The organism is Isoalcanivorax indicus (assembly GCF_003259185.1).
In the GTDB taxonomy this organism is placed as follows: Bacteria; Pseudomonadota; Gammaproteobacteria; order Pseudomonadales; family Alcanivoracaceae; genus Isoalcanivorax; species Isoalcanivorax indicus.
The window spans coordinates 789,668-846,332 of sequence record NZ_QGMP01000001.1; the positions used below are offsets into that span (position 1 = coordinate 789,668).

Genomic DNA, 56,665 nt, shown 5'->3' on the forward strand with positions numbered 1-56,665 from the left:
TCCGAACAGATCGCTTTCGCGAATCTGTGCGCGCACCTCCCGGGCCAGCATCTGCATGGCCTTGTCCGAGGCATGACGACCGAAGTGATCAATGATGTCGCGATTGTTCTGCAGGTCGATCAGTATCACGGACACGGCGTAGTCGTGCCGACTGCTCAGAGCCAGTTCCCGCTCCAGCATGTTGAGCATATAAGGGCGGTTGTACAGGCCGGTGAGATGATCGTGGCGAGCCAGTTGCCGCAGGTGCTGGTTGTGGCGTTGCAGTGAGGCGTTGATGCAGCTGACCGGATAAATGACCGCTGGCATGATCAGCAGCGGAATCAGCACCGATAATCCCATGGCGAACACCCAGTTGCGTTCACCGGTGGCGAGGATGCTGATGGCGGTTACGGTGACAGAGACGAGCAGCACCAGCAGTGTCAGCTGTGCCGCGCGGCTGATGCCCCGCAAGCGATCGTGGCTGGTGACGTCCGGCTCGTTGTCCTGAAGTGGATCCTTGTCGAGCGGCTGATTCCAGAATCCCATGCATCCCCCGGTCTGCTGTCTGGGCAGTCTAGCGCAGGCGAGGGGGGGCGGGGTAGTCGCTCAGTGGCCGAGCAGATCCTGCTTCAGCCGGTCGTTATAAGGCCGGTCGCCGAACCAGACGGTCAGATAGCTCTGCGCGAAGTCGTCGCCTTGCTCGGTGGCCAGCAGTTCACCGTTCAGACTCAGCAGCAAGGTGCCATCCGGGCCATAGTCGAGCTGATAGGTGTCGCCATCGCCGATATCGCGATAGCGGGCATTGAAGGCTTGCAGGCGCTCCTGCAGGGCCGCGAAGGTTTCGGCACTGACGTTGCGCTCGATCATCGCCTCGGCGGCCTTGCCAAAGGCATCACCGGGAACATCGCGGCGATAGGAGAATTGCAGGCGCAGCGGTGCCTCCATCGGGCTGCTGTGGCGGCGGCAATCATCCCGGTACAGCACGGCTTCACCGACGCGGATCACGCGCAGCGCCCTGACCGTGCCACGCCCGCACTCGGTCAGGCGGATGTCCTGCTCCTCCAGCCAGGTGGCGGGGTCCGGGCTGGCCATTGCGGTACCGGCCAGCACACCCAGCACTGCAGCGCAGATCATCTTCATAAACGTCCCCTGATCCAGCGCACCATGCCGCCAACAATGGGCAGGTGCTGGTAAAAGCCCTGGGTGCTGTCCCAGAAGTCCTGATGCAGCACGATGTCGCCGGCCTCGTTGAAGCGCAGATGGGTCATGCCCACCGTGTAGCTGTCGATGGCACGACGGGTCACGGTAAACCGGGTGCGCATGCCCCAGCGCACATAAAGATCGCCACCGTCGAGCGTCCAGCTGAGCAGGTCGACCTCAATGCTGTCGACGGCATTGCCGGTCGCTTCCAGATAAGCCACCAGGGTGTCGCGGTCGGTGGCGCTATGCAGTGTGTCGTTAAAGAAGAGTGTCTCGGCGTAGGCGCGCCGGGCCCGCTCGCCCACATCATCATCGGTCAGGTGGGTAAAGACGCTGACGAACCGGGCCACGGCGGCCTCGGGATCAGCCGGGGGCACTGCAGGGAATTGCTGCAGGGCGGCGATATAGTCCTGGGCAAAATCGGGCGCCTTTTCGCGGCCGGCGCATCCGGCCAGCGTGGCGAAGACGCCGAGCGTCAGCATCAGCCAGAAAAATTTCACGGGAAAGGTCTTGCGGTCAGCAGTCATCAGGTCAGTTTGCGCCGCCCCCGGTGAACCGGCTGTGAAGCGCGGCCCTGCGGCTTCACAGGCCATTCATGGCGAACGTGAAAGCATGCTCGAATGAAAACGTCCTTGCGCAGTGCCGTGATCGGCAACTTTGTCATTTTCCAGTGCCTCTGGTTCGCGGCCATTCTCGGCGCGGCGCGAGGCATCCAGTGGCCGGTGTTTGTGGCGCTGGCGCTTATGCTGGGTTGGGCGCGGCTGCACGGTAGTCCGTGGCGCAGCGACATGCGCATGGCAGCGGCGGGGCTGGCCATCGGCCTGGCGGTCGAGCCGCTGTGGCTGGCTGCAGGCGTTATCGAATACCGGCTGCAATGGTCCGCCAGCCTGCCTCCCCTCTGGATTCTGGCATTGTGGTGCGGGTTTGCCGTGACCTTCAATCACAGCCTGGCCTGGTTATGTGGGCGGCGCTGGCTGGCGGTGGTGTTTGGCGCGCTGGGCAGCGCCGGGTCGGTGATTGCAGGGGTGCGACTCGGCGCGGCCGAAGCGCCTGCCGGGCTGACGTCGCTGGTGCTGGCTTACGCAGCCCTCTGGGCAGTGATTGTACCGGCGCTGGCCTGGTGGGCGACACGCCCACCACCGGGGCCGGGCGCCGCAGAGCATGGCGATGCCGACAGAGGTGATCATGGAATCGCCTGATACGTTCGTGCTCTGGGTGGCCGCCCTGGTGCTTGCGCTCGTCTGCCTGTTGGGCTGGTGGGTGCAGTGCCGCACCCGCAATGCCGCCCACGCGGATGTCATCTGGTCTTTCGGCGTCGGCGCCACCTCGCTGTTTTATCTGGCCATGGGCGAGGGGCCCTGGTTGTTGCGCCTGGTCACTGCGGCGTTGATCGGCTTCTGGTCGCTGCGACTGGGCAGCCATATATGGCGTCGCGTGCGCGCGGAAGAGCACGAGGAAGGGCGCTATGCGGCCATGCGCGAAGCGCTTGGCGAGCGCATCAATCTGTTTCACCTGTTCTTTTTTCTCGGCCAGGGGGTGTTGGCGTGGTTGTTTGCCCTGCCGGCGTGGGTCATTGCGGCGCATCCCGGGCCGCTGGTGATCTGGTCGCTGGTGCTGGGCGGCGCCGTCGGCGTTATCGCCTTGCTGGGCGAACGCGAAGCGGACCGGCAGCTGGATCGTTTCCGCCGTAACCCGGCCCATCGCGGCAAGACCTGCCGGGAGGGGCTGTGGCGCTATTCCCGCCACCCCAACTACTTCTTTGAATGGCTGCACTGGTTCAGCTATCCGCTGCTGGCGGTGGGCGCCGCCTGGGCCGGCTGGCTGTGGCTGGCGCCGGTCATGATGTTCCTGTTCCTGTGGTTCGTGACGGGGATTCCCTATACCGAACGGCAGGCCCTCAAAAGTCGCGGTGAGGATTACCGCGAGTACCAGCGCACCACCAGCGCCTTTATTCCCTGGAGACCCCGTCATGGTCATTGAGCTTGCAGAACGCCGTTGGCTGCCCGACAGCCTGATCCGCTTCGGGATTCGCAAATTACTGGGTCAACGGCTGCGCCTGGAGCAGGCCGGTGATCCGATGCAGGTCGAGGCGCGCAAGACGGCGCTGATGGAGGCGCTGGCGCAAGGGCCGGTGGCCGAGCAGCAGCAAGCGGCCAACGATCAGCACTACGAAGTGCCCGCGTCCTTTTATCTGCGTGCACTCGGGCCGCACCTGAAATATTCCAGCTGTGTCTGGGACGAGACCACGCTGACGCTGGAGCAGGCTGAAGAGGCCATGTTGGCGCTGACCTGTGAACGTGCCGCGCTGGACAATGGCCAGCGGATTCTGGAGCTGGGCTGCGGCTGGGGTTCCCTGTCGTTGTGGATGGCACAACAGTATCCGGGCAGCGAGATCATCAGCGTGTCCAATTCCGGCTCACAGAAGGCGTTCATCGATCAGCGTGCGCGCGAGCGAGGCCTGACCAACCTGACTGTCGTCACCGCCGACGCAGCGACCTTCCAGCCTGAAGGGCAGTTTGATCGGGTGGTGTCGGTGGAAATGTTCGAGCACATGCGCAATCACCGTGAACTGATGCATCGCATTCACGACTGGCTGGTGCCGGGCGGCAAGCTGTTCGTGCATATTTTCTGTCACGATCAGGTGTTCTACCCGTTCGAGACCGAGGGCGAGGCCAACTGGATGGGGCGGATGTTCTTCACCGGCGGCGTGATGCCGTCCTGGGATCTGCTCGAGCGTTGCCAGGAGCGTCTGACGCTGGACGACAAGTGGCGCGTCAACGGGGTGCATTATTCTCGTACGCTGGAAGCGTGGCTCGACAACGCCGACCGGCACCAGGACGAATTGATACCGGTGCTGGCCAGCACCTATGGAGCCGATGAAGCCAAGGTGTGGCTGCAGCGCTGGCGCATGTTTTTCATGGCCTGCTCCGAGCTTTTCGCTTATCGTGGCGGCGAGGAATGGTTCGTGGGGCATTATCGCTTCACCCGTCCTGAAACAGGTGTCTGAAACGGACTGTCTGCCATGTCAAAACGCCGGACCGGTGTCCAGCACCGCCTGACCCGTGTCTACCTGATGCAGGTCGTGCTGATCAGCCTGGCCACTGTGCTCGGCGTGATGGCCACCGCCAAGATCATCGAGCATGTGCTGGTCAAGCAGGCGCTGAAGCTGGAAGCCGAGCATTACTGGGCGTTGTACGAAGACGATCCCGATTTTCCTCGTCCCAATACACGACATCTGCTCGGGCTGCTGGTGCGCGAAGACGGTGGCCCGGACAGCATCCCCGCCAGTTTCCGGCAGTTGACGCCGGGCTATCACCGCATTGATCTGAATGATGACCGCCCGCTGGTGTATGTGGAATACCATCCCTCTGCGGAGGTGGCCGCCAGGCTGTATCTGATCTTCGACGAGCGCCGCGTTTCCGCACTGGCCCTCGTCTTCGGTGTGTTGCCCCTGACCGGCGTGTTGCTGGTGATTTATCTGATGTCCTTCCTGTCCTGGCGCAAGTCACGCCAGTTGATGTCGCCACTGGTGCAACTGGCCGAGATGCTGCGCGGGGCACCGATTACTGATCCCCGCGCTGCGCGCCCGGCGTTTGACGAGATCGAGACAGAAGCCGATTCCGAAGTGGCGGTGCTGGTGGCCTCACTGGAAGCCTACGCGGATCGCTTGCTCGATTTCGTCGAGCGCGAGCGTCAGTTTACCCGTGATGCCAGCCATGAGCTGCGTACACCACTGGCGGTGATTCAGGCCAATCTCGCCTTGCTGGCGGCACGTTTTCCGGAGACGCCATCGGTGCAGCGCATCGAGGATACCGTGGAAGACATGGAGGCACTGATTGCCACCCTGTTGCTGCTGGCGCGCAGTGAACATCGCGATTTGCCCGAGGAGCGGCTGATCGTCAACGATCTGGTACTGAATCTGGTGGAACGCCTTCAGCCGCTGGCGGACAACAAGCAGGTGGAGCTGGTGTGTGAACAGCGCGCCATGCTCAAGCTGACGGCGCCGGAGCAGGTGCTGGCCATTGTTGTGACCAACCTGGTGCGTAACGCCATCAACTACACCAATTCCGGCAGCGTGCAGGTGATCGTTGGCCGCCAGGAAGTGCTGGTGCGTGATACCGGGCCAGGGATCAATCCGGACGATCTGGAGCGGCTGCTACAGCCTTTCGAGCGCGGCACCGGGAACAAGGAAGGCGGGCACGGTCTGGGCCTGGCCATCGTGCAGCGGTTGTGCGAGCGTTTTCGCTGGAAGCTGGAGGTGGCCAGTGAACTGGGTCACGGCACCCAGGTCCGCATCACCTTTCCGGCGTGGCAGACCTGGACCCGTTTCTGACCTCAGGCCGGTTCGCGAATGCAGAAGCCCACCCCGGGCATGGTTTCCAGCAGGTGCACATCAAAGGGCTTGTCCACCGCCTTGCGCAGGTTATACAGATGGCTGCGCAGGGCATCGGAATCCGGCACCAGATCGCCCCACAATTCCTGCTCCAGCTGCTCGCGGCTGACCACCTTGGGCGTTTCGCGCATCAGAATACGCAGGATGCGGAAGGCGGTGGGTGACAACTTCAGCACCTGACCGCCACGCCGCACTTCCTGGCGGGCCGGGTCCAGTTCCAGATCGGCCACGGCGAGAATATGCGGTGCCACTTCGCGGCGTTCGCGGCGCACCAGGGCCTGGATGCGCGCGGACAGTTCCGGCAGGGCAAACGGCTTGACCAGATAATCGTCACCGCCCCGGCGGAAGCCTTCCAGTTTGTCGTCCAGCTGGTCACGGGCGGTGAGGAAGATCACCGGCGTATCCAGCGTCAGGTCGTGGCGCAGGTATTCGCACAGGGAATAGCCATCCTCGCCGGGCAGCATGATATCCAGCAGGATCAGGTCGTAATGGTGCTCACGCAGCAAGGAGCGTGCGAGGGCGCCGTCCCCCGCATAATCGGCCGAGGCCCCCAGTTCTTCGAGGTACTCGACCACGGTCTGGGCCAGTTGGCGGTGGTCTTCCACCAGCAGGATGGCGAGTTTTTCCAGCGGTCGGGTCATGGCAACGTGATCCTTGTGGTTTGAGATATCCGTATTGGATACCACTATCGTCCTGAGGAGCGCGTCAACGCAAGATCAATGCTGCGACACTTTGCCACATTGAGGCCTGTCCGGGCCCTCCTGATAATGCTGCCCTGACTGGATTCCGGGGTTGTGATCGTGAGCACTGTGTTCTGCCGCCTGATGGCCCTGTTACCGCTTGCGGCGCTGCCCCTGCCGTTGTGGGCGCATCACCCCGTGCTCCCGAATGACGAGCAGCCCGCAGGCGGCGCCCGACTGGAAACGATTACCGTTCATGCGCCTGACGCGGGCGGTCTGTCCTCCACGGCGGACGACAAGCTGGAGGCATTCTTCCGCGCCAGCCGCGCCCAGAGTCTGCTGGACGGCGAGCGCTGGCGCGAAGGGCGGGCAGGCAATCAGGAGGATGCCTTCAGGCGGGTGCCCGGTGTCTGGGCAAGCAGCGAAAACAACGGCGACGATGTGGCCCTCTCGATCCGCGGATCAGGCATTTCCAGCAGCAGTTTCGGTCGCGGCATTCGTTCCTATCAGGACGGCATTATCCTGGGCAGTCTGGATGGCGGCACCACCAACCAGCTGGTGGATATGCTCGCCTATGACCACCTGGAGGTGTATCGCGGCCCGGCGGCCCTGGCACTGGGGGCGGCCACCACCGGTGGTGTCATCAACTATGTCAGCCGCACCGGCCGCAACACGCCGGGCTGGCTGCTGCGCAGTGAAGCCGGTCGCTTCGGTTACCGCCGCAACCAACTGGCCCACGGCGGGCAGGATGGCGATCTGGATCACTTCGTCAGCATCAATCACACCTGGCAGGAAGGGTTTCGCGACCAGCAACGGCAGAACAACCTGCGCCTGAACGCCAACCTGGGGGTGCAGCTGCATGACGACCTGGAGCATCGCACTTATCTGATGGTGACCGAGGCCAACACGGAGCTCGCGGGCGCGATTCCCCTGCACACCCTGAACCGCGACACGCGTCGCCAGGCCGCCGCCAACAACGTGCAGTATGACGCGGACCGCAACTGGCAGGATATTCGTCTGGCCAACCGCGCCCTGTGGCAGATCGACGATCGACAGCGCCTGACCACCAGCGCCTTCGTGACCCGCAGCCGCCTGGATCATTTGCCGACGCCCTTTGTCGGCATCATCGACAACGCACTGGAAAGCTATGGCGTGGGCCTGGATTACGCCCTGGACCAGGAAGGTGGCCATACGCTGGTGGCCGGCGTGCGAGCAGGGCAGGGCAGTGACCGGCTGGCGCGCTTCCAACAGACTCCGGACGGCCAGCGCAAGGGCAACCAGACCTACGATGCCCGGCTGCGCACCGTGCAACTGGAAGCCTATGCCGAGCAGACCTGGCAGGTCAGTGAGCGTTGGCGGTTGAACCTCGGGGCTCAGGCACTGCATTCGCGGCGTGCACTGGATGACTTTATTCGTGAATCGCCTCCGCCCTGTGCCGAGTGCACGGGGCCCCAGCCCCAGGCCAACCCGGATGACATCAGCTACCGGGTGACCTATCGCGGTTTTTCACCGAAAGCGGGCGCTACCTTTGAATGGACGCCGGGCCAGCTGGTGTTTGCGCAACTGGCGCGCAGCATCGAAGGGCCCGCGTCATCGGAGCTGGGCAATAATCCGATTCCCGGCAGTCTCGATGCGCAAACGGCTGTCACCGCCGAGCTGGGCAGCCGGGGCGTGCTGTCGTATGGCTACTGGGAACTGGTGCTGTACCACACCCGCATCGAAAACGAGATCCTGAATCTGGATCTGGATGGCGCCACGGGCATCTTCAATGCCCGTGGCGACACGGTGCATCGCGGTATCGAACTGGGCACCGGGTTGCACCTGCATGACGACCTGATGCTGGAAACCGTGTACAACCTGTCCGATTTCCGCTTTGATGACGACCCGGATTTCGGCAATAACCGCCTGCCCACCCAGCCGCGCCATACCCTGTTCATGAGCCTGCGTTACAGCACGCCCGGCGGGCTGGTGGTGGCGCCAAACGGGCGCTATGTGAGCGGCTATGACCTGACCTACCGCAACACCCCCGGCCAGAACTGGCAGGCGCCGTCGCATACGCTCTGGGGGCTGGTGGTCAGCCAGGAATTCGCCAACGGCCTGCGGTTGTTTGCCGAGGGCCAGAACCTGACCGATGAAGTCTATGTGGCCTCGGCCACCGCCGTTGTCGCGCCGGGGCCGACCGCCACCTCCGGTAACGTCAATCCGGGCGGCCCGCGGGCCTGGTACGCCGGCTTCGAATATCGTTTCTGAGGACACGACATGCTCTCCCTGCTGCTGCGCTGGCACCGTCGACTGGCGCTTGTTGTCGCCCTGCCGGTGTTGCTGTGGGTCATCAGTGGCCTGACCCATCCGCTGATGGCGCACGTCTGGACACCGGAACTGCGCTGGCAGCACCTGGCGCTGCCCGCGCTGCCGCAGGCGGATGAGGTGATCCCGCCGCAACGTCTGTTGCAGCGGCACGGCTATGAGGCCGTCGATCAGATCAATCTGGTTTACGTGAGCGGCCGTCCGCAGTGGCAGGTGGCGGTCTACGGGCCGCGTCTGCAGGCCGAGCGTTACCGCGAGGCGCGGCCACCGGCCAATGTGGCGCTGAGCTATTACGATGCGGTCAGCGGCATCCCCGTGGTCGGCGGTGAGCGACTGCATGCCATGGCCCTCGCGCGGATTCTGCTGGGGGACCCGCAGGTTGCGGTGACCGACGTGACCCGTCTGGACGACTTTGACCTGCAGTACCGTTTCGTCAACCGCCTGCTGCCGGTGCACCGGGTCAGCTTTGATCGCGATGACGGCATCCAGTTGTATATCGACGTGATCGGCCAGCGTCTGGCCGCCGCCGATAATCACTGGCGCCGGGCTGGCTTGTGGACCTTTGCCCAGTTCCATAACTGGCATTTTCTTGGCGAGCGGCATCACCCCCTGCGCACCGGCGCCATTACCGTGATGATCAGCCTGACCTTTGTCGTCGGGCTCGGCGGGCTGGTGTTGTACGCCGTGCAGTGGCGCAAACGCCGGGGCCGCCAGGGCCGTGATGGCGCACACCGCTGGCATCGTCGCCTGGGGCTGGTCATGGCGCTGGCGATGCTCGGGTTTGCCAGCAGCGGCCTGCATGTCGTGCTGGGCCAGTTCCAGGCCGAGGACCATCTGGCCTGGCGGGCCGATACCCGCATACCTGTCAGCGCCCTGACCTGGAACCCGCTGGCTTCCGTGACCGCACAGACCATCGGCCTGTCCCATGCCTGGCTGGACGGCGAGCCGGTCTGGCAGTTGCGTGAAAATGTGGAGGGCGGTGAAGCCATCCGCTATGTGCATGCGCAGACCGGCAACGCCCTGAGTGACGATGCAGACCGTGATTATGCGCTGGCGCTGTATCAGGACTGGGCCCGGCACAGTGGTCGCCCGGTACAGCCGGTTACCTTTACCCGCGCCTTGCCCGACTTCGCCATGGACTATGTCTCGGTCTACAAGCGCCTGCCGGTGCAGCGGCTGGGTCTGGCCCAGGCACCGCTGAGCACCTTCTTCGTGGAAACCCATACCGGCCACGTCGCCCATGCGGCGACCCCGGAAGGGCGACTGCGCAGCCGCCACTTCATGAACCTGCACAAGTATCACTTCCTCGGCAACCTCGGCCTGGGGCCGGCCGCCCGTGACCTGGTCATCAGCATGGTGGTCGTGCTGATCCTGATCGTGGTGCTGCTCGGCACGGTGGCCTGGCTGCGCCTCAGCGGCCGTCGCTGATCCTTAAACAATAATGATTCTCATTGACACAAAGAGGATTGCGCCCCATCATTGCAAATAGTTCTCGATAACTAAATGTAATGATATGCATTCAAACTTCCTTGCTCCGACGCCTGTGCTGCTGGTGCTCTGCCTGCTGGTGACGCCAGCGCATGCCGACAACGTCGCCTGGCTGGATCAGATCGTGGTTACCGGCACCCGCACCGAGCGCAGCGTGATCGACGCGCCCGTGCGCACGGAAGTGGTCACCCGCCAGGAGCTGGAGCGCACCCATGCCCGGTCATTGAAGGAGGCACTGGAAAACGTGTCCGGGCTGCAGTTGCGCGAGATTCACGGCAAGGCCGGGTATGAAGTCTCCCTGCAAGGCCTGAGCGGCGAGCAGGTGCTGGTGCTGGTGGACGGCCTGCGTATCTCAGCCAGCACCGGCTCCACGGTGGATGTCAGCCAATTGGCGCTGACCGAAGTCGAGCGTATCGAGATCGTCAAGGGCGCCACCTCGGCGCAATACGGCAGCGCCGCCATGGGCGGTGTCATCAATGTTATTACCCGCGATGTAACGCCGGGTTTCAGTGGCGAGATGCAGGGCGATATCGGCAGCTATGGCAGCCAGAACCCGTCCACCCATCGCATCGACATCGCTCGCCGCCATGCCCGTGCCCGGGTGGACACCGGCACCGAGACCCTGCGCTTGCGGCTGGCGGCAGACCGTCTGGAGAGCGACGGTATCACTCCGGTGCCTGGCGGTTGGGCGCGCCCCTCGGATGAAGTGGACCGGCAACAATACGACGCCCGGCTGGAATGGCACCCCTCGCCCGACGGGCGCTTCTATCTGCAAGGCGGACGGTTTACTGAAGACGGCATCAGCCGCGCCTCCGAGCGCTTGCCCGGTGGCGTCTTGCTCAACACCAGCAAGACCGAAGCGGTCATTCGCGACCGCTATGTGGCGGGCGGGCGCTGGGCCTGGCCGGGCGGCTTCGCGGTGCAGCTCAATGGCGTGCACGAGCAGTTCAGCGACGACACCCTGAAATATTCCCCCACCGGTCCCTTTGACGACCGCTATGCAGAGATGGACCTGTCCCAGCTTTCGCTGCAAGTGGATAGCCCCTATTACGACGGCATGGATGGCGCCCTGGGTTACAGCTTCCAGATGGGCGGCGACCTGCATCACGAAAGCCTGCGCCAGACCAAGGACGGTGTCTCCGAGCTGGACGGCACGGATCGCGTCAGCCGCCGCAGCGACGAAATCTTTCGCCAGGACACGTTTTTTTATGGCGACGCGCTGGAGCTGGTGCTGGGTGTGCGCCACCAGTACGACAGCGACTTTGGCAGCCATGTCGCCGGTAACGCCGGTGCCCGCTGGCACCTGTGGCGCGGCAGTGACTGGCGCACCACCGCGCGGCTGGGCTGGGGGCAGGGCTACCGCGTGCCCAACCTGAAAGAGCGCTTCTATCTGTTCGATCACAGCCAGCTCGGCTATGTGGTGATCGGCAATCCCGATCTGCAACCGGAGCGCTCGCAGAGCTGGCAATTGGGCACCACTTTTTCCTGGCGCGAGCAATGGGTGCTGGAACTGGGCGTGTTTCATAACGCCCTGCGCAACCTGATTCAGATCGATGCGGATACCGACCCGGTGCCGGGCGGCACTGTGCAGGAGTACCAGTACGACAACGTCGCCCGCGCTATGACACGCGGCGCCGAAGTCGGACTGGACTGGGCCATCGCGCCGCGCCTGAGCCTGCATCTCAACCACACCCATATGCAGACCGAAGACCGCGACAGCGGTCAGCGCCTGACGCGGCGCCCCCGGGATATCAGCCGCGCGGGCATCAATATGGGCGTCACGGAAACCACCGAACTGACCCTGCGCGGCCGCTACCAGAGTGACGAACTGGCCACCAGCGCCGGGGCGCGCTCGCCGGCCTGGCGCGCACTGGATATCAGTCTGACGCATCAGGCGACGCCAGCACTGAGTGTGCTGGCGGGCGTCGACAACCTGTTTGACACACAACGCGACTTTGCCGACCCGGCAGATTTTTCACCGATCGTCGGGCGTTTTATTTATCTCGGCGCGCGTTATCAATTTGGCCAGCGCTGAAGAAGGTGCGGCCTGCAACACAACCGGAGGGAGATCACCATGCAAGACAGAAGAACATTTTCGCACTGGCGTGTGTCGCTGATGGGCGCCGCCGTGATGGCACTGGCCGCCTGCGGCGGCTCATCAGGCAGCAGCACACCGCCGGGTAACGGCGGCGGCGATGAGCAGCCGGATGTCCAGGCGCGCAGCTACGACGCCAGCAGTTATACCGACTGGGTGCATGTGAATCTGGAAAGCGGCGACACCGTGGCCGAAGACGGCGACTGGCACATTGCGCTGCGCCGCACCGAACTGCGCCTGAATGGCGGCGATTCCGGCCCGGGCAATACGGCCGGTGCGCTGGTGGCAGCGCAGGATGATTTTTATGACGGCGACGGCGAGCCGAACAGCAGCGTATTTCTGAATGCCACGCCGGATTCCGAGCTGAGTCCCTTGCTGGAAGATTATCCGGCCCCGGCCACTAATGCCTGGATCGTGGACCGCCTCTCCAGCGCGTTTGGTGGCATGAATGACTGGTATCTGTACCAGCACAGCGCACCGCAGTGTGATGCGGGTGCTGGCCTGATTGTGGCCAACCCGGACAAGGGCTGGTTGCTGAAATCCGGTGAAGGCAACAGCTATGCCCGCGTGCGCGCCACCGATATCGTTTTCTGCACCCGCGATGGCAATGGCGTGGAAACCTTTACTTTCGAATTTGATGTGCAGGTGCCGGATTCGGACCAGTTCACCACCGAGGCCACCTTTACCGGCACCTTGCCGCCGGCGGGCGGCGAAGTCTGCTTCGATTTCAACGCTGACGAGATTGTGGATTGCACCGGCAACGCCTGGGACCTCAAGGCCGGTTTTGCCGGCATGAACTTCTTCCTGCGCAGCAATAGCGGCGACAGCGGCGACGGCGCCGGTGGCGTATTCGGCCCGCATGACTGGGCGGACCTGGCCACCTGGCAAAGCGCCACCATCGACCCCGACAGTGGCGAACCGATTCCGGCACACCTTTATGCCGCCGACAGCAGCAGCGGCATCTTCGCGCAGCAAAGCTGGTACGCCTACAACCTGCAGGGCAACCACCGCCTGTGGCCGAACTACCGCGTCTACCGCATTGATACCGATCGCAATGACGACGACGCGCCGCAATTCCAGTTGCAGGTCACCGGCTACTACAGCGAAGGCGGTGCCAGTGGCCACCCGCGCCTGCGCTGGCGGCAGCTTGATCTGAACGCTACACAGGAGTAATTCCATGACGCAGGCATCGACTCACGCCAGCCAGACCACGGCGCCTTTTTCGCCGGAACAGCGCCAGGCCCTGCAGGCCGCCTGGCGCGCCCTGCGCGAAACGCAGCCGCGACTGCGTATTCGCAACGCGGCCGAGCAACTGGGGGTCAGCGAACTCACGCTGCTGCTGACCGAACCCGAAGACAAGGTGGTGCGGCTGCAGCCAGCCTTTACCGACCTCTATCCGTCGCTGTCGTTGTTGGGGCGCATCATGACGCTGGCGCGCAATGATGAAGTGGTGCATGAAACCACCGGCCAGATGAGCAAGTTCAGTGTCATGGAAGGCGGCCGCATGGGCCTGTGCCTGGGCGAGATCGACCTGCGGGTCTTTTTCTCCCACTGGGGGCATGCCTGCGCGGTGACGGAGGCCGGGCCGAAAGGTCCGCGCCACAGTGTGCAGATGTTTGATCACAGCGGTCAGGCGGTGCACAAGATTTATGCCACCGATGGCACCGACATGCAGGCCTGGGAGGGGCTGGTCGCACGCTTCCGCGCCGCCGACCAGCGCCCGCCGCTGGCACTGCAACCGGCACCGGCATTCCAGCGCCAACCGTCGCTGCCCGATCCGCAGCCGCTGCGCGATGACTGGGCGGCGATCACCGACGTGCACCAGTTTCACGACATGTTGAGACGCCACGGGCTGGATCGTCTGACGGCGCTGGAGCAGGTGGGCGAGCCCTGGGCGCGTCCGGTGGCCCAGGACAGCGTCGAGAATGTGCTCAACAGCGTGGCGGAGATCGGCACGCCGATCATGGCGTTTGTCGGCAATCGCGGCATTGTGCAGATCTACACCGGCCGCGTACACCGGCTGCTGCGCACCGGCGAGTGGTTCAATGTGCTCGACCCGCATTTCAATCTGCATATGCGCACTGGCGACATGAAACATCTGTGGGTGGTACGGCGGCCTTCGGAGGACGGCGATATCACGTCGCTGGATGCGTTCAATGCGCAGGGCGAACTGGTGCTGAGCCTGTTTGGCGAACGCAAGCCGGGCAAAGCCGAACTGCCTGCCTGGCGCGACCTGCTGGCGCAGATTCCGAGGGTGTCGTGAACAGGCGCGGACGGGTTGCCGTGCTGGCGGCGCTGCTGCTGGTGCAGCCTGCGTCGGCGCAACCGGCCCTGGAGCAACGGCTGGTGGTGGCGGGTGGCGCCGTGACCGAAATGGTCTATGCCCTGGGCGCCGAAGACCAGCTGGTGGCGGTGGATGACACCAGTGTCTGGCCGCCCGCCGCCCGTGCGCTGCCGAAGATCGGTTATGTGCGCGCCCTGCCGGTAGAGGGCATCGCCTCGCTGCGTCCTGACAAGGTGCTGGTGTCGGCAGACGAAGCGGGGCCTGCGCGCACCTTGCGCCAGTTGGAGCGTGTCACGAAGGTCGTACCCATCACGGCGGCTCACTCTGCGGAAGGGGTGCTGGCCCGGGCGCATCAGGTGGCCGCGGAAACCGGCCGCGAGGAAGCGGGCGCCGCGCTGGTGGCACAGCTGGAAGCCGCGTTCGCGCGCATCAATGAGCGCCTGCCGCTGGCCGACCCGCCGCGGGTGCTGTGTCTGCTGTCTGCGGGCAGCCATGGGGTGCGTCTGGCGGGGCGCGACACCAAGGCCCAGGCGCTGTTGGACAGCCTTGGTTTGCCCAACGCGGTGGGCGATCAGCGCGGCTACCGGCCCCTGAGCAGCGAAGCCTTGCTGGCGTTGGCGCCGGACATGGTCATCATCGCTGAAACCGTGCCGGGGGAATTCCGTGCCGAAGACTGGCCCGCACTGGGCATGACGCCCGCCGCGCGGGCAGGGCGCATTCTGGTGGCCGACAGCATGCTGTTGCTGGGGTTTGGTCCGCGCTTGCCGGAGGCCATGGCGCAGGTGCTGGATGTGGCCACCGGGGCGGGTGAGGGCGAGGCGAACGCAGAGAGAGGCGTAGTGTGGTCCCGGTAACGGCTCGCCTGTCGCCGCGACCGGCATTGCTGGGGCTGGCGGTACTGCTGGTGCTGGGCGCCCTGCTGGCCTTGCGCACCGGCCCCATGCCGCTGACCAGCGCGGAAGTCTGGCAGGGTCTGTTTGTGCAGGATGCCGAGCCCACCGTGCAGCTGGTGGTGCGCGAGCTGCGCCTGCCGCGCCTGCTGCTGGCCATGCTGGTGGGGGCGGCCCTGGCGGTGTCCGGCGCCCTGTTGCAGGGGTTGTTCCGCAACCCGCTGGCGGACCCCGGACTGATCGGCATTTCCAGCGGGGCGGCGCTGGGCGCGGTCAGCGTGATCGTGCTGGGCGAGCGCGTCTTTGCGCACTGGGGCATGGCGGTGCCGGGGATGGCCTTGCCGCTGACGGCGTTTGCCTGTGCCTTGCTGACCACGGCGGTGATCTGGCGCATTGGCAGCCGCCAGGGCGAGACCCATGTGGCCATGCTGCTGCTGGCCGGGATTGCCATCAACGCCATCGCCATGGCCGGTGTCGGCGTGATGACGTTTATGGCCGACGACGGCCAGTTGCGCACCCTGACGTTCTGGACCCTGGGCAGCCTGGCTCAGGCCGACTGGCGCGACTTGCGTCTGGTGGCGCCCTGGATCCTGCTGGTATTGCTGGCCATGCCGGTGCTGGCGCGCGCCCTCAACGCGGTGCTGCTGGGCGAATCCGTCGCGCTGCACCTGGGCCACGATGTGGACCGGCTCAAGCGGCGCATTGTCGTGATGTGCGCCTTGGCCGTGGGAGCCGCAGTCTCGGTGTCCGGGCTGATCGGTTTTGTCGGGCTGGTGGCCCCGCATCTGGTGCGGCTCACCCTGGGGGTGGATCACCGCTGGCTATTGCCCGCCTCGGCGTTGCTCGGCGCCGTACTGCTGGTGCTGGCGGATACCGCTGCGCGGCTCATCGTGGCCCCGGCAGAATTCCCCATTGGTCTGATGATGGCCCTGATTGGCGGGCCTTTCTTTCTGGCGCTGCTGATGCGCCGCTTTTCCTGAGAGACAGAGATGAGTGACACGCGAACGGCGGCGCGTCTGGCGGCGCCGATACTGCAGGCCCGTGATGTGGTCCTGGTGCGTGGCGGCCAACGGCTGCTGAACGCGGTCAGCCTGCGTGTGCAGGCCGGCGAGGTGGTCATGTTGCTCGGCCCTAACGGCGCGGGCAAATCGACGCTGCTGCGGGCGCTGGCCGGGGAATGGGCGGTGCAATCCGGCGATATCCGGCTGGGGGGCGAAGCGCTGACCGGCCTGTCGCTGGTGGCGCTGGCACGTCGCCGCGCGGTGATGCCCCAGCAGGTCACGCTGAGCTTTCCGATGCGGGCGGAAGAGGTGGTGGCGCAGGGCCTGCCGGGTCGCGAGGCCGGCGATGCCGGGCACCCGTCCGTGGCTGCGCAGATGGCCTGGTGCGATGTGGGTCATCTGGCCGGGCGTCTGTACAACAGCTTGTCCGGCGGCGAGCAGCAGCGTGTGCAACTGGCGCGTGTGCTGGTGCAGCTGCGTGCCATGCCCGGTGAGCGGTTATTACTGCTGGACGAAGCCACCTCGGCGCTGGACCCGGCGCAACAGTACCGGTTGGTGGCGCAACTGGCGCTCCTGGCGCAACAGGAAAATACCGCGCTGATCATGGCTTGTCATGATCTGTCACTGGCGGCGGCTTATGGCAGCCGGATACTGCTGCTGGCCCATGGCGCGTGTGTTGCCGACGGGCCGCCGGAGAGTGTCTTGACCGAAGAGAATCTGGCGGCGGTATATGGTCTGGATGCGTGCCTGGATACGCGTGGCCCGTTACGGCAGGTGCGCGTGCGCGGTGCCTATCCTTCCTCGCGCGCTTCGGCACAGCCGACGCACAAGGTGACGGTGGGATAAAGCGCCAGCCGTTTTTCCTGAATCACACAACCGCAGTCTTCGCAGTAGCCGTAATCGTTGTTGTCGAGGCGTGTCAGGGCTGCACGAATGGCGCGGATTTCATGCCGTCGCCGGGCCGTGGAGGATACCGACATGGCTTGCTGCTGCAAGGCGTCCATGCGCGACAATCGCCCAACGCTTTGCTGATCCAGTTCAACGGGTTTTCGCGCACTGCTGCTATCGGCGTCAATTTGCTCGAGCATGGCCTGACGTTCCAGCAACAGCTTGCGAAGCGGTTCGAATTTCATGGGCTGGCCTTGGCGTTTTTGCCATTGATCCTGCGCACTATGGCGCGCGCTTTCCTGGCTGTCCATGGTGGCACGACGCCATCATTGTTGCCGGGAAAAATAGACCTTGGCGGCAGCATTGACCTTCGGCGCCAGCAGCAATGATGCGATCATGGTCGGGATGGCCATGACCGCATACATGCCATCAATCAGCCCCAGCACGGTATCCAGTGACACCACGCTGCCAATCAGGATCAGTGCACCGTAAAACCAGATGTAATGATGCTGCACTTGCGCGCCGCATAAAAAACCCAGGCATTTCGCGCCGTAATACCAGAACGTCAGAATCGTGCTGAGGCTGAGCAGTGTGACCATGATGGCCAGCAGGGGGCCGGCCAGCACCGGCATGACCGTGTTGTAGGCGCTGAGGGTCAGGGATACGCCCCGGTCACTGCTCAGCCCGCCGCCATCGCCGTCCCAGGCGCCCGTTACCAGCACCACCAGCGCGGTACAGGTGCAGATCAGCAGGGTGTCGATGACTGGGCCAAGCATGGCCACCAGCCCCTCGCGTACCGGCTCGCGGGTGCGCGCTGCACCGTGTGCCATCACTTCCGTGCCGATACCGGCTTCATTGGAAAAGGCGCCCCGGCGCACACCTTCGACGATCACGGTCCCGAGAATCCCTCCGGCCACCGCCTGGCCGGTAAAGGCATCGCGAACGATCCAGGCCAGCGCCGCCGGGATATCAGCGAGATGCTGGCTCAGCACGGCGAAGGTCATGCCCAGATAGAGCAGTACCATGGCCGGAACCAGCCGGGAGGTAACCAGGCCAATGCGTTGTATCTGACCGAGGACCACCAGCACCACCAGCGTCAGCACTATCAGGCCGATACTGATGTCGAAGCCGAAGCTGCTGTCCTCGCTGACCCAGCCCTGCGGCACCGCCACCACATCGCGCAGCAACTGAACCAATTGGTTGACCTGAAAGACGGGCAGGGTGCCCACCAGCCCGGCCACCGCAAACAGGGTTGCCAGCGGCCACCAGCGCTTGCCCAGGCCCTCGCGCACCACATACATGGGGCCGCCCTGAAGATGGCCCGCACTGTCGCGGCCGCGATACATGATCGCCAAGGTGCAGGTATAGAACTTGGTGGCCACACCGACGACAGCGGTCACCCACATCCAGAACACGGCGCCGGGTCCGCCCGCCGTAATGGCCACCGCGACACCGGCAATATTGCCCAGCCCCAGCGTGCCGGACAGCGCCGTGCTCAGCGCACGGAAATGGGAAATATCGCCGTCGTCGTCGGGGTCATCGTACTTGCCGCGCAAGATACCCAGCGCATGGCCGAAGTGGCGATAGGGGAGCAGACGGGAATAGATCACGAAGAAGAGGCCGCCACCCACCAGCAACAGCACCAGCGGTGGGCCCCACATGAAATTGGCGAACGCCTTGAGCGCGGCTTCGATCTCGTCCATGGCATCCGACCTTAGCACAGACCCGGAAGCCGATGCCCGTCCGGTCTGTGGGCGTCAGCGGTGCTTGTTGCCGGCGATCCAGCGATCCAGCGCATTGGCAAACGTCTGCTTGTCCTTCAGGCCCATGGGCGGCGGCCCGCCGCTGGCCAGCCCGGCGCCGCGCATTTCTTCCATGAAATTGCGCATCGTCAGGCGCTGCTGGATATTGTCGGGGGTGTAGAGTTCGCCGCGCGGGTTCAGTGCCGTGGCGCCCACCTCGATAGTGCGCGCCGCCAGCGGGATATCGGCGGTAATGACCAGATCGCCTGATGCGACCTGCTCGGCGATATAGTCATCGGCTTCATCGAAGCCGCCGGGCACCTGGATGGCCCGGATCAGCGCACCCGGCGGCGTGCGTTGCGGCTGGTTGGCCACCAGAATCATGGGCATGCCCACCCGCTGCGCGGCGCGAAACAGCACCTCGCGAATCATGTTGGGGCAAGCATCGGCATCAACCCAGATAGTGGGCATGGGCATCTCCAGCGTCGGACAGGCCGCCTATCATACCCCCATCCCGCAGATAGCGCTGGCGCTTCGACTGCGCCTGCTGTAGACTCCGCCCGCTTGAGTGACAGCATGCCCGTTGGTAAACGCGCTACTGTCCGTACCGGCTCTGCCGGTACCAAATCCCGTACCGGCCCCTCTCACTGTCCTCGTGGACACGTCATGGGCTTCTCACGGGAAGCCTGGTGCGATGTCCTGCGGCGATCATATAGCCGCCGCCTGATATCTCTTACATTCGTATGTTGAAGCGCATGGTGCGAGCCACTGCGCACAAGGTGATACATGTCTGTTCAAAACGACAGCCCGGCGTTCGACGCCCTGGGCCTCGATGCCGTAGTGCTCAAAGCCATCGGCGAAATGGGCTATACCCAGCCTTCCTCCATTCAGAGCGCCATCATTCCGCTGATTCTTGGCGGCCGTGATGTCATCGGTCAGGCCCAGACCGGCACGGGCAAGACGGCGGCGTTCGCGCTGCCGCTGATTTCCCGTTTCGGCGGCGTTCCGGCCGAAGGCGTGCAGGTGCTGGTGCTGGCCCCCACCCGCGAGCTGGCCTTGCAGGTGACTGAATCGTTCGAAAAATACGGCAAACATGCCCGTGACCTGCGCGTGATCGCGCTGTGTGGCGGCATGGATTACCGGCCGCAGACCAAAGCCCTGCGCGAAGGCGTGCAAGTGGTGGTGGGGACCCCGGGCCGGGTAGTGGACCATCTCAAGCGCGGCACCCTGCGCCTGGACACCCTGAAGTGTCTGGTGCTGGATGAAGCCGACGAAATGCTGCGCATGGGCTTTATTGATGACGTGGAATGGGTCATGGAGCAGACCCCGAAAATCTGCCAGGTCGCCCTGCTGTCGGCGACCATGCCGCCGCCGATCCGCAAGCTGGCCCAGCGCTATCTGAAAGATCCGGAAGAAATTACCGTGGCCACCAAGACGGCCACGGTAGCCGCCATCCGTCAGCGCTACCTGTTTATCAATCACCGCGACAAGCCGGACGCGCTGTTGCGCGTGCTGGAAACCGAAACCTTTGATGGCGTGATCCTGTTTGCGCGCACCAAGGAAAGCACCGTCGAACTGGCGGAGTTCCTGCAAGGCGCAGGCTTCCGCGCCTCGGCACTGAACGGCGATATGGCCCAGCCGCAGCGTGAGCAGGTGGTCGAGCAGTTGAAGAACGGCCGCGTGGATATCCTGGTCGCCACGGATGTGGTGGCCCGTGGTCTGGACGTGCCGCGCATTTCCATGGTGCTGAACTACGACATTCCGTTTGACGGCGAAACCTATGTGCACCGTATTGGCCGCACCGGTCGCGCCGGCCGCGAAGGTGATGCGATTCTGTTCGTGACGCCGCGCGAAAAGCGCATGCTGATGAACATCGAGCGCCTGACCCGTCAGAAAGTCACCGAGATGCCGCTGCCCCGTGGCGCGGACATCAATGCAGCACGCCAGGCCAAGTTCATCCGTCGCCTGGGTGAGGTGATCGGCCGTGGTGGTCTGGAGGATTATCGCGCACTGATCGAGGCCAGCCAGGCAGAAACCGGTGCTGATCCGGTGGATATCGCCGCCGCACTGGCGCGTCTGCTGCAGGGCGACAAGCCGCTGCTGTCGGAAGATCGCCCGGCGCAGGTGATTCGCCTGAACCGGAATGATCGTGAACCGCGTGCTGATCGTGCTCCGCGCGAAGGGCGTGCCCGCCGCGAAGGCGGCCGTGAAGACCGCGCGCCGCGTGCGCCGTCCGTGCCGGATGCGGGCATGACCCGTTACCGCATTGACGTGGGCCGCACCCATGGCGTCAAGCCGTCCAATATCGTCGGCGCGATTGCCAATGAGGCCAAGCTCAACAGCACGAATATCGGGCGGATTGATATCTTCCCGGAGTACAGCACGGTGGACCTGCCGGATTCACTGCCGCGTGCCGCGCTGACGCACTTGCAGAAAGTGTGGGTGGCCGGTCAGCAGATGAATATCCGTATGGATAACGGTGCCGCCGCGCCGGTGCGCGCCCAGCGCAACGCCGGTGGCAGTGGTCGTCCGCGCCGCGCCAATGGCTGATGTCTGATTGAGAGAAGCCGGGCTTCGCCTTCGGCGAAGCCCGGGACTTTCCTACAGGTTTTCGAACCGGTTGATATCAAACACGCCGGCTTCAATTGGCCGCTGCTCATGCAGCCATGCCGTCACGTCCTCCAGAACATTCCAGAAATCCGGATGCGTGCGCCGCACTCCCCAGCGCATCACCAACGCTTCAAAGTCGTCCTGCTTTTCCACCACGCCGAGATGTCGACTGAATTGCTCCACTTCATTGGCGGGCACATCGAACATGAAGTTCGGGTAGCTGCCGATGATGCCGGGGTAGACCACCAGATAATCATTCTCCGGCTCGTAGCGCAGTTCCTCACCGAGCATGAAGGCCACATTGCTGTGTGCGCGGTTGCGCACCAGCGTGTAGACGGTGCGCTCGCCGTTCTCATGCTGCACGCGCAGATAGCTGGCATCGGGCAGTTTGCGAATGCCCGGCAATTGCTCGGCCCGCACGGAGGCCAGGCGTGACAGGTGGGCGTCCGTTTCCTGGATCCATTCGGGTTGATCCGGGCGCTGGCAGTCGCCGTCTGCGCAGCGGTTGATCGCATCCTGGGCCATGACATTGATGTCGGCAAAACGCTCCAGCATGCGCACTCCCAGCTCCTGCTTGGGTGCATCCGTGGCAAAGGGCTCGGCGGTGGGTGTGCGGTTATCCAGTGGCGCATAGGTGATATGGCTTTTCAGCTGGCCGCTGCCTCGATACCAGTCATCCAGTTCGACCTTGCGCGCGCCGGGAGGGAGCAAACGCAGGAAGTTATGCTCCGATCCGTTGCGGATCAGATCAAAGTACAGACGGGTCTGGAGCTGATGCGACACATTGCCGAACACATTGAAATTCACCACCAGTTCATAATAGGTGCGCTCGAACAGCGGGTAATCCATCCACCAGATGGTTTGCGGCACTCGGCCGATCAGGCCGCGTTCCACCGTGGCGCTGTCGTGGTGGCGGAAAATCGACAGCAGCGCATTGGTGTTGTGGCCGTCGCCATCCCATATCTGATTCAGTGAGGCGCCATCCTGATAGGCGGCGGCATAGGCCTCGCTGCGCAGGGTCATGTAACGATTGCGCCGATCACGGTACTCGCGCCAGTGGCTGCCCGCTTTGAGCAGATCATCATCCTGACCGGGCAAGCCGAGCAGTGGTGCGACACGATGATGATAGGCGCCCTCGGTAATGAACAGATCATGGTCCGGATCCTGGAACACCGCCCAGAAATGATCGCGTATCACGTCCGTGGCAATTTGCCCGCGACACACCGGGCCGCGAATAAAGGTGCGGGTAAAGTATTCGGCATGGTCAAGCATGAACTGGTAGCGCGCGCGGGGCGGGATGGCGGCGAAGGTGACGAAGGGATTGGCGCGCTCGGTATAGCTATAGCCGGGCAGGGTGTCGACACGCCAGTCATCGGCCAGGAACAGTGTTTCGATACGCTCGCGCAGGCCATCGTCCACCGGGAAAGTGATGTGCCGCTTGTGCACGATACTGCCCTGCACCGGACGGATGCGGTAATACACTGGCCCTGCAGGCGGATCATTCGGGCGCGGCGTGGCAATCGGTGTTATCGGTTCGCCGGGCGGCGTATGCGAACGCACCATCTGGAAGAAACGATCCGGGCGCTCGTCGGCAGCATGCAGATCGGCGAAGTGCAGATGAGCGAGGAACAGATGCTCGAACAGCCAGCGGGATACCAGCTGCTGGCGCTTGTTGTCCTGATTCAGCCAGGCTTCCCAATCATCAATGACGGCTTGCTCGGCATCATTGGCCCGGGTCGGCTCGGAGGCGATTTCTGCACCCTGTGCCAGCCAGGCGCTGATGATTGAAAATTCCTTGTCGCTCAGCCCGGTCACGCCGAGGGGCATGCCGCCGAGCGGATGCTTGCGTGCGTAGTCGTCGAATTCATCACGGGCGACACACTGGTTGCTGCGGGTGATGCCCAGTTCGAGGTCATCGGGCAGGCGGCTGTTCGGCTGGAACGGGCGTTGCTTGCCGAGGGCCAGCATGTTGTAGAGCAGGGACTCATGTTCGGCATCGCTCTCCAGCACGGAATGAAAGCCCAGTGCGCGCCAGGCAGCTTCGCCTTGCGCATCCATGCCCAGTCGTGTCGGCGTTTGCGCGGTGGTGCGGCTGCCGTCATAGGCTTCCTTTTCATGCCCGCCACGCACCAGACCTTCTGCGGTTTCCAGCTTCAACTGACAGGGTGCGTCGTAGCAGCTGTGGCAGGTCAGGCACTTGGTCTCCAGAATCGGGCGAACGTCATCGTGATAGCTGACGGTGCGCTTGACGGGGTCCGGCAATGGCAGGGGTTCGGGAAGATTGCGAGCCGGGTCGGCGCAGGCGAGCAGTGTCAGCAGCAGCGCCAGTACAGCAGCCAGTGCAAAGGAGAGGGCAGGCAGGCGAAAAAGGGACATAGGACCACGCTCCGTGTGAGGTTCAGCCAGTCCATCCTAAAGACCGGCTATCGGTGGTGCTACACGTTCAATGAAATTTTGCGTGATCAGATCCACTCCATGATCATCGCCAGGGTCACGCACGAGACGGCCAGGGCGAGGGTCGACAGCGCGATCGCCAGGTAGGTCAGGCCCATCATGTCTGCGGGGGCGTTGCGTCGTGAGGTGCTGTTGAGTTGGCCGGTGGTGGGGTCGGCGCTGGTGCGTAGCAGATCGACCATTTTTTCGATCTGCTCGTCGTTGAAGCTGTAGGGGTCAAAGCGGGTCTGGCCGAAGGCGCGGAGTTGCTGGAGCACCTCTCGGGCGGCGGGCACGTATTTCATGGACCAGTCGTTGAAGCTGCGTACGTCGATATCGCGTACTCTCAGGACGCGGATATCGGTATGCCGGGGATCGTCGCTGATGCGTGAGAACAGGGCCTGCACGGCGGCGCGCTCGCCTTCGATGCACTGGAAGAAGCAGCCGTCACCATAGTAGAGGACGCCCACGAGGCGGCGGCGGGGGTTGTTGCGGCGCGACGACATAAGGATGCGACCGACATGCGGTTCTACGCCGTTTTCCCGTGGCCCGGGCTCGAAGGTGGCGCGGCTGATATAGGTGATCTGGATGAGATCGGTCATGGCTGAAGCCCTTTATTTTCCCCACAAGCAAGGGAAACATGGCGCGGGGCAGGAGCGCGTGAAGATGCTGGTCAGGCTTGGTGTATTCCGGGTTTGGGCGCTTCGTAGCACGGCATCGGTGAGGGGGAGTCCCTTCCAGAAGCCGCCGTGAACCCGTCCCTGGGGGCTTGCGTTCGGCGTCCTGCCTCACACACTTCTGGAAGGGACTCCCCCTCACCGATGCCTTGGATCGGAGGATTCGTCCACCTGTGAGCTCAGTCCTCGGAGTTCGTGCTGGTCCAGCCACTCCAGCAGGAATGGCTGTCGGTGCTCACCCGCCAGCAGCCTTGAACCTGAACCGGTGTGCCCGCTGAGACATTACCGCTAAGGAATTCGGTTTCGCGATGGAAATACAGCTGAAAGTCTGCATCATCCCTGGATCTGAAGTTAACGTGACCAGATACGGCCAGGAAGATGTCTTCTTCAGTGATCTCATCTCCCTCCATCATCATGAAGTCATGCTTGATCGTGCATTCTCCGCCACTAGTGGGATTGCGCGTTGCATAACGTCTTACCAAGCGGAATTCATGATCTTCGGCATCCAGGGTTTTATTGTTCAATTCGCTGGCTTCGATATTGAACAACAAGGTCCAGCGGGAGAATTGCCCGCTTCCTGAACTGTAGTTGGCCACCTGATACCAGAAAGGCTCGTTGGTGGAGCAACGGGTCCCGAGAAACGCGTTGACTTCACGATCAAGAGGAATGGCATTCTGATTGCCGGATAGCATATGCCCCGTCAGAAACCGCCGCTCCTCTGAATCGCCACCACAGGCCGCCACCAGCAGGGCCGCCATAACCACCAGCACATACCGCATCGTTCTTGTCCTCATCACAGAGCCTGCCCCGCATTCTGCGCAGGTTGGTACTTACGCACAACATCCCTGTCGAGGCGGAAAGCGGAAATGCGTCGCATATCCGATATCCGGGCGATCGAGCGGGTTGAACAGCGTTCAGGACGCGGCGACTGGAAAAGGTGTGAGATGTTTCGGCAGATACAGGGGGTGGGCCGGTTCGCCAGAGCCGTTCAAGCGCAGGGCGTGCCAGGGTGGCAGCAGGGCGCGTACCTGGCGGGCGCGGTCCAGATGGTGGCCGTGGTTACCCCAGCCGCCCACGATCACGGCGGCGTCGGCGGCGAGGCGGCGGAGCCACTGATCGTTGCGCGGGCCGATGGGGTCGGTGGCGGCTTTCAGGTCTTCGGGGTAGGTGGCGCGCCAGGCGAACAGGTTGGCGACGCACAGGCCGCTGTAGCCCCAGTCGCGGGCAAAGCCGATGCAGCGGCGAATGGTGGGGTCATCCTGGCGGTGATCGGCGGTGGACGGGTTCAGGCCAATGATCAGTGCATAGTCATCACCGTCGCCCCACCAGCGCCACAGGGCGTAGCGGTACTGGCGGCAGCGGGAAAAGTTGGCGGCGCGGCGCAGGTCTGTCATGGGGCAAGGAGTGTAGGGCCTTGGGCGAGGCGCGCCAACCGCGTGGTGGCTGGCGAACCGACTCACGGGGTGATATTTCCGGTCAGTGTGTATCCCCGGGCGGGCGTGTAGTGTCCTGCTTCTCCTATAAGCCGATTCCACGACGTGCACCGGGTGTAACCATGGATTTCAACGACGTTCTGCATCAGCGCCGCAGTATCCGCGCCTTCAGCGACCGGCCTGTGGCCCCTGAAACCCTCGACGCGCTGCTGGCGGATGCGCTGGCTTCGCCCAGCTGGTCCAACACTCAACCGTATCGGGTGGCGGTGGCCACCGGCGAGCAGGTGGAGCGTTTGCGCCGGGTGTTGAGCGAGCGCTTTGCCCGGGTCGCCACGCTGCAACGGGCGCCGGCGTGGAAAAAGCTGGCGGCGGCGGTGCGCGGCGGTGTGCTGCCCGACGGTGATTTCAAGCCGATCCTGAAATACCCGGCGGACCTGCAACCGCGCCGGGTGGCCACCGGGCATGGTCTGTACCAGACGCTGGGTATCGCCCGGAGCGATCATGCCGCGCGGGACGCGCAAATGGCGCGCAATTTCAGTTTCTTCGATGCGCCGGTGGCGATGTTTATCTTTGCGCACAAGGGGTTGGGCGCCTATTCGGCGCTGGATGCCGGCATTTTCCTGCAAAGTCTGATGTTGTCGGCGACCAACCGGGGGCTGGGCACGTGTGCGCAGGGCGCGCTGGCGCTGTGGCGTTCGCCGCTGGAGGCCGAGTTCGAGATTCCGAAGGACTATCAACTGCTGTGCGGCCTGTCGCTGGGCTATCCCGCTGATGAGGTGGTGAATACCTATCGCCCGGACCGGCGCACGCTGGACGAACTGGTGCTGAGTAATAGAACGTAAAGTGACGTTGAGGTGACCAGGGCAGGGGCGCACACTGGAGGTACAGTCATTACACAGGAGCGTGTCATGAGTGATCATCACACTTATCGCAAGACCGAGGTTGTCGGCTCATCGAAAAAAAGCATCGAGGGCGCGATTGAAAATGCCCTGGCCGAGTGTGCCAAGACCGTGCGCCACATGGAGTGGTTTGAAGTGACCGAGACGCGTGGGCATATCGTCGATGGCAAACTCGGTCACTATCAGGTGTCGCTCAAGGTCGGCTTCCGGGTAGAAGGGAGTTGATCAGGCCGCCTGTTCCTCGGGCGCCATGAGGTAAGGCAGCAAACACCGCGCCACATCAAGGCGTGGCTGGTAATGCATGAACAGCCCGCTCAGTGATCCGAACACCCGCGCCAGCAAAATGAAATCGGCGGGCAGGGTGTCCACCGGATCATCGGACGCCTGCTGGAGCAGCTCACGCGCCGTGGCGGCCAGCATTTCTGCCGAGGGCCATTCCGCGCCGTCGGCACCGCGCAGTGCAGCATCACGAAACTGCTTCAGCAAGGCTTCCGAAAACGCCAGCAATGTTGCCGGGTTGCCACTGCGGGTGACAAAACCCAGTGCCGCCAGTTGCGTGGCGATGGTGTCGCTGTCGCCGATAATGGCGGCTTGCAGAACCCGGAAATAGCCAGCGCGTCGGTTGCCACTGACCGGGTCATGGCCGAAGAGTGCGGTACAACCGAAATCCAGCAGCACCAGATCGCCGTCTTCGCTGACCAGCAGGTTGCCGGGATGCGGGTCGGCCTGGAACATGCCCAGCCGTAATACCTGATGAAAATAGACATCCAGCAGGCGATACAACAGGCGGTCCACCGTGGCGCTGTCCCCGGCGGCGCGGGCTTCATCCAGCACTGTGGTGAACTTGCGCCCGTGGATGAATTCGCTGGTCATGACGCGTGCGCTGCACAGCGCTTGTACAGGCTCCGGTGCCCGCACACCCGGCACACAGGCCAGTTCGTGATGCATGATACGGGTCATGCGCGTTTCACTGATGTAGTCCAGCTCATCGCGCACGCTGCGTTCGATTTCACCCACGATGGTGGGCATGTCGGTGGGGGGCAGCAGACTGCTGACGCTGTCCAGAAAAATGCGCAGTAATGCCAGATCCATCTCGATGATGTCCGCCAGCCCGGGCCGCTGCACCTTGACCGCCACATCGCGACCGTCGTGCAGCCGCGCCCGGTGTACCTGGCCGATGCTCGCGCAGGCCAGCGGCTCGGCGTCGAACTCAGCAAACAGCTCGGCCAGCGGCTTGCCGAAGTCGGCTTCCAGTACCGCGCGCACTTGCTCAAAGGATTCGGGGGCCGCCTGGTCCTGCAACACGGCCAGTTCATCCACCCAGGCCTGCGGCAACAGGTCGGGGCGTGTAGACAGCAGCTGGCCGATCTTCAGAAAGGCGCCGCCCTGTTTCAGCGAGGTATCGCGAAAACGTCGTGCGTTCTTGCGGTGCAGCGTTTGCAGTGCTGCATCACGCTGCGCCATGGGGATAAAGGCACTGCGCGTGCCCCAGAAGCGATAGCTGGCCGCCACCTTGGTCAGCATCCAGCCGGTGATGCCCAGGCGCTTCAGACGCGCGGGCCAGCGGCCCACTTCCGCAGCGAGTTGCTGGCATTCGGTGGCCATGTCGCTGGCGCCGCTTTCCACCAGCCGCCAGGCGGTGCGCGTTTGCTCGGCGAGCGCGCGGCCCTGCCAGGCGGCCTTTTCCAGGGTGGTGATGCTGGCGTCCAGAATCGCCATCCAGGCACGCAGGCCGCCGTCGGTGCTGCGTTCGTCGGCGAAGTCGTGCAGTGCCTGCCAGCGATCTTCGGTGCGGGGCGTCAGGTCCTTGTTGCCATGAGCCATGGGGCCGTCTCCGTCGAATAATCCGTCAAGGTAATATTTTGTAGTACAGTGTTGCGTCATAAAAAGCCGCCTCGCGGGCGGCTGCGGTGGTGCTACATAAAGCGGGCTACAACTTGTCGATACAGTCCGTGCACAGCCACACCGCCGGTGCACCGGGGACGCTGCTGAGCCCGCGGAAGGCCCGCTGGCCCCGGCCTAATGCCACACCGCACCGGATACACTGATCCGGCCGGTTGATGATCACGTCCTGCCAGGCGTCCACCGCCTCCATCAGGGCTGCGGCTTCTTCGCCCCCTTCAGTGGCGGGCACACGCGGTGTATGGCCGCGCTCACCCCGTGCGGAGGCTGCCAGACGGCGGGCATCGCGAGTGACGTTCCCGACCAGGCTGGCGGAATCCGCCACGATGTTGTCCACCAGATTGAAGGTGTCTTCCAGCACATGGCGGATCAGATGCGACACGCTGACGCGCTCGCGCTCGGCGGCATCCTTCAGGGTGCTTTCCAGATCCCGGGGGACCCGGGTCTGGATCACCCGATCCTTGCGTTCGGTGTCATCGCTGGGCTTGCGGCCCCGGCGGCGCGGGCTGTCTGGCATGTCGCTGTCCGACTGTCGTTTAATGTAGTACAAAATAAAGGATCAGCAGCAGCGGGTCAAGTGGAGGGGTCAGCTGGTGACCTGCACCGACGCCTCGAAGGCGATATGGTCTGCCAGGATGGCCAGTTCGCCGGGCGCTTCCGGCGCATGCCAGGCGCCGTTGGCCAGCGTGCCGCCGTCCGGGGAGTGCAGATCGAAGTAGTACAGGGGGCCGGCGAGGCGATGCTGGCCGCTGAGCGAGGTTTTCACCAGAAAACGCTCGTCCACGGTCGCCCTGGGGAAATAGTGGTGCCCACCGAGAACGATGGTCTGATTGCTCTGGGCAATGACCTGCCCGCGCCAGATGGCTTTCATGGCATACCCCCGGAAAATGATGCCCTGTAAAAAATGAACCTGATTCATGATTATTGATGCCTCAAGAATACTGTATTCGGGCATCACGGGAATCATGCCACGACGCAATGGCGCGATGTGACCGGGTGTGGCGTGTACGGACAAAAAAGTGCCAGTGATAGCGCCGCAGTGGGCCCAGAGCAGGGCCCCGCCCGTGCCGGGCGGGGCGAAGGGCTCAGGAGCCTACCGCCTCGGGCAACGGGCTCGCCGCTGCCACCAGCGCGGCATAGTCTGGGCTGGCTTCCCTGAGCGCTTCAGGTGCGCCGCGTGCCGCCAGGTACTCGGGGCGCGGCGCTGGCGCTGCATAGGGGCGGCGCAGGCTGTTGCGCACGCTGTTGAACACAAAAAAGATGTTCGAGCGTGGCAGCGGGCTGATGTTTTCGCTGCTGCCGTGCAATACGTTGCAGTCGAACAGCACGATACTGCCTGCCTTCCCGGTGGCCTGGCGGATGCCGCCTTGCGTGCACAGCTGCTGGACAAATTCGGCGGGCGGTGTGCCCAGTTGCTGCGCCTTCAGCGACTGCTCGTAGTGGCGCGCTGGCGTTTCGCCGGGGCAACTGATGAAAGTGCGATGAGATCCCGGGACCAGCATGAGCGGCCCGTTGAAGGGGGTGTTGTCGGTCAGGCTGACACTGGCGGACAGCGCGCGCATGCGCGGCATCCCGTCTTCGGCATGCCAAGTTTCGAAATCGGAATGCCAGTAGAAGCCCTTGCCGCTCAGCCCCGGTTTGAAGTTCACCCGGGCCTGATGAATGTATACCTCATCATCCAGCAGGAAGCGGGCCAGACGCAGCAGGCGCGGGTCGCGCGTCAGTGCGTCGTACACCGGGCTGTGACGATGCGGCGCAAACAGGGAGCGCAGGGCGCCGGTGTTCGCTTCGGTGATGGCTTCCGGGCGAGCCAGGAGCCGGGTGTCGCCGCTCAAGCGGCCCAGTTCCTCGCGGAACAGCGCCACCTCCTCGGCGCTGAACAGACCCTCCAGCACCAGGAAGCCGTCGCGGCACCACTGGTCATATTGCTGGCGCGTCAGCGGCGCGTCGGCGGACCAGGGTTGCCAGGCGCAGGGTTCAAGACGTGGCAGGGCCGCAGCGGGCCCATGATGACGGGACGGATAAACATCCTTCATGACTGACTACTCCATGAATATCAGGTTATCTGTCTTGGGGACTTACCGTGGGTCATCTAGGGGCGATGGTGCAAATTTCAAGGGTATAATGCGGCCTCCTTTTCCGCGTTGTATCCGGAGCTGCCATGCATTGTCTGACCCTCACCCCGCGCTTTTACGAAACCGATGCTTTCGGCCATATCAACAACACCGTGGTGGCCGGCTGGTTCGAAACCGGCCGTGCAACGGTGTTCGAGCTGTTCGCCGAGGCGGACAAGCCTGCGGTGATGCCGTTGATCCTGGCGCGCATCGAGGTGGATTTCGTCGGCCAGATCTATTACGGCGCCGAGGTGGAAATCCGCACGCGGGTCGGTGAGCTGGGCAACAGCTCCTTCGAGGTACTTCAGGAAGCCTGGCAGAAGGGCGCGCTGGTGGCTCGTGGCCGCGCCGTACAGGTGCATTTTGATCATGCGACCCAGCGCAGCGCACCGCTGAGCGACGACAAGCGCCGCCTGCTTGAAGGGCTGCGCTGAACCCGCGTGGTTTGAACATTCCTGTCGCGTCAGGGTCTTATTCTCCGCGCTGTTTCTTTTTCAGGAGTATCTGATGTTTTTACGATGGGTATCCGGGGTGGTCAGTCTGATTGTGCTGTCCGGTCTTGCCATGGTCGCGTTGGCAGCGGAAAAACTGCCTGCCGAACTGGACGTGGACGGCACGAAGCTGGTGCTCAACGGAGAAGGCGTACGCAACCGCTTTTTCATGGATATTTACACCGCCGGGCTGTATCTGAGCGAAACCAACGGCAACGCCGAAGAGATCGTGCAAAAAGATGCAGTGCAGGCGGTGCGCCTGAAAATTACCTCGTCGCGCGTTTCCCGAGCCCGTTTTATCGATTCCATCGAGGACGGTATACGCAAGTCCGCCGGTGATGACTTTCCACGTTATGCGCCTTTTATCGATGAGCTGCGCGAAGAAATGGACGCCCAGGATATCCAGATCAACGTGGGTGACCTGTTCGGCTTCGATTACGTTCCCGGCGAGGGCACACGCATCCTGCGCAATGGTGAAGTGATGCGTGTCATCGAGGGTCTGGATTTCAAACAGGTGCTGTTCGGCATCTACCTGGGCAACGACCCGATCCAGGATTCCCTGAAACGTGAAATGCTGGGCGAAGGTGTGTAAAAAGAAAGGCTGTGTAGAACGAGAAAGTATGGCATGAGGAAGATGTCCCCCTTGCTGTGCGGGCCGCTGCTCTGGTTTGGCGCTGCCCCCGTCCATGCCGCAGGCGGCCACTATGCGGTGGACGACGCCACCCTGGCTGATCCGGGCCGATGCCAGTTCGAGGCCTGGTACACCCACGCCGACAGCAACCATCGCAGCGTGACCGCGCTGCCTGCCTGCAACCCCACGGGCAACCTTGAACTGACTCTGGGCATGACCCGCGAGTGGCTGGAAGACGGCAATGACACCGAAGTGGAGTTCGCCGGGAAGACGCTGCTGCGCGATCTGGAAGAGGGCGGCATGGGTGTTGCACTGTCGGTGGCCACCTTCTGGCGCAACGAGACCGATCGCTTCGAGGCTGTTGAAGTCGTGCTGCCAGTGAGCGTTCCGGTGAATGACCGCCTGCTCACCCACGTCAACGTGGGCTGGGGCCGGGAGCGCGGTGAACAGGACGACGCACTTTGGGGCCTGGGGGCCGAATTGGATCTGAACCATGGCTTCAGTCTGATTGGCGAGAGCTACGGCAGCCACCGCGGCGGCACCCGGCTGGGCGCGGGTTTGCGCTACGCGATCGGGCCGGTCGATCTTGATCTGGCCTGGGACCGCTCACGCGCCGAGCGTCACGATGACGCCGTCATCGCTGGTGCCGCCATCGCATTCTGATATCCGGTTAAGGATTTCGACGGCCTGTTATCGAACCACGAATGCATTCGAGGCCAGTGGGTGTAGCGAGGCCACACTGCACGCCTGCCGCGACAGCGTGCTCAGGAAGATGCGCCAGACCGGCATCGGTACACCCGGGTAGGGCTTGATGGTGACATCCATGCCACCTTGTCGGGTACCGAGGTAGTGCATTGAAAAAAGCAGATCCAGAGCGCCGCTATCGGGATTCAGTGGCGCGCGGAACTGGGGCAGGTTCCATCGGGCCGACTGCGCCAGCACCGTGCCTATGGCCTGGCCATCTTGCGAGCGGGCACCCTCGCCGAGGCCGCAGCCCTCTTCGCCACACAGGATGCTGCCGATCAACAGCAACAGCGCATTGGTGCACAGCGCCTGGGGCGCCATGATGTCATGGCAGTGCGCCACGACAGATTGCGGCACGCTCAGTATGGCAAACGGGTGGTGATAATGCAGATCGCGGTGGTCGGGCCCCGGCACGCTGTAGGGCACCGAGGGCGTGACAGTGACGGAGAGTGCCGAGAACAGCGTGTCGGCATCAACCTGGGTGGCCCGATGACGGGCGGCGGCAGGGATAAGTAGCCTGCGCATGGGTAACCTCCTTGTGTTTTTCGGGATGCATCCTGCATCACCAGAGACCCCACACTAATATATTTGTTCTCCGTCGTCACGATGCGGGGGTAGCATTATGTGACGTGGTGACAATCCCAGCATGGTCGTTTCGCCCTGGTAGCGTTCCCCACCGGTGACGGTGAACTCGAACTGGTACACGCGCCGCATCCGCAGACGACCGTCGGAGTCCCGCGCCAACCGTGTCTGGCGCAAGGCCACGGTCTGATCCAGCAACACCACGCCCTCGCGCTGGCAGCGCAACCGGGTCGCCAGCAATGCCCGCTCGCGCACACCCTGACCGCGCCAGATCAACGCCCCGGCGGCCAGCGCCATCAATAATCCGACCAGCTGGAAAAAACTCATGCGCTACTCCCGTGACGAAATCGCTGGCGGTATTCGCCGGGTGAAACGGCCACCTCCTTGCGAAACAGGCGCCGGAAGGAGCTGACATCGGCGTAACCCACTTGGGTGATGATGTGCTCCAGGGGCAGGTCGGTCTGTTCCAGCAGGCGTTTGGCCGTGTCGATCCGCATCTTCTGCAAGTAGTGTCCCGGCGGCATGCCGGCCACTTCTCTGAAGCGGCGGATGAATGAGCGCTCACTCATGTTGGCCCAGGCGGCCATGTCACTCACAGACAGAGGCTTGTCGAGCTGTTCGCGCATGCGGTCGATCACCCGTTCAAGGGCACTGTCACGGCTGGCGGTGAGATGCTCGGCGTTCAGATAAGGCGCCTGCGACGCACTGGCCGGGTCCACCAGCATGATGCGCGCGCAGGCGCTGGCCACCTGTGCATTCATGTAGCGGCTGATCAGCCTCAGGCAGACATGCATCCACGAGGCCGCCGAACCGCCACACAACAGGTTGCCATCCTCGGTCACTACATCCCGCGGATGCAGATCGACCGCCGGGTAGCGGCGCCGGAACGATTTGGTGAGCCACCAACTGGTGGTGGCGCGGCGACCGTCAAGCAAACCGGCTTCGGCCAGCACAAAGGTACCACTGCAGATGCCGCACAGCACCTTGCCCGCGTGATGCTGGGCCTTGAGCCAGCTCAGATAACCTTCGGGCATGGCTGACACATAGTGGCTGACCTCGCGGCCCGTGCGGTGGTTGAAGCCGGGAATGATGATGATGTCAGCCTCGCGGGCGCGCATGTAATTGCCCTCCACCGGCAGCATGAACCCGGCGGAACTGCGGACCGGCTTGCCATCCACCGACACCACCGTCCAGCTGAACCGCTGCTGCGCGGGCAAATCGGCCAGGTCTGCCTGGATATTGGCGATATTCAGTACCTCGAGCGGCCCGGTGACGCCTGTCGCCAATATGTCATCAACAGCGAAAACTGTCACTTTTGGCATAAATAACACCCTATTCATGGCGTAATCAGCAATAAGAATGTCAATAACGCCACTCTTGCCGGGGCCTGTCAAGGCGTAATCTGGGAAACGTCAATCAAGGCAGGGAGGTGCGACATGCGCACAGTAACCGGCAACTTCTACGACGAACTGTCCCGCGAACTGTTTGATCGCGATACCCGCCTGGCGCGGCCCGCCAGTCATATACCGGTGGCCAGCGAGCTGGCTCGCTTGAGTGCGCCACTGGCCATGGCCAGTGTAGGGGCCGGATTGCTGATGCTGGCAGGTCTGGCCGGCGCAGCGCTGGGCCTGATACCGGCCCACGCAGGCAGTCTGTTTCTGGTGGCGATGGCCTGGGTGATGGTGGCGCTGGCACTGGATGGTGAGCGCCCGGTGTTCATGCTGGCGGCGGTGGCCAATCTGTTGGTCACGCTGCTGGCGCTGTACCACAGCGCGGCACTGCTCCCCATCTACGGCGCTCATGGCCTGCTGGTGGGCATCGCCCTGCTGGATCGCGTGGCCCTGAATCGCGGCGCCGTACAAATCTGGTTCGGCGCCGAACTGGCCGCGCTCGCCGCACTGGTGGTGACGCACCTGTAAATGTGCCCCCGGCTGCTGCTCGGGGCGAACCCGAGCAGCAGGTCCCGCACCATGATGGCCTGGTGCGCGTGCGCGCTATCAGCATGCCCGGCCGGTCTGATGGTGCCAGTCAAGGCGGTTAATCCACCTCGGCCCGGGCGAGATTGGTGAACGGCTCCATCTTGCGGGTGCCACCGCCGTCTGCCGGAGGCACCACCACTTCCTCGCCATCCACTTTGGGTGGGATGTACTCGGTGCCCAGCAGGCGCGACTCCGCAAAACGCACGAACTCCAGCGTACGTGCCGGCAACGAACGCTTGTTGCCGAACACCATGTAGTAATCCAGGTTTGGCAGCGTGTACTCCGGTAACAGATGGACCAGCTTGCCCGACGCGATATCGTGCGGCACCGCATCGTTGTTCAGCACCGCAATGCCCTGGTGGGTGGTCACCCAGTTATAGAGCACCGCCGTGCTGTTGGTGAACAGCGTGGCGCGTACGTGGGTGGTGCGCGGCCGCGTCCGGGTCTTGAACGGCCAGGTTTCCTTGAAGCCCCCCTCACAATCCAGTGCCATGCACAGGTGCTTGCGCAGATCTGCCGGTGTTTCAATGGGCGGCTTGCCCTTGAGGTATTCCGGCGTGGCACACACGAAGGCCGGGTTTTCGAACACCTTGCGTGCCATCAGGTTGGAATCCGACGGACGGTTCAATACCACCGCGACATCGCAACCATCACGAACAAAATCCACATGCCGATCACTGAACTGCATCTCCAGTGTTACTTTCGGGAACATGTAGGTGTAGTCCGCCACAATCGGCTCGAAGATACCGCCCTTCAAGGCGGTGCTGATGATGACCTTGAGACTGCCCATGGGCGTGTGCCCATAGCGATGTACCGTTTGCACCGCATCATCCAGATCAGAAAAGATGGTCTCAAGCCGGTTGTACAGGCGGCAGCCGCTTTCTGTCATGCGGTTGGACCGGGTGCGGCGGTAAACAAGTTGCGTGCCAATGTCGGTTTCAAGGCGATGCAGGCGCTTTTTGACGGATGCAGGCGCCATGCCTATATGTCGGGCTGCACCGGCGATGGTCCCTGCCTTGATGACAGCCACGAAGATATCCAGGTCGGTTATACGGTTCATGGCAAGTTCCTTTGTTATTCGCATGATGTCAAAATGACATCACTCTCCCCGGAACCGTTGAAAATAATTCAATATTCCTTAACTCTGGGTTAAGGATAAGAAATATAGCGTTTGGCTATAAAAACACCCTCTATTCATACGCCGATCCCCCAGGATTTCAATAGCAAATTTACTAAAGGCAGGTTTTCCTTAATTTGCGTTTTAGTCCCCTTGCCCAGTTACTACTCTGTGATGCACCTCGCAACAGCAGGTAACAGGCGGTGACATTGCGCTACAGCCTTGTCGCACAACTTTTTTCTTCGCGAATAAGAAATCAAGGAGATATTCAAATGGGGATATCACGAACCGGAGGCATCCTGCTGGGTGCTGGCGTTTTGCTATCTATGGGTTCTGCAGCCACGGCCAGCATGGGGAATGCACCGTCAACCTACGGCATCCTGCCGCATGACGTGGCCACTGCGCAGGCGCTCTCACTGTTCAATAACCAGGCGTCCGCCACCTACTACAACCCGGCCGCCCTGGCGCGTGATTCCCGCGGGGAACTGACTGGCGGTATTTTCCATGCCGAGCATGATCTGAAGGCTACCAGCCTGGGTGGGCCTGATCCGGCTGCTCGGAGCGGCAGCACCATCAACAGCACACCGTCGCAACAACTGCAGCTCGGTCTGAAAACCGACCTGAGCCAGATGACCACCTTCCGTCATCCCCTGTATCTCGGCTTTATGCTGGGCGCAGAGAAATTCTCCCAGGAACTGCTGGCCCTGAGCGCTGATTCAAGCGAAACCGGGCAATTCCTGGAATACGGTCGCCAGCCGCTGTTTATCTCCGTAGGGGTAGGCACCAAGCTCTGGCGCGGCATCAACTTCGGCGCCGCCATGCGCGTAACGCTGCACAGTGATGCTGACCTTTATATGGTTACCGACTTTGAAGGCACCACCGAGCGCGAGCGCGTCAGCGTCAGCGCCGAGCCGGTACTGCGCCCTATCTTTGGTTTTGATATCAACATGGGCGAAACCTTCTGCGCCACCCAGAACTGCTGGATGGACAATCTGGATATCGGCATTGGCTATCGCGGTTACTCCAACACCCAGGTGCGCATCAATGCCGAAGCGGAAATGGACGACACCATCTCCGATCCGGGCCTGCTGTTTGCCATCAAGGCCATCGATTCCTTCCAGCCGGAGATCACTACCCTGGGCGTGCAGTATGAGTTCGGCGGCCACACCCGCGTGGGCGTGACCGGTGAATACCAGGCCTGGCAGCGCCTGAGCCGTGAGTTCGAAGGCGATACCGTTCGCGATCAGGGCAACGTCAAGTTCCATGACATCGTGATTCCCCGTGTAGGCGTGGAGCACGACGTAACCGATAACTTCTCCGTAAAAGCCGGCGCCGCCTGGGAAGAGACCCCGCTGGGCAGCCGCCGCAACCCCGGTGTGAACTATCTGGCGAACGACCGCATGGTGTTTGGTCTGGGCCTTTCGGCCACCGCCAACAACCTGCCGTTCATGGCCTTCCCGGTGCAGTTTGACTTCGGTTACCAGGCACATGTGCTGAAGAGCCGCACCTGGGATCTGGCAGATTCCGACGGCAACGACCTGGAAACCGTGCGCAGCTCCGGCAACGTGCATGTGTTTGCAGGCAGCGTCACGCTGAAGTTCTGAGCCCCGTAGTATCAAGGAGAGGCGACAATGAAAAAGCATCTTATAATCAGCGCCGTCGCACTGGGCCTGGTGGCCTGCGGTGGCGATGAAGCAACCGTAACGCCGGGCACCGAGCGTGACGCCGCCCGCCAGGGGCTGGTGTATGCCTACCCGGCACACGAACAACTGGAAGTACCCACCCCGGCCCCCATCGTGCTGCGCTTCAGCAGCGCCGTGGTGGATTCCAACCCGGAAATGTTCATCACTGTTCGTGATGCGAATGGCGATGAAGTGCCCTACAGCATCGAAACCGGCATTGGCGATGGCCAGGGCCTGGTGCTGACCCCGGACGAGCGCCTGGCGCCGCGTTCGGAATATACCGTTGAGATCGATGGCATTACCCTGGAACGGGGCGCCGCCCAGCCGCGCACCCTGACCTTTACAACAAAAGGCCTGACTGAAGGCCCGCGTGAGCTGGTGGCGAGCGGAGCAGGGGACTTTGACCTGCTGCGCAAGATCCCGGACGGCAACACCCTGCCGATCATGGATTTCTCCAGCTTCCGCTTGCAGTTCAATCAGCCGCTGGACCGCACGACGGTCAGCTACGGTAGCAGTGTTGCCCTGGAAGGCCCGGATGGCGTGGTGGATGCCCACCTGATCGTTCATGGCCCTTATATGACGGTGGATCCGAAGGAGGATCTGACGCCGGGGGTGGAGTATACACTGAGCTTGAGTAACGCGATCCAGAGTGTTTACACGGTGATCGACGAAGATGACCCCAGTGACAGTGTGGACGTATTCCCGGGGTATAGCGTTAGCTTTACACCGCTGGATTCTGGCAGCCGCAGCTTTCTGACCCAGGAAGTATCCGAAGGCACAAGCGTGTCCATGCTGACCGGTAAGCCAGTAAACATGGTGCCGCTGGAGGCGGTGCTGTTGGGGGATGATAATCAGACGCAGCAGTCTGGCTTCCTGCAGGCTGAACTGGCGCATATTCCTACCCATCCGGACTTTGCTCCCCTGCGTATCAAGCGGGGTTCCATGCTGAGTGGTACGGATATGGATGTGCTCATTGGTGGTGTGGTGCCTGCTGGGTTTAACTCAGGTGCTGTGAATATCCACTTTATCTCTGATGCAGTGGGCTATCTGGAGCGAAATCCGTACTCCGAAGCGGAGGGTGCCCGCAGACAACTTCGACTGTTCATGGATGTGGCTATCACCACGGAAGACCCCCGTGCAAACGGCGCGGTGACCCAGGACCTGCTGCATCTCGAACTGATTGGTACGGCTGAAATTCGCGATGGCCGGCTAACGGCAGATGCAGTGAGCGTGGCCGAGCCCAGAGTGCTTGGTAGTGAAAACGCGCGAAGTGTCCTTAGCTTCTTCATGCAGTCCACTGTGGGTGGCGATGGTGGTCAGCAACCCATCCTTGGTAACCCAGTGTTGCAAAGCTGGTCTTTGGGTACGGATACCTTCACAGGGGATAATAAGGCTCTACAAGCGAAGCCGGGCGATCCGTTGATCTTCAACTTTGATCAGGCGCTGGACCCTGAAAGCGTGGCGGGAAACGTACGTCTTTTCCATAATGATGATCCAATGGATATCGAGTACTTTGTAGACGGCGGCGCACTGGTCGTTAAGCTTTCTGCTATCAGAGAAGTGGGAGATGATGGAATAACCATTACCCGCCCCGGTTTCCAGCTGAGCCCGGCGGATGCGCCGAATATCTACCGTGTAGAAGTGGATGGCGCAACTAACTTAGCTGGCGATATGGCGGTTGATTTACCGTTGGTCGAGGAGTTTGAACTGGCGACGATAGTTCCGGACTACGATCTGCTGAGTCCAGAGATCGCTCCTGAGTTCACAACCTCGGATCTATGGGTGGCACGTCGTACAACGTCACATTCTCCTGTGATTCTAGCAGCATATCCAGGGTTTCCATGCGCCCTACAAGAGGAGTTTATAGCTGCTGGCGGCTTTACGGGTCTGTTTGACGGGACGACAGATATCGGGTTGACCTATCGCGATCTGGCTAATGATGTGGCTGGCGTATGCGCCGGCGGCGCACCGGCGATTACGGACGGTACAGAAAGAGAGAATCGCGAATCGGATGATCCAGTTCCAGTGATGAATATGCCCGCAAACCGGCCAATCATCGTTGCCTTTGGTAAGGAGATTGATGCCACGTCGGTAGTCTTGGGTGAAACATTCTTGGTGGAAAAGATCAGTGAGGACGAGCAGTCACTGGAGTATATCGCAGGTGAAGTCGAAATCTCCGATATGACGTTGATCTTCCGACCTGATCAGCCATGGGAACAGGGCGAGTTGTACCGATATACAGTGAAGTCCTCTGGGTGGGCGCTGTGCAGAAGGCAAAGCGGAAGCGTAGTTGAGCATCGCCAGGTAGCAAACGATGCTACGGAAATTAGGCCTTGTGGTTCGGATAGCTGGAATTTAATGCCAGGAACAGATCAGCGTGCGTTTGAGTGCGGAATAGACGCGGTATGCGATAATGAAGGCTTGCCGTTACGCACACTGCCGATGGGTATTTCTACGGTTTCAAAAATTGCCAACCCCGGCCCAAATGCGATCAGGCACTATAACATGTTTGCTCGAGGATCTTCACCTACCGCCGGTGGCCCAAACATGGTTCACTTCTTTCGAGGTGCTGAGCCAAGTCAGAATGTCCTTCAAATACTAAGAACACAGCCGGTTGCTGACACAAACCGAAACTTTATCAGTGAGAGATCGAATCTCGGCGCAGCGGACACTGACACGCTTATCACTCTTAGAGATTTTATGCTGGGTTTTGGTGATCCTAACGCTATGGATATCATATCAGCAGGCACCTTCAGCTTTGATATAGAAGAATATGGGCCTGAGGGCGCTCTTGTGGCTGGAGATTTGGGTTTTGGTTTGTATCCCGATTATGACCCAAATGGTGTAAAGCCCGCTAAAAATAGCGTAAAAGTGTTATCACGCTTTGATGCGCAAGGGGATGTGGGAGCATTAAGTGGGGCTAATGTGGGTTGCAGTTATGACTCAGAGTTTGACCCTAATACATTCCAAGGCACCGTCGGAGAGCCTTTGGAGTGCCCCGACAATAAGTTCAGCTATCTCATGTCGGCTGCAATTGCAGAGGTGACAGACGAGGTAACAGAGCAAGGCGTGAAAGTTAAGTTATGGCCGTCTGTGGTCATGGGAACAGCGCTTGATCTTTACATTAATACGGATTTCATCGGTTTCTTTGACTATGCTGCCGGGGCTATAACAGGGCCACAGATACTCAGGATGCGATACTCAGGCAATGGCGGGGATGAGCCAATCACAGGATGGATCTCAGAGCAGAGTCAGCATGCGGTTATGAGCATGGATATGGAGCTTTACTTTGATGCTCCATACGCAGGTGAATGGTCGCCTATCGAGAATCCGCTTAATCTATCTTCATATCCAATCTTAATGAGTTTGGAGGGCGATGTGAGTTTCCTTGATGATGGCCGCATGGAAGTCGAGCAGTATAATAAGAATCGCGTAGATATTGATGTCGAGTTATGGGACAGCTCAGGTAAATCGGGGTACATTGATCTATTTATTCCTGAGTATGGAAGTAGGATCAATATGATTTCCGAGCCAATCAAGTAGATGAAGAAGATAGATAGATAGCGTTTAGTTTTTTGGGGCTCCGAAAAGAGCCCCTTTTTTAATATGATTCCATTTCTATTCGGCATGTCAGTTTTGAGCGCGACGTCCTCTGCTTTCAATCTCAATATTGATTTATAGCAAGGAGGTCGACTTTCGTGCGGCTCCTCTTGCATGGGATATTTGTGTCCGGCCGCCCAGGCTCTGCATGGGATTCTCTCCGTTTTATTCCAGTGTCATTCTTCGGTTACAACTCGGGTATGCGCTGGATCGATTAACTAATGCTCATTAAGGCATTTCTGCCGGAAGTGTCTTAGAATGATTTAATATCTGCATGTTATTCGGGCTAGATCAGAGGCGGTCGCACTACGGGCTCGTGCAACCAGATCAGCGTGTCCTTGCTGCAGAACGTTTTACCAGTGTCAACGCGGAGAGCGTGAGGAAGATCTGGCCTAGACTGACCAAATCGTGGATGTGTCTCATCTTGGTACCTTGGTGTCGCGCTCAACAGCAATGGTAACTGCTTCATAGGTACGCCATACACGGTCATAGGACATTTTGGCGTGCGGCCATTGCCCATGCGTTCTAATTCGAAATCTGTTGGGTGGGATCGATCTTCCGCCAGGTAGCTAAAGGGGTGGAGGTGCGAATTTGAGATACTCCTGCCTTTCGAAGTAGAACTTGAAAGTCGTGCATTGCATCACGTCCGTCAACACGCTTGTTCCTCACCAGAAGCCATTCCCAGTGTGGTTTCAGGTAAACCATCACGGCCACATACCATCCAGTGATGGTCCAGCACGCGACTATCCGTTCGCAAACGCCCCATTCCGGTTTGACGCAGGCTGAGATTGTAAAGCGCTGCGCCGCCTGAATCTCCTTCGGTTGCTTGTTATTTGGTGCTCTCTGGCCTCTGGTTTGGTTCCCGGAGTTATTGGCTGGGCTATGCAAAGTCCTGCTTTATCCGTAGATTCATCAAAAGCGTGCCGGTCTTAGCCTGATTAAGTGGGTCTATGACTTGATTCGGTCTTTGGTGAATCGCTTCTTGATACCTAATCTGCTCGTCGGGTGAGTTACACAACAAAGCAAGGTGCCGTTAACGCGGAGGGGTCGGGGAACTATGTGGTCCGTAAAAAAGCCCCGCGATTTCGGGGCTGGTAGGAAGGTGCCCAGCAACCGTCTAAGGTAAAGGGACGGAGCTGGGCGCAATTCAAATACTAGTTATCAATGAATATCCAGTGAGGTGGCATTGGTAATGCTGAGGGTGCCATTCACGGTGCAACCAAGATCATTTTCGTCGCAGTCATAAAAGGCTGAGTTGAAATTGAAGTTGGCGCCTACGCCCGGGGTGAATACCACGTCATGGACGTGTCCGTCTCTGACACGTGAGATACCAAGAACCGTGATGTCGATTTCACCAAAATTGCCGGTGTAGGTGGACGCGTTCGGGTCATACGGAATGAAGTTGTCGCAATCATCCGTAAACGGGCAGTGGTTTGAGATTGTAGAATCTTTCGCCAGCCACGGGAAGTTACCCAAGCCAACGGTGCCACAAGGGAAAGATCCGGTTACGCTGGATGAGTTCACTTGTACACCGATGCGCCAGTCGCCGTTGGAGTCTTGGCATTTTTTAACTTTGCCGCCAAGGTTCAAGGTGCAGTTCAGGTTCAGGCCGCTACAGGAAAGGGCTGATGCACCACTGAACTGGAAGTCCGCGCCGGTTGTGGGCAGGCCCTTCCATTCGTCTGCTCCAGAGCCGTCACCGTTGAAGTGGAATGTGTTACCACTTACCACCGCTTCGATACAGGGGGCCGGGCCACCCGGAGAGGGGCACGGGCCTGGATTCCACGCCATCGCCAAGCTGGAAAGTGACCATGCCGCGACGCCCAAGAGCGTTGAAAGTGCGAGTTTCATCTTCATGATTATCATCTCCTTGATTGTTGGTATTTCGTGTGTTGCGAGACCAATGTAGCAATACTTTTAGGTCTTGTTACCGCTTATCCAATGGTTTTGTCTTTGTGTTTTTTCTATTCTCTTTTTGGTCAATGATTTAAACAAAAACATCTTCGAATATGTGGCATAGTGCCATCACTTTATGAGCTGCCGGCTGTCCATGGTTGGCGTAGGGAATAGGTATTAATTCAGAGTGCCGGCCAGTACCTGATCTGGGGTCATGTAGCCGCCTAGGCTTCTTCCGTCCTGATCATAAACTGAGGGAGTCCCTCGAACGCCAATGGATTGCGCCATAGTGTAATGCTCGGCGATCGGCGCGCGGCAAGGCATTACCTTTTGTGTGAGTGGACTGCCAGCCTTTACTTCCGTTATGGCGGCGTGTTGGTCCTCAGAGCACCAGATCCTGGCCATGGTGTCGGCGACTGGCGCAGTCAGGCCAGATCGCGGCAACGCCAGGTAATGCACGGTAACGCCACGTTCGTTGAACTCTGCTATATTCTTGTGGAAGTTTCTGCAATAGCCGCAACTTGTGTCGGTGAATACATAGATCTCGCGGACCTGATTCCCGTTGGCCGGAAACGTGATCATCGTCGCTGGGTCGAGCTCGCTGAACATGCGAGCACGCTCCTGCCTTACCCGGTCTTCGGTGAGATCTACCATGGTGTCTTCCTGAAAGGCCAAAAGTCTGCCAGAGAACAGGTGGTCGCTTCCGCGCGGTGCGTAGAGAAACTCGCCGTTACTGAGCTGGATCTCCTTGACACCTTCAATGGGGCTATCGGTCACGCTCTCTACGCTCAGCCCCGGGTTGGTGATCGCCAGTACCTTTGTGACCCGCTCCTTAAGATCAGCATTAGCCAGATACGGTAGCGTTAAAGTAATGAGTAGTACATTGATAATGCAGGCGTACCTTTTCATGGGTCTCCCCTTCTTCAACATAGTGGTTATCAGCTGTTGTCGATGACTTCGAGCAGCTCAAGTTCGTAGATCATGGTGGATTGTGGTAGCACTTCGTCGCCTCGGCCGCGATCTCCGAAGGCAAGCTCGGGCGGCAGGGCGATTCGCCATTTTTCACCTTCTCGCATCTGTAGCAGCGCCTCCTGCCAACCTGGAAGCGCCATGCCCAAGCGCATGAGCATGCCATCACCTTGTGCCAGGCTGCTCTCTATCACGGTGCCATCATGCAGTGCGCCTACGTAATGAATGCGCACTGCATCGCGGGGGCCTGGCGTGGCGCCGTTGGTGGAGGTGGTCAGGCGTTCATACTGTAGGCCACTCGGCAGCACTTCTACGTTTGGCTGGTTTCGATGCTCTTCAAGAAAGGCACGGCCTGCTGCTTCATTGCGAGCGATCTCCTGCTTTCTTTCTTCCGCCTGCCGTTGAGTGACTTCCTCCTGGTAGATGTCGGAGGCTGCTCGCGCCGCTTCCTCATCAAGCATAAGCTCATTGCCTTTCAGCTTGTCGCGCAGTGCCTGAAGAAAGAGGTCTTCGTCAAGATAGTTGGCGGAGAGCAGGTTGCCGATCTGCATGCCCAGGAACATACCTGCGGCATAGGACGCTCTCTCCTGGTTTGATTCAAGTTCAGTGGTCTCGACGGGCTTCTGACTGCAGCCTGCGAGCAAGGCAACGGACAGGGCACCAAAGATAGCGGCTTTCATATCTTCTCCTGGTTTGTTGTTCGCTTTTGGTAAATATTTCCTTTAAATCACGCAAGATGATATACACTTTGTTATGCGTGTAAAAACAATGAAAGTGATATCAAAATGATGTCATGTATATCGTAAGTCGTTGTCTTTTCGTGCTTTCAAAAATGGAGATAAGTATGGATGCGAAGAAGATTTTCCATACATGCATGTTTATATTGGCTTTATTGTTTTTGTCTCTGATTTTCATTCATATGAAGATGAACAGTGGCACGAATAATGCGGAACCCTCTGCCATTAAAATAGATGGCAAGATGCCATTACGAGATGAATCTGAGGCCGCCCCGGGCACTCGTTCCGAGGTAGCCCCTGCAAGCGTATCCCCGCCTTCCCAAGCCGTTGGAGGCGACGATCTGAAGTTGCTGGCGGTTTTCCAGGCCTACAGCAAGTTGGCATCGGTGGTGATCTTGAAAGAGGGGCATGGTGCATACCGCTATCGCATAGGTGATGCGCTACCTGATGGGCGTGTGCTTGCCGGGATACTGCCGACAAAGGTAATCATTAACGATCATGGCGAGCAGATAACACTGCGTATGGCGTTATCGAGCAGCCAGCACGGGCGTGCCGAGGCGCCTGCAGCTCGTGCCGATGCGCCGCCCGCGCGAACTGATGGTGATTCCCGAATGTCCTGGCAGGTTGTGGACGCTCTGAGGCGACTCGATCTGAGTCCTGTCAGCGAGCACTCAGCGGATGGTTATCTGGTAGGTGAGAATTTCCCCGCCGAGGGGACAGAAGGGCTTGGTGTGAAGCCGGGTGATGTTGTTGTATCAGTGAATGGCTATCCCGTGGGTGAATACGATAGCGACTATCTTGTATGGCTCTCGTTCAGGGAGAATTATCGTGCGAGTGTGCTGATACGCCGTGAGAACGGCGAGGAGTTTACCGTTAACTTCCCGGAGGACATGCCCGCCGCCAATTTGCCGGAGCAGGCCCGGTAGTCAGGGTCTCCCTAGCCCGCTTCCTCCTCCGCCAGCTTCTCCTGGACCATCGCCTCGAAACACCGAGACCCGGTCAGGCCGCCGCTGCACAAGGCGCTTTCGATATGGCGGATCTCATCCGCACTGAGCCCCCCGGCCAGGTAATGTCGATAGTTCTCAATGCGCTCCCGCCGATCTCGCCCGAGCGCTGCATAGTCTTCATGATTATCCAGCCAGTCCGCCGACGACTTGCCCACCCGCAGGCGGTAGCTGCTATAGGGGTACTGGTGCGGTGCGCGGGCCAGGCCAGCCAGCGCCGGCAGGCGCTCGATGTAGTGCATCGTCGCCAGCAGCCACTGCCCGGGTTGAACCGGGCTTGACCGGAAGCGGCGCTCCCAGGGCGACTGGCCTTCCAGATGTCGTATGCCGCGTGTTACGCGACAGGACAGCGCCTTCACGAACGTCGAGAGGATGTCTGCCTCGGAAGTGGGTGTCACGAGCAGATGTATCCGGTCTGGCAGTATCGCCCAGGCATGCACGTGAACCGGATGGTTATTCCGCAGAGTGTGCAGGTGGCCAATACAGCGGGTGAAATCAATCCGCCGACGCAGCAGGTCCGTTCTGTAAGCCGTCTTCCTGACGATATGATGAGGAACGCCAGGGACGAGCAATCGATCTTTCTCCGACATGCTATTCCCCCCAACAAACGTTGGACGTCCCAACTGTACTCGCTGGTTCGGGGAAGGCCAGAGTAAGAAAAGTGAATCTTATTTTTCCTTTTTAGTGTGTTTGGCTATTTTAACGGCAATAAATGGAAATCGAAGATTAACTGAATATGCGGTATGAGTGAGATGCCGGCCAGATCAACGGAGATAAGGCCATAAACTCCAGCACACGATTCGGGTCAGGTCTCCCATTTCACATGAGCTTCTGGCATATGCCGCTAAAAGTCCCCACTTTGGGCTTGAGCGGTCTGATGACCTCTGCAATGGGGGTTCTCGCCGGGATCTGCTTACACAACAAATCATAAAATGCCTACGCGGAATAAAGAGTGCGCTTACAGCCAAACTTGGTTGGCGCAGGCAAGCTGATCACCCTATGGCTTGTATACGGCATTGCCGTACTGTTGCTATGCTGTTTATCGAAGCGTCGTTGTTCACCCGCTTGCTGCCTGAGTACCTGGCCGATGATGACTATGCCTCCTTGCAGCGGTTCTTGTACTTGTACCCGGCTGCAGGTTCGGTTGTTCCTGGGACGGGATGAAATCCGAGATGTCTGACAAAACACCAGAGCGCGATCTGGGGGCTGAGATTCTGGAGGGGCTGGCCGAGATTAAGCGTTTTCGGCGCGGGGAGCGTGTGCTCAAGGTGGCCCGCCTGTCGCAACCATCACCGCCGCAACAGATCCGAAAGCGCCTTGCGCTCTCACAATCTGCCTTTGCGGCATTGATGGGGGTTAGTGTGCGCACTCTTCAGGACTGGGAGCAGGGCCGCAGAGCGCCACAAGGCCCCGCGTTGGCGCTACTGCGGATAGCTGAGCAGTATCCTGATGTGTTTGTGAATATTCACTAGGAACCCTAGTCAGGGAGTGGTTGTGACTAGCTAGCAGCCTCACTCTCCCGCAGCGCCTGGTAAGGGTAGTCGAGTATCAGGTTCTTGAAATTCTGGTCATGGCTGTCCGGCATCGGGCTGTCATCCTTGATCGTCGCCGTGATGTGTTTGGGCAGCGATGATCATGCCGAGCTGACAGCCTGGTGTCTGTCAGCCTGGACGGATGATGCTTGTAGGCAGGTTGCCACGGTTGTCTCGCAAAAAATGAACCGAGTTCACTTCTTGTGACGCTTCAGCATCATGGCCATGTCGATCAGTATTGCGCGCTGGGCCTCGCTGAGTTCGCTGAAGTGGGGTTTCAGGCGCATCAGGTCGTTATGCCAGTCCGGTGCCCGCATCGCTCGGTTTTTGCCGGGCGGGCGCCGACTCTCCAGTTCCAGATACAGGCTGGACACCTGGGTTTCCAGGGCGGCCGCCAAGTTGCCCAGGCATGCAACGGAAGGCTTCTGCAGGCCGCGCTCGATGCGCGACAGGTTGCTGGCGTCGGTGCCGGCGGTAAAGGCCACATCCTCCAGGGTTTCCTTGCGGGCTTCCCGGCGTTCTTTCAGGATGTGGCCGATATGCAGGTCTGTGGGCGCTGGCTTGGGTGTCTTAGTCATCGGAGAACAGCGCCTCGAATTCCTCCTGGGTCAGGCAGGCCTTGTGGCTGCCGATCAGCACATCCGCCAGCCAGTTGAGCCGGGTTTCGAGCAGCTTCTTCGAGAGCAGCAGGGCCATGCTGTTGATCATCCCGCGTTGGTAGCGTTGCTGGATATCCCAGAGTATCTGCCGACGTTCCAGCGGGAAATCCTCGCCGAGCCGATAGTTGATCATGGCCTCGAACTCGCGCCGCGCCAGGGCACGCAGATCAAGGGGTTCGGGATTTTCGGGCAAGGCGCTGTTGAGCGCAACAATCAATCGTTCGAACTCACCCTTGCTCAGACGTCTTCCGTGGTTCATCTGGAGGTCCCCCTCTTGTCCATGTTCCCGGATTATTGCAGAGGGGGGCAGGCAACCCTATCGAAATTTATGAAAAGCAGCTTTTCATAAAATGGCGGCCCATGGTGGGCCGCCGGGATGCGCTGGCGCCAGCGAAGGGGTGTCAGTGAATGCTCGAAAGGCTCCCCCAGGCACCGAAGGCGTAGCGGCTGTCATGGCCTTTTGGGGGGCAGTCGATGTACTCCATATCGAACTCCCGCGGATCGGTAAACAGCAGATCCCGTGCCATTTTCTCCACCGCAAGCAGCGAGGCGCGGTGGTCATGCTCCACGCCGAGCTCGCTCCCCGCGACGTTGCTGACCAGAATCTTGCTCATGTAACCACCCATCTGGCGTGCATAGTCCATCATCCTGACGTCGATACCGTTCAGGCAGGTCGCAGAGGTGTGTTCCAGAAGCAACGACATGGCCATGGGCTTCGGGCCGCGCCGCTGACCGAACAGGATGGGAGTGTGGTGATACTTTTTGTAACAAAGACTGCGTTCGATGAACGCTTCCATGCATTTTGAGTAGCTGTGCCAGTACAGCCGGGAGCAGAGCACGATGCCGTCGGCCTGCATCATCTCGTTACCGAGAAGGTGATACAGGCCGTCGCGAATACGGCAGGGTGACGCGCCATCACAATGGCCGCAGCGCGCCAGCATGTCGGGAATGATTTCCGGAAGGAAACGAAGATTGACGTAGCAGTCTGCTGCAATAGCGCCGCGCAGTGCGGCGCGCGCCAGTTGCAGTACGCCGTCGTCGAGCCTGTCGTTCCCCATAAGGACAAGAATTCTGCGCCCGGGGGCGCGATTCGGTTCCATGTGCATGATAGTTACCCCTTGATAGCATTTTGCCACTATTTTTATCGTTCCGAACCCTTGCTATGGTGGCGATGTCACTGGAGCGAAAGCGCCCGGCGCATCACCGCTGGATCACTCTGGCAGGCATAATAAGGGCGCACAATTCAGTTTAATTTTCCCCGGTTAAATTAAACTGAACACAAGTAGCAAGCTTGCGCCGTGGTTTCCCCGGATCACGGCGTTTTTTTTGTCATGAGATAACTAAAAGAAACCCAGCATTTATTTTTCATGCCGATTTGTTACATTGAATAATTATTTATTCTGATGGCTAAATGCCACCATTTTTATGGTGTTTTTTTGCCTGTTATTGTGTGGTCACAGAATAACAGGAAAAAGCCATGTTCAGATCCTTGCCTATGCAAACGATGCTGGCGTTCGAAAGCTATGCCCGGAACCGGAAACTGAAGGACGCGGCGGAGGAGCTGGGGGTGTCTTCGGGTAATATCCGGCATCACATCAACAATCTTGAGGATTGGTTGGGCACGCCGGTATTTCGCCGTAACGGACGCAGCGTGGACCTGACCGAGGCCGGCCAGCAGTTTTTTCACACGGTGCACAGTGCCTTGCTGGATATCCACCAGTGTGCCTCCCAGTTGCGCCCGTCACCGGAAGCCTCGTCGTTGCGCCTGGAAGTGCCTGCCGCGTTCGCGGCGTTCTGGCTGGTGCCGCGGCTGGGCAGCTTTTACCGGCGCCATCCCGACATCACACTGCACATCGGCACAGAGGGCTCCGCCGTAGACTTGAACCGTGACGCTCATGTCGACGTTGCCGTGATGCCCGGGACGGGGCACAGCGGCCCTGTGCTGCAGCATTCGACACTGACGGAAGTGCTTGGCGTATTCGGAACGCCTGATCGCGTGGCCCGCGCACAGCACGGTCAGATTGAACTGGTGGCATTGCGCGCGCCGCTGAGTAGCGCTTCCGCCAACCACTGGGAGACGTGGTGTGACAAGGCCGGGCTGGCGTGGTGTGGCAGCGCTGACTGTGCCTGGCGCGTTTATGACCACGAGACCCTGGTGTTGCAGGCCGCACTGGCGGGTCAGGGGCTGGTGCTGGCCAGCACCTTGCTGGTGGGGGATGCCGTGAAGCAGGGCAGACTGGAGCCTTTCCGGCCGGAGGTGACGATTCCGGGGCCGGGTTATGCGGTGCTGTCGGCGCCGGGCCGCGACCGGCACCCGCCTGTGCGCGCGTTTCTGGACTGGATCGCGCGGACAGACCGGCCCCAGCCCTCTGAGGACCATGGTGCATACACCCTGTTTAGCCTATAGTGACGCCCTGTCCCAAAATGTTGTGTACGGGGTTGTCTCTGCATGCGCGTCTCCCAGCCTTCTCGATCCGTATTGCTGGCCGTTGGCCTGGGTGTCCTGCTGCTGCTGTGGCTGCTCTTGGGGGACCGCCTGCGCTTCCGTGACACAGCGCCGGACGCGGAAGCGCGTCCCCAGGCGCAGTTGGCACGGGTGGAAGTGCGGGAGCAAACGGCCCAGGACCATGTTCCCCGGGTCAGTGCTCAGGGCGAGTTGCTGCCCTGGCGCGAAGTCGCCTTGCGGGCCCGCGCGGCCGGGCAGGTGGCGGCGTTGCGTGTGCGGGAAGGCAGCCGCGTCAACAGCAATGCCGTATTGATCGAACTGGACCCGGAAGATCTGCCCGCACGCCTGCGCCGCAGCGAAGCCGAACTGGCCTCGCAACGCGCCGAACTGGCCGGGGCCGAGCGCCTGCAGGGCCGCCAGCTAGCCTCCGAAAATGAATTGCTGCGTTTGCGCAGCAGCCTGGCCCAGGCGGAAGCCGAGGAAGCCGCGTTGCGCCAGCAGTTGGCCAATGCGCGGCCACGGGCGCCGTTTGCTGGCGTGGTGGATCGCCTGGATGTGGAGGAGGGTGACTTCCTGCAGGTGGGCGAGACGTTCGCGCATCTGGTGGAAGACCAGCGCTTGCGCGCCAGTGCCTGGGTCAGCCAGCGTGAAATCACCGGTATCGAACCGGGCCTGGCGGCCCGAGTCACCTTGCTGGACGGCAGTCAGCTGGAGGGCGAGGTGATCTTTGTGTCTGCGCGCGCGCAGGAGAGCACCCGCAGCTACCGGGTCGAGGCGGAAGTGGCCAATCCGGAACGGCGCCGTATCGCAGGCTCCAGCGCCACGCTGGAGATCGCGTTGCCCGCACGCAAGGCCCACGCCCTGTCGCCTGCCTTGCTGGTGCTGGATGACGCAGGCCGTATGGCCGTGCGCCATCTGGATGACGATGACCGGGTGCAATTGACCCGGGTGCGGTTGTTGTCCGCCAGCAGCCGCGAAGCCTGGGTGGATGGCCTGCCGGAACAGGTGCGCCTGATTACGGTGGGCGGTGGCTTTGTGGCAGAAGGGCAGCAGGTGGAGGCAGTAAGCGAGGGCGGAGCCCGCTGATGCGAGCATTGATTCTGGCGGCCATGGACCGCTCCCGCACGACGCTGCTGACGCTGGCGTTTCTGCTGATTGCCGGGGTAGTGGCCTGGCAGGCCATTCCCAAGGAATCCAACCCGGACGTCACCATTCCCTGGATTTACGTGGTGCTGGTATTGGAGGGGGTGAGCCCCGAAGATGCCGAGCGCCTGCTGGTGCGCCCCATGGAACAGGAGCTGCGTGCCATTCAGGGGGTGCGCAAGATGACGGCGCAAGCGTCTGAGGGCTATGCCTCCATCACACTGGAATTCGACGCGGGGTTTGATCCGCGCCGGGCGCTGTCGGATGTGCGTGAGCGGGTGGATATTGCCCGCGCCAAGATTCCTGACGAGGCCGAAGAGCCGCGTGTACGGGAAGTGAATGTGTCGCAGTTCCCGGTGTTGTCTGTGGGCTTGTCGGGGCCGCTTGCCCAGACCGAATTGCTGATGATTGCGCGCCAGTTGCGTGAAGCCATTGAAGGCATCCCCGATGTGCTGGAAGTGGATATCGGCGGCGAGCGCGAAGACCTGCTGGAAATCGTGGTCGATCCGCTGGTGCTGCAAAGCTACGGCATCAACTTCGATACCCTGTTCAGTCTGATTTCCCGCAACAATCGCCTGGTGGCGGCGGGCAGCCTGGACACCGGCGCGGGCCGTATGGCGTTGAAGGTCCCCGGCGTGATCGAGGAACTGGAAGACGTGCTGGCCATGCCGGTCAAGGTGGACGGCGACAGCGTGGTCACCTTCGGCGATGTCGCCAATATCCGCCGTGGTTTCAAGGATGCCACCGGCTATGCACGCATCAATGAACAGCCCGCAGTGGTGCTGGAAATTTCCAAGCGCGCTGGCGCCAACATCATTCACACCATTGATGCGGTGAAGGCACTGCTGGAAGAGGCCCGGCCAATGATGCCGGAGCGGCTCGAGATTGATCTCATCATGGATCAGTCCACCGATGTGAACGATGTCCTGTCGGAGTTGCTCAATAACGTCACCACCGCCGTCGTCCTGGTGTTGATCGTGATCGTGGCCGCCATGGGCTTGCGCTCGGCCATGATGGTCGGTCTGACCATCCCCGGCGCCTTCCTGACCGGCATCCTGCTGATCTGGCTGGTGGGTTACACCGCCAATATCGTGGTGCTGTTTTCGCTGATCCTGGTGGCGGGGATGCTGGTGGACGGCGCCATTGTGGTGGCCGAACTGGCAGACCGGAATCTGCGCGAGGGGCAGTCGCCCCGGGATGCCTGGGCCAATGCGGCCATCCGTATGGCCTGGCCGATTATTGCGGCGACCTTTACCACCCTGGCGGTCTTTTTCCCGTTGCTGTTCTGGCCGGGCATTGTCGGCGATTTCATGAAGTACCTGCCTGCCACGGTCATTCTGTGTTTGCTGGCATCGCTGGCCATGGCGCTGGTTTTCCTGCCCACACTTGGGCGGGTGCTCAGTCGTCGTCATGCACCGGGCGAGCCGACGATCAGTGCAGGGGGGCGCCTGTACCGTCGTCTCCTGAAGAAGCTGCTGCGTGCCCCGGCGCTGAGTTTGCTGGCAGCCATGGTATCGGTGGGGCTGATCTACGCCGCATACGGGTTTTTCAATCACGGTGTGGAGTTCTTCCCGTCGGTGGAGCCGGATTCGGCCCAGCTGCTGATTCGCGCCCGTGGTGATCTGTCGGTGGACGAGAAAGATGCCATTGTGCAGCGCGTGGAAAAGCGCCTGACGGGCATGAGTGAAGTGCGTGCCCTGTATGCGCGCTCCTTTGCCGCTGCGGGGAGCCAGCAGGGCTCCGATGTGATCGGCGTATTGCAGTTCCAGTTGATCGACTGGCATGACCGCCGCCCGGCACATCTCATTTTGCGTGAGATGCGGGAGCGGGTCGGTGATGTGCCGGGCGTGGTGCTGGAATTTCAGGAGCGCGAGCAGGGGCCAGCAGCAGGCAAGCCCTTTCAACTGGAAGTCAGCGCCCGCGACCCGGCATTGGCGGATCAGGCCGTGGCCCGTATTCGTGAGGAAATGAACAGCGTAGGCGGCTTTACCGGCATCGAAGACAACCGCAGCCTGCCCGGCGTGGAATGGCGCTTGCGCGTGAACCGCGAGGAAGCCGCGCGCTTTGACGCCGATGTGACCAGCATCGGTAGCGCGGTGCAGATGATCACCACCGGGCTGTTGCTGGCGACCTACCGGCCCGTGGAAGTGACCGATGAAGTGGATATTCGCGTGCGCTTGCCGGAAGACTGGCGCAGCGTCGATCAGTTGCAGCGCCTGACGCTGAATACCGGTCGGGGCCAGGTGCCGATCAGTCATTTTGTAACGCTGGAACCAGCGCCCAAGGTGGGCACGCTGCACCGTGTGGACGGTCGCCGGGCGATCACCTTGCAAGCGGATGTCGAAGAAGGCTATCGGCTGGATGAACGCATCCGCGCCCTGCGTCCTGTGCTGCAAGACCTGCCCGACGGCGTCATGCTGTCCTTCGCCGGTGAGCAGATGGATCAGCAGGAAACCGCAGAGTTTCTGTTGATGGCGTTCTGTGTGGCGGTGTTCCTGATGCTGATTATCCTGGTGACACAATTCAACAGCATTTACCAGGCCATACTGGTGCTCTCGGCCATTCTGTTTTCCACGGCGGGCATTCTGATTGGCCTGCTGGTGAACAGCCAGCCGTTTGGCGTGGTGATGGTCGGTATGGGCATCATCGCCCTGGCGGGTATTGTGGTGAACAACAATATCGTACTGATCGACACCTATAATGAAATGCGCGCCCAGGGGCTGAATGCCGCCGACGCCGCGCTGGAGGCTGGCAGCCTGCGTTTGCGCCCGGTACTGCTGACCGCCGGCACCACGGTGCTGGGGTTGATGCCCATGGTGCTGGAAATCAACGTCAACCTGTTCGAGCCCAGTCTCGGCCTCGGCGCGCCCTCCACGCAATGGTGGGCGCAGCTGTCCAGCGCCATCGCCGGCGGTCTCGCCTTCGCCTCACTGCTCACCCTGCTGCTGACCCCCTGCATGCTCCTTCTGGGCGCCCAGGCGAACGAAGCGATACGCCAGGCCTTCGGCCGTAGCGAACCGTAGCGCCGTGCCGGTGCGCTCCCTGTCGAAAACATCGACGCCGATTCGATAATGGGCACTTGACCTGAAGCGAGGTTCAGGTGGCAGACTGCGCCCCGAACCCCTGTCGGAGCCCATACAATGACGACTGCACCACGCCCCGCCGGTAAACGCGAATGGTGGGGGCTTGCTGTTCTGGTACTGCCCACACTGCTGCTTGCCCTGGACATGACCGTGCTGCACCTGGCGGTGCCTCATCTGAGCGCCGATCTGAAGCCCACCAGCGCCCAGCTGCTGTGGATACTGGATATCTATGGCTTCATGATTGCGGGCTTTCTGATCACCATGGGCACCCTGGGTGACCGCATTGGCCGCCGCAAGCTGTTGCTGACCGGTGCCGTGGCCTTCGCCATCGCCTCGGTGCTGGCCGCGTTTTCCACCAGCGCCGAAATGTTGATCGTTAACCGCGCCCTCTTGGGGGTGGCGGGCGCGACGCTGATGCCGTCGACCCTGTCGTTGATTCGCAACATGTTTGAAGTGGACCGCGAGCGCACCGTGGCCATTACCGTATGGATGACCGGCTTTATCGTCGGCAGCGCCCTTGGGCCTGTGGTCGGCGGCGCCATGCTGGAGTTTTTCTGGTGGGGGTCGGTATTTCTGCTCGGTGTGCCGGTGATGGTGCTGTTGCTGCTGGCCGGGCCCTTCTTGCTGCCTGAGTTCCGCGATGAACATACCGCAAAGCTGGACTTCACCAGCTCGCTGATGTCCATCGGGACTTTTTTGGGCGTGATCTACGGCCTCAAGGACATGGCCCGCAATGGCGTGAGCCTGACCGCCCTGGTGGTGATTCTGATCGGCGTGCTGGTCGGCTACCTGTTCATACGGCGGCAGCGTCGCCTGATTGTGCCGATGTTCGATATGGCCCTGTTCACGAATCGTGCTTTCAGCACCTCGGTGATTGCCCTGATGTTGACCATCCTGGCGATTTCCGGCGCCTGGCTGATGGTATTCCAGTACCTGCAGGGCGTGCTTGGTCTGTCGCCGTTTCGCGCCGGGCTGGTGATGGTGCCCGCCACCCTGGTACAGGTGTGCGGTTCCTTGTTTGTGCCCTGGCTGGCGCGGCGAATAAAACCCGGCGTGCTGGTCAGCAGCGGCCTGCTGCTGGCGGCAGTCGGTTGCGGCCTGATGACCCAGGCCAACGGCATGGACACCTTGGGTTTCCTGATGGCGGGCACCATCGTGCTGGGCATCGGCGTGATGCCCATGGCGATTCTGGGCACCGATCTGGTGGTCAGCTCCGCACCCCCCGCCAAGGCCGGTGCGGCCGCCGCCACCTCTGAAACCGCCAGCGAACTCGGCATGGCACTGGGGATTGCCGTCATCGGCAGCATCGGCGCCGCCGTATATCGGCTGCGTCTGAGCGACACCTTGCCGCAAGA

General features: G+C 61.2%; 53 protein-coding genes (2 of these 53 cut by a window edge). 27 read left to right on the plus strand and 26 right to left on the minus strand.

What is annotated here, in order from left to right; translation table 11 throughout:
* The 3 genes in view from DKW65_RS03665 to DKW65_RS03675 are tightly spaced (at most 60 nt apart) and all read right to left on the minus strand, a layout consistent with a single transcriptional unit that may run on beyond the window.
* A protein-coding gene (locus DKW65_RS03665) for a GGDEF domain-containing protein (protein ID WP_111655988.1) crosses the window boundary here: on the minus strand, positions 1-525 show its 5' portion. Its footprint begins 243 nt before the window's first position; only the first 525 of its 768 coding nucleotides appear in the window; its start codon is at positions 523-525; the stop codon falls past the left edge of the window.
* 60 nt (positions 526-585) lie between these two features.
* Positions 586-1,119 (minus strand): chalcone isomerase family protein, encoded by a 534-nt coding sequence (locus tag DKW65_RS03670; RefSeq protein WP_111655989.1) that lies wholly within the window; start codon positions 1,117-1,119, stop codon positions 586-588.
* Positions 1,116-1,679 (minus strand): hypothetical protein, encoded by a 564-nt coding sequence (locus DKW65_RS03675; RefSeq protein ID WP_162925677.1) that lies wholly within the window; start codon positions 1,677-1,679, stop codon positions 1,116-1,118. The genes DKW65_RS03670 and DKW65_RS03675 overlap by 4 nt, the downstream gene beginning before the upstream one ends.
* Before the next feature lie 120 nt (positions 1,680-1,799).
* On the opposite strand from DKW65_RS03675, the gene DKW65_RS03680 reads away from it, so the two are divergent.
* Genes DKW65_RS03680 through DKW65_RS03695 form a run of 4 tightly spaced genes read left to right on the plus strand, consistent with a single transcriptional unit; the run spans position 1,800 to position 5,512 of the window.
* Entirely contained in the window at positions 1,800-2,378 is a 579-nt protein-coding gene (locus DKW65_RS03680) for a DUF2878 domain-containing protein (RefSeq protein WP_111655991.1), read from the plus strand.
* Positions 2,365-3,159, plus strand: a complete 795-nt coding sequence (locus tag DKW65_RS03685) for a DUF1295 domain-containing protein (RefSeq protein WP_111655992.1) — start codon at positions 2,365-2,367, stop codon at positions 3,157-3,159. The genes DKW65_RS03680 and DKW65_RS03685 overlap by 14 nt, the downstream gene beginning before the upstream one ends.
* Positions 3,149-4,186: an SAM-dependent methyltransferase gene (locus DKW65_RS03690; protein WP_111655993.1), complete on the plus strand. Its 1,038-nt coding sequence runs from the start codon at positions 3,149-3,151 to the stop codon at positions 4,184-4,186. Before DKW65_RS03685 ends, DKW65_RS03690 begins: the two co-directional genes overlap by 11 nt.
* A gap of 15 nt (positions 4,187-4,201) precedes the next feature.
* Entirely contained in the window at positions 4,202-5,512 is a 1,311-nt protein-coding gene (locus DKW65_RS03695) for a sensor histidine kinase (RefSeq protein WP_111655994.1), read from the plus strand.
* 2 nt (positions 5,513-5,514) lie between these two features.
* On the opposite strand, the gene DKW65_RS03700 is transcribed toward DKW65_RS03695, so the two are convergent.
* On the minus strand, positions 5,515-6,213 hold the full coding sequence (locus DKW65_RS03700; RefSeq protein ID WP_111655995.1) for a response regulator transcription factor: 699 nt from the start codon (positions 6,211-6,213) through the stop codon (positions 5,515-5,517).
* 159 nt (positions 6,214-6,372) lie between these two features.
* On the opposite strand from DKW65_RS03700, the gene DKW65_RS03705 reads away from it, so the two are divergent.
* The 8 genes from DKW65_RS03705 (at position 6,373) to DKW65_RS03740 (ending at position 17,163) form a co-directional block, all read left to right on the plus strand.
* Positions 6,373-8,502 carry a TonB-dependent receptor family protein gene (locus DKW65_RS03705; RefSeq protein WP_162925678.1) on the plus strand — a complete coding sequence of 710 codons (2,130 nt, stop codon included), beginning with the start codon at positions 6,373-6,375 and terminating at the stop codon, positions 8,500-8,502.
* Between the two features lie 9 nt (positions 8,503-8,511).
* Entirely contained in the window at positions 8,512-9,987 is a 1,476-nt protein-coding gene (locus DKW65_RS03710) for a PepSY domain-containing protein (protein ID WP_111655997.1), read from the plus strand.
* A gap of 85 nt (positions 9,988-10,072) precedes the next feature.
* Positions 10,073-12,082 carry a TonB-dependent receptor plug domain-containing protein gene (locus DKW65_RS03715; RefSeq protein WP_111655998.1) on the plus strand — a complete coding sequence of 670 codons (2,010 nt, stop codon included), beginning with the start codon at positions 10,073-10,075 and terminating at the stop codon, positions 12,080-12,082.
* A 39-nt stretch (positions 12,083-12,121) separates the two neighbouring features.
* Positions 12,122-13,315, plus strand: coding sequence for an HmuY family protein (locus DKW65_RS03720; protein WP_162925679.1), 1,194 nt, complete (start codon positions 12,122-12,124; stop codon positions 13,313-13,315).
* Positions 13,316-13,319: 4 nt separating this feature from the next.
* Positions 13,320-14,405, plus strand: coding sequence for a hemin-degrading factor (locus DKW65_RS03725; protein ID WP_111655999.1), 1,086 nt, complete (start codon positions 13,320-13,322; stop codon positions 14,403-14,405).
* Positions 14,402-15,280, plus strand: coding sequence for a heme/hemin ABC transporter substrate-binding protein (locus DKW65_RS03730; RefSeq protein WP_162925680.1), 879 nt, complete (start codon positions 14,402-14,404; stop codon positions 15,278-15,280). Before DKW65_RS03725 ends, DKW65_RS03730 begins: the two co-directional genes overlap by 4 nt.
* The gene (locus DKW65_RS03735) at positions 15,268-16,296 is read left to right on the plus strand and encodes a FecCD family ABC transporter permease (protein ID WP_170124533.1); all 1,029 of its coding nucleotides are present in this window, start codon (positions 15,268-15,270) and stop codon (positions 16,294-16,296) included. Before DKW65_RS03730 ends, DKW65_RS03735 begins: the two co-directional genes overlap by 13 nt.
* A gap of 9 nt (positions 16,297-16,305) precedes the next feature.
* Positions 16,306-17,163, plus strand: a complete 858-nt coding sequence (locus DKW65_RS03740) for a heme ABC transporter ATP-binding protein (RefSeq protein ID WP_111656001.1) — start codon at positions 16,306-16,308, stop codon at positions 17,161-17,163.
* Here the strand turns inward: DKW65_RS03740 and DKW65_RS03745 are convergent.
* The 3 genes from DKW65_RS03745 to DKW65_RS03755 all read right to left on the minus strand — a co-directional run bounded on the left by DKW65_RS03745 (position 17,109) and on the right by DKW65_RS03755 (position 19,418).
* Entirely contained in the window at positions 17,109-17,450 is a 342-nt protein-coding gene (locus DKW65_RS03745) for a TraR/DksA family transcriptional regulator (protein WP_111657504.1), read from the minus strand. The two genes, DKW65_RS03740 and DKW65_RS03745, sit on opposite strands and share 55 nt — an antisense overlap.
* An 81-nt stretch (positions 17,451-17,531) precedes the next feature.
* Positions 17,532-18,908, minus strand: a complete 1,377-nt coding sequence (locus DKW65_RS03750; protein ID WP_111656002.1) for an alanine/glycine:cation symporter family protein — start codon at positions 18,906-18,908, stop codon at positions 17,532-17,534.
* Between the two features lie 54 nt (positions 18,909-18,962).
* Positions 18,963-19,418 carry a YaiI/YqxD family protein gene (locus DKW65_RS03755; protein WP_111656003.1) on the minus strand — a complete coding sequence of 152 codons (456 nt, stop codon included), beginning with the start codon at positions 19,416-19,418 and terminating at the stop codon, positions 18,963-18,965.
* Between the two features lie 315 nt (positions 19,419-19,733).
* On the opposite strand from DKW65_RS03755, the gene DKW65_RS03760 reads away from it, so the two are divergent.
* Entirely contained in the window at positions 19,734-21,497 is a 1,764-nt protein-coding gene (locus tag DKW65_RS03760; protein ID WP_111656004.1) for a DEAD/DEAH box helicase, read from the plus strand.
* Between the two features lie 51 nt (positions 21,498-21,548).
* On the opposite strand, the gene DKW65_RS03765 is transcribed toward DKW65_RS03760, so the two are convergent.
* The 4 genes from DKW65_RS03765 to DKW65_RS03780 form a co-directional block, all read right to left on the minus strand.
* Entirely contained in the window at positions 21,549-23,933 is a 2,385-nt protein-coding gene (locus DKW65_RS03765; RefSeq protein ID WP_111656005.1) for a fatty acid cis/trans isomerase, read from the minus strand.
* A gap of 86 nt (positions 23,934-24,019) precedes the next feature.
* On the minus strand, positions 24,020-24,592 hold the full coding sequence (locus tag DKW65_RS03770; RefSeq protein WP_111656006.1) for a BLUF domain-containing protein: 573 nt from the start codon (positions 24,590-24,592) through the stop codon (positions 24,020-24,022).
* 254 nt (positions 24,593-24,846) lie between these two features.
* On the minus strand, positions 24,847-25,446 hold the full coding sequence (locus DKW65_RS03775; RefSeq protein WP_111656007.1) for a hypothetical protein: 600 nt from the start codon (positions 25,444-25,446) through the stop codon (positions 24,847-24,849).
* A gap of 135 nt (positions 25,447-25,581) precedes the next feature.
* On the minus strand, positions 25,582-26,061 hold the full coding sequence (locus DKW65_RS03780; protein ID WP_111656008.1) for a DUF1643 domain-containing protein: 480 nt from the start codon (positions 26,059-26,061) through the stop codon (positions 25,582-25,584).
* Positions 26,062-26,222: 161 nt separating this feature from the next.
* Here DKW65_RS03780 and DKW65_RS03785 point away from each other — a divergent pair, with 161 nt between their 5' ends.
* A complete protein-coding gene (locus tag DKW65_RS03785) occupies positions 26,223-26,942 on the plus strand; it encodes a nitroreductase (protein ID WP_111656009.1) in 720 nt (239 codons plus the stop codon).
* A gap of 66 nt (positions 26,943-27,008) precedes the next feature.
* The gene (locus DKW65_RS03790) at positions 27,009-27,224 is read left to right on the plus strand and encodes a dodecin (protein WP_111656010.1); all 216 of its coding nucleotides are present in this window, start codon (positions 27,009-27,011) and stop codon (positions 27,222-27,224) included.
* On the opposite strand, the gene DKW65_RS03795 is transcribed toward DKW65_RS03790, so the two are convergent.
* From DKW65_RS03795 to thpD, 4 genes are all read right to left on the minus strand, one after another.
* The gene (locus tag DKW65_RS03795) at positions 27,225-28,823 is read right to left on the minus strand and encodes an ABC1 kinase family protein (RefSeq protein WP_111656011.1); all 1,599 of its coding nucleotides are present in this window, start codon (positions 28,821-28,823) and stop codon (positions 27,225-27,227) included.
* Between the two features lie 106 nt (positions 28,824-28,929).
* Entirely contained in the window at positions 28,930-29,418 is a 489-nt protein-coding gene (locus DKW65_RS03800) for a hypothetical protein (RefSeq protein WP_162925681.1), read from the minus strand.
* 69 nt (positions 29,419-29,487) lie between these two features.
* The gene (locus DKW65_RS03805) at positions 29,488-29,772 is read right to left on the minus strand and encodes a DUF427 domain-containing protein (RefSeq protein ID WP_162925682.1); all 285 of its coding nucleotides are present in this window, start codon (positions 29,770-29,772) and stop codon (positions 29,488-29,490) included.
* 214 nt (positions 29,773-29,986) lie between these two features.
* Positions 29,987-30,937, minus strand: coding sequence for an ectoine hydroxylase (gene thpD / locus DKW65_RS03810; RefSeq protein WP_111656014.1), 951 nt, complete (start codon positions 30,935-30,937; stop codon positions 29,987-29,989).
* A gap of 125 nt (positions 30,938-31,062) precedes the next feature.
* Between thpD and DKW65_RS03815 the strand changes: the two genes are divergently transcribed.
* The 3 genes from DKW65_RS03815 to DKW65_RS03825 all read left to right on the plus strand — a co-directional run bounded on the left by DKW65_RS03815 (position 31,063) and on the right by DKW65_RS03825 (position 32,800).
* Positions 31,063-31,449, plus strand: a complete 387-nt coding sequence (locus tag DKW65_RS03815) for an acyl-CoA thioesterase (RefSeq protein WP_111656015.1) — start codon at positions 31,063-31,065, stop codon at positions 31,447-31,449.
* Positions 31,450-31,522: 73 nt separating this feature from the next.
* Positions 31,523-32,098 (plus strand): chalcone isomerase family protein, encoded by a 576-nt coding sequence (locus tag DKW65_RS03820; RefSeq protein ID WP_111656016.1) that lies wholly within the window; start codon positions 31,523-31,525, stop codon positions 32,096-32,098.
* Positions 32,099-32,131: 33 nt separating this feature from the next.
* Positions 32,132-32,800 carry a hypothetical protein gene (locus DKW65_RS03825; RefSeq protein ID WP_162925683.1) on the plus strand — a complete coding sequence of 223 codons (669 nt, stop codon included), beginning with the start codon at positions 32,132-32,134 and terminating at the stop codon, positions 32,798-32,800.
* A 27-nt stretch (positions 32,801-32,827) separates the two neighbouring features.
* On the opposite strand, the gene DKW65_RS03830 is transcribed toward DKW65_RS03825, so the two are convergent.
* The 3 genes from DKW65_RS03830 to DKW65_RS03840 are packed head-to-tail and all read right to left on the minus strand — an operon-like array spanning position 32,828 to position 34,785.
* Positions 32,828-33,406: a hypothetical protein gene (locus DKW65_RS03830; protein ID WP_111656018.1), complete on the minus strand. Its 579-nt coding sequence runs from the start codon at positions 33,404-33,406 to the stop codon at positions 32,828-32,830.
* A 54-nt stretch (positions 33,407-33,460) separates the two neighbouring features.
* Entirely contained in the window at positions 33,461-33,790 is a 330-nt protein-coding gene (locus tag DKW65_RS03835; RefSeq protein ID WP_111656019.1) for a DUF3301 domain-containing protein, read from the minus strand.
* A complete protein-coding gene (locus tag DKW65_RS03840) occupies positions 33,787-34,785 on the minus strand; it encodes a GlxA family transcriptional regulator (RefSeq protein ID WP_162925684.1) in 999 nt (332 codons plus the stop codon). Before DKW65_RS03840 ends, DKW65_RS03835 begins: the two co-directional genes overlap by 4 nt.
* A gap of 114 nt (positions 34,786-34,899) precedes the next feature.
* Between DKW65_RS03840 and DKW65_RS03845 the strand changes: the two genes are divergently transcribed.
* Positions 34,900-35,382, plus strand: coding sequence for a hypothetical protein (locus DKW65_RS03845; protein ID WP_111656021.1), 483 nt, complete (start codon positions 34,900-34,902; stop codon positions 35,380-35,382).
* Positions 35,383-35,500: 118 nt separating this feature from the next.
* Here the strand turns inward: DKW65_RS03845 and DKW65_RS03850 are convergent, their stop codons facing one another.
* Entirely contained in the window at positions 35,501-36,502 is a 1,002-nt protein-coding gene (locus tag DKW65_RS03850) for a LysR family transcriptional regulator (protein WP_162925685.1), read from the minus strand.
* A gap of 329 nt (positions 36,503-36,831) precedes the next feature.
* Between DKW65_RS03850 and DKW65_RS03855 the strand changes: the two genes are divergently transcribed.
* Together DKW65_RS03855 and DKW65_RS03860 are read left to right on the plus strand one after the other, a co-directional pair.
* Complete coding sequence (locus DKW65_RS03855) at positions 36,832-38,163, plus strand: OmpP1/FadL family transporter (RefSeq protein ID WP_245932388.1); 1,332 nt, start codon at positions 36,832-36,834, stop codon at positions 38,161-38,163.
* 27 nt (positions 38,164-38,190) lie between these two features.
* On the plus strand, positions 38,191-41,784 hold the full coding sequence (locus DKW65_RS03860) for an Ig-like domain-containing domain (protein ID WP_111656024.1): 3,594 nt from the start codon (positions 38,191-38,193) through the stop codon (positions 41,782-41,784).
* A gap of 1,218 nt (positions 41,785-43,002) precedes the next feature.
* On the opposite strand, the gene DKW65_RS15795 is transcribed toward DKW65_RS03860, so the two are convergent.
* From DKW65_RS15795 to DKW65_RS03875, 3 genes are all read right to left on the minus strand, one after another.
* Complete coding sequence (locus tag DKW65_RS15795) at positions 43,003-43,698, minus strand: hypothetical protein (protein WP_162925686.1); 696 nt, start codon at positions 43,696-43,698, stop codon at positions 43,003-43,005.
* A gap of 216 nt (positions 43,699-43,914) precedes the next feature.
* Positions 43,915-44,646 (minus strand): DsbC family protein, encoded by a 732-nt coding sequence (locus tag DKW65_RS03870; protein WP_162925687.1) that lies wholly within the window; start codon positions 44,644-44,646, stop codon positions 43,915-43,917.
* 29 nt (positions 44,647-44,675) lie between these two features.
* Positions 44,676-45,386 carry an FKBP-type peptidyl-prolyl cis-trans isomerase gene (locus tag DKW65_RS03875; RefSeq protein ID WP_111656027.1) on the minus strand — a complete coding sequence of 237 codons (711 nt, stop codon included), beginning with the start codon at positions 45,384-45,386 and terminating at the stop codon, positions 44,676-44,678.
* Positions 45,387-45,550: 164 nt separating this feature from the next.
* On the opposite strand from DKW65_RS03875, the gene DKW65_RS03880 reads away from it, so the two are divergent.
* Positions 45,551-46,369 carry a hypothetical protein gene (locus DKW65_RS03880; protein WP_111656028.1) on the plus strand — a complete coding sequence of 273 codons (819 nt, stop codon included), beginning with the start codon at positions 45,551-45,553 and terminating at the stop codon, positions 46,367-46,369.
* Between the two features lie 11 nt (positions 46,370-46,380).
* Here the strand turns inward: DKW65_RS03880 and DKW65_RS03885 are convergent, their stop codons facing one another.
* Positions 46,381-47,037 carry a transposase gene (locus DKW65_RS03885; RefSeq protein ID WP_111656029.1) on the minus strand — a complete coding sequence of 219 codons (657 nt, stop codon included), beginning with the start codon at positions 47,035-47,037 and terminating at the stop codon, positions 46,381-46,383.
* A 582-nt stretch (positions 47,038-47,619) separates the two neighbouring features.
* On the opposite strand from DKW65_RS03885, the gene DKW65_RS03890 reads away from it, so the two are divergent.
* On the plus strand, positions 47,620-47,919 hold the full coding sequence (locus DKW65_RS03890; RefSeq protein ID WP_111657505.1) for a helix-turn-helix domain-containing protein: 300 nt from the start codon (positions 47,620-47,622) through the stop codon (positions 47,917-47,919).
* A gap of 254 nt (positions 47,920-48,173) precedes the next feature.
* Here DKW65_RS03890 and DKW65_RS03895 read toward each other — a convergent pair whose 3' ends face one another.
* From DKW65_RS03895 to DKW65_RS03905, 3 genes are all read right to left on the minus strand, one after another.
* Positions 48,174-48,557 (minus strand): helix-turn-helix domain-containing protein, encoded by a 384-nt coding sequence (locus tag DKW65_RS03895; protein WP_245932389.1) that lies wholly within the window; start codon positions 48,555-48,557, stop codon positions 48,174-48,176.
* On the minus strand, positions 48,550-48,897 hold the full coding sequence (locus tag DKW65_RS03900; protein WP_111656030.1) for a hypothetical protein: 348 nt from the start codon (positions 48,895-48,897) through the stop codon (positions 48,550-48,552). Before DKW65_RS03900 ends, DKW65_RS03895 begins: the two co-directional genes overlap by 8 nt.
* Before the next feature lie 142 nt (positions 48,898-49,039).
* Positions 49,040-49,744, minus strand: a complete 705-nt coding sequence (locus tag DKW65_RS03905) for a flavodoxin family protein (RefSeq protein ID WP_111656031.1) — start codon at positions 49,742-49,744, stop codon at positions 49,040-49,042.
* 371 nt (positions 49,745-50,115) lie between these two features.
* On the opposite strand from DKW65_RS03905, the gene DKW65_RS03910 reads away from it, so the two are divergent.
* The 4 genes from DKW65_RS03910 to DKW65_RS03925 all read left to right on the plus strand — a co-directional run.
* Positions 50,116-51,045: a LysR substrate-binding domain-containing protein gene (locus DKW65_RS03910; protein ID WP_111656032.1), complete on the plus strand. Its 930-nt coding sequence runs from the start codon at positions 50,116-50,118 to the stop codon at positions 51,043-51,045.
* Positions 51,046-51,087: 42 nt separating this feature from the next.
* The gene (locus DKW65_RS03915; protein ID WP_111656033.1) at positions 51,088-52,170 is read left to right on the plus strand and encodes an efflux RND transporter periplasmic adaptor subunit; all 1,083 of its coding nucleotides are present in this window, start codon (positions 51,088-51,090) and stop codon (positions 52,168-52,170) included.
* Complete coding sequence (locus DKW65_RS03920; RefSeq protein WP_111656034.1) at positions 52,170-55,250, plus strand: efflux RND transporter permease subunit; 3,081 nt, start codon at positions 52,170-52,172, stop codon at positions 55,248-55,250. Before DKW65_RS03915 ends, DKW65_RS03920 begins: the two co-directional genes overlap by 1 nt.
* 117 nt (positions 55,251-55,367) lie before the next feature.
* Positions 55,368-56,665: the 5' portion of an MFS transporter gene (locus tag DKW65_RS03925; RefSeq protein ID WP_111656035.1), read on the plus strand. 277 nt of this gene lie beyond the right edge of the window; the window shows 1,298 of its 1,575 coding nt (coding positions 1-1,298); its start codon is at positions 55,368-55,370; its stop codon lies off the right edge, out of view.

Bases quoted from the DNA above. Each gene is read 5' to 3' on its own strand.
- DKW65_RS03795 (WP_111656011.1), bottom strand. From the start codon at position 28,823: ATGGCTCATGGCAACAAGGACCTGACGCCCCGCACCGAAGATCGCTGG.
- DKW65_RS03920 (WP_111656034.1), top strand. From the start codon at position 52,170: ATGCGAGCATTGATTCTGGCGGCCATGGACCGCTCCCGCACGACGCTG.
- DKW65_RS03840 (WP_162925684.1), bottom strand. From the start codon at position 34,785: ATGCCAAAAGTGACAGTTTTCGCTGTTGATGACATATTGGCGACAGGC.
- DKW65_RS03885 (WP_111656029.1), bottom strand. From the start codon at position 47,037: ATGTCGGAGAAAGATCGATTGCTCGTCCCTGGCGTTCCTCATCATATC.
- DKW65_RS03725 (WP_111655999.1), top strand. From the start codon at position 13,320: ATGACGCAGGCATCGACTCACGCCAGCCAGACCACGGCGCCTTTTTCG.
- DKW65_RS03915 (WP_111656033.1), top strand. From the start codon at position 51,088: ATGCGCGTCTCCCAGCCTTCTCGATCCGTATTGCTGGCCGTTGGCCTG.
- DKW65_RS03825 (WP_162925683.1), top strand. From the start codon at position 32,132: ATGAGGAAGATGTCCCCCTTGCTGTGCGGGCCGCTGCTCTGGTTTGGC.
- DKW65_RS03700 (WP_111655995.1), bottom strand. From the start codon at position 6,213: ATGACCCGACCGCTGGAAAAACTCGCCATCCTGCTGGTGGAAGACCAC.
- DKW65_RS03685 (WP_111655992.1), top strand. From the start codon at position 2,365: ATGGAATCGCCTGATACGTTCGTGCTCTGGGTGGCCGCCCTGGTGCTT.
- DKW65_RS15795 (WP_162925686.1), bottom strand. From the start codon at position 43,698: ATGAAGATGAAACTCGCACTTTCAACGCTCTTGGGCGTCGCGGCATGG.
- DKW65_RS03710 (WP_111655997.1), top strand. From the start codon at position 8,512: ATGCTCTCCCTGCTGCTGCGCTGGCACCGTCGACTGGCGCTTGTTGTC.
- DKW65_RS03715 (WP_111655998.1), top strand. From the start codon at position 10,073: ATGCATTCAAACTTCCTTGCTCCGACGCCTGTGCTGCTGGTGCTCTGC.
- DKW65_RS03820 (WP_111656016.1), top strand. From the start codon at position 31,523: ATGTTTTTACGATGGGTATCCGGGGTGGTCAGTCTGATTGTGCTGTCC.
- DKW65_RS03890 (WP_111657505.1), top strand. From the start codon at position 47,620: ATGTCTGACAAAACACCAGAGCGCGATCTGGGGGCTGAGATTCTGGAG.
- DKW65_RS03880 (WP_111656028.1), top strand. From the start codon at position 45,551: ATGGATGCGAAGAAGATTTTCCATACATGCATGTTTATATTGGCTTTA.
- DKW65_RS03690 (WP_111655993.1), top strand. From the start codon at position 3,149: ATGGTCATTGAGCTTGCAGAACGCCGTTGGCTGCCCGACAGCCTGATC.
- DKW65_RS03910 (WP_111656032.1), top strand. From the start codon at position 50,116: ATGTTCAGATCCTTGCCTATGCAAACGATGCTGGCGTTCGAAAGCTAT.
- DKW65_RS03805 (WP_162925682.1), bottom strand. From the start codon at position 29,772: ATGAAAGCCATCTGGCGCGGGCAGGTCATTGCCCAGAGCAATCAGACC.
- DKW65_RS03835 (WP_111656019.1), bottom strand. From the start codon at position 33,790: ATGAGTTTTTTCCAGCTGGTCGGATTATTGATGGCGCTGGCCGCCGGG.
- DKW65_RS03765 (WP_111656005.1), bottom strand. From the start codon at position 23,933: ATGTCCCTTTTTCGCCTGCCTGCCCTCTCCTTTGCACTGGCTGCTGTA.
- DKW65_RS03875 (WP_111656027.1), bottom strand. From the start codon at position 45,386: ATGAAAGCCGCTATCTTTGGTGCCCTGTCCGTTGCCTTGCTCGCAGGC.
- DKW65_RS03740 (WP_111656001.1), top strand. From the start codon at position 16,306: ATGAGTGACACGCGAACGGCGGCGCGTCTGGCGGCGCCGATACTGCAG.
- DKW65_RS03900 (WP_111656030.1), bottom strand. From the start codon at position 48,897: ATGAACCACGGAAGACGTCTGAGCAAGGGTGAGTTCGAACGATTGATT.
- DKW65_RS03720 (WP_162925679.1), top strand. From the start codon at position 12,122: ATGCAAGACAGAAGAACATTTTCGCACTGGCGTGTGTCGCTGATGGGC.
- DKW65_RS03905 (WP_111656031.1), bottom strand. From the start codon at position 49,744: ATGCACATGGAACCGAATCGCGCCCCCGGGCGCAGAATTCTTGTCCTT.
- DKW65_RS03745 (WP_111657504.1), bottom strand. From the start codon at position 17,450: ATGAAATTCGAACCGCTTCGCAAGCTGTTGCTGGAACGTCAGGCCATG.
- DKW65_RS03770 (WP_111656006.1), bottom strand. From the start codon at position 24,592: ATGACCGATCTCATCCAGATCACCTATATCAGCCGCGCCACCTTCGAG.
- DKW65_RS03695 (WP_111655994.1), top strand. From the start codon at position 4,202: ATGTCAAAACGCCGGACCGGTGTCCAGCACCGCCTGACCCGTGTCTAC.
- DKW65_RS03775 (WP_111656007.1), bottom strand. From the start codon at position 25,446: ATGCGGTATGTGCTGGTGGTTATGGCGGCCCTGCTGGTGGCGGCCTGT.
- DKW65_RS03860 (WP_111656024.1), top strand. From the start codon at position 38,191: ATGAAAAAGCATCTTATAATCAGCGCCGTCGCACTGGGCCTGGTGGCC.
- DKW65_RS03670 (WP_111655989.1), bottom strand. From the start codon at position 1,119: ATGAAGATGATCTGCGCTGCAGTGCTGGGTGTGCTGGCCGGTACCGCA.
- DKW65_RS03680 (WP_111655991.1), top strand. From the start codon at position 1,800: ATGAAAACGTCCTTGCGCAGTGCCGTGATCGGCAACTTTGTCATTTTC.
- DKW65_RS03855 (WP_245932388.1), top strand. From the start codon at position 36,832: ATGGGGATATCACGAACCGGAGGCATCCTGCTGGGTGCTGGCGTTTTG.
- DKW65_RS03760 (WP_111656004.1), top strand. From the start codon at position 19,734: ATGTCTGTTCAAAACGACAGCCCGGCGTTCGACGCCCTGGGCCTCGAT.
- DKW65_RS03750 (WP_111656002.1), bottom strand. From the start codon at position 18,908: ATGGACGAGATCGAAGCCGCGCTCAAGGCGTTCGCCAATTTCATGTGG.
- DKW65_RS03845 (WP_111656021.1), top strand. From the start codon at position 34,900: ATGCGCACAGTAACCGGCAACTTCTACGACGAACTGTCCCGCGAACTG.
- thpD (WP_111656014.1), bottom strand. From the start codon at position 30,937: ATGAAGGATGTTTATCCGTCCCGTCATCATGGGCCCGCTGCGGCCCTG.
- DKW65_RS03830 (WP_111656018.1), bottom strand. From the start codon at position 33,406: ATGCGCAGGCTACTTATCCCTGCCGCCGCCCGTCATCGGGCCACCCAG.
- DKW65_RS03780 (WP_111656008.1), bottom strand. From the start codon at position 26,061: ATGACAGACCTGCGCCGCGCCGCCAACTTTTCCCGCTGCCGCCAGTAC.
- DKW65_RS03870 (WP_162925687.1), bottom strand. From the start codon at position 44,646: ATGAAAAGGTACGCCTGCATTATCAATGTACTACTCATTACTTTAACG.
- DKW65_RS03800 (WP_162925681.1), bottom strand. From the start codon at position 29,418: ATGCCAGACAGCCCGCGCCGCCGGGGCCGCAAGCCCAGCGATGACACC.
- DKW65_RS03790 (WP_111656010.1), top strand. From the start codon at position 27,009: ATGAGTGATCATCACACTTATCGCAAGACCGAGGTTGTCGGCTCATCG.
- DKW65_RS03895 (WP_245932389.1), bottom strand. From the start codon at position 48,557: ATGACTAAGACACCCAAGCCAGCGCCCACAGACCTGCATATCGGCCAC.
- DKW65_RS03850 (WP_162925685.1), bottom strand. From the start codon at position 36,502: ATGAACCGTATAACCGACCTGGATATCTTCGTGGCTGTCATCAAGGCA.
- DKW65_RS03785 (WP_111656009.1), top strand. From the start codon at position 26,223: ATGGATTTCAACGACGTTCTGCATCAGCGCCGCAGTATCCGCGCCTTC.
- DKW65_RS03815 (WP_111656015.1), top strand. From the start codon at position 31,063: ATGCATTGTCTGACCCTCACCCCGCGCTTTTACGAAACCGATGCTTTC.
- DKW65_RS03755 (WP_111656003.1), bottom strand. From the start codon at position 19,418: ATGCCCACTATCTGGGTTGATGCCGATGCTTGCCCCAACATGATTCGC.